This is a genomic window from Pseudomonas sp. GW821-FHT01D09 (assembly GCF_059422465.1).
In genome coordinates this window covers 1-53,720 of the sequence record NZ_JBWKWY010000037.1, presented here as the reverse complement: position 1 = coordinate 53,720, position 53,720 = coordinate 1, and the positions used below count along the sequence as shown (strand labels likewise).

The following is a 53,720-nucleotide window of genomic DNA, read 5'->3' as shown; positions in this document are numbered from 1 at the left end:
TTCGCGAGCAAGCTCGCTCCTACAGAAAGCAGAATCCGCTTAACTGACTGGCATTAGGGCAAGCCCGCTCCCACATAAGCCTGTGCCTACAATTGTTTCTGTCGCGCCGTAAACCCTCGCTACACCGGTTCTAAGACTAAGGTCGTCTGGAACCTCTCCCGCAGCCGCATACAGTGGATATGTTCCAATAATAAAAAAGCTGTGCTGCGAGGATAAAAACAATGAACGACAGCATTTACCTCTCGATTCAAAACAGCCCGCGCTTCAAGGAGCTGGTGAAAAAAAGGGAAAGGTTCGCCTGGATTCTCTCGGCGATCATGCTTGGGCTGTACTCTGGATTCATCCTGTTGATCGCCTATGGGCCCCAAGTCCTGGGGGCCAAGATCAGCCCTGAATCATCCATCACCTGGGGAATCCCGATCGGGATCGGGCTGATTGTCTCGGCCTTTGTGCTCACAGGCATCTACGTGCGACGCGCCAATGGCGAATTCGACGACCTGAACAATGCGATTCTCAAGGAGGCTGCGCAATGATCCGTCGTCTATTGGCTGTATTCGGCGCTTCGCTTTTTGCGCCTGCCGTTTGGGCGGCGGACGCATTGACCGGTGAAGTGCACAAGCAACCGTTGAACATCGCGGCGATCGTGATGTTTGTCGCCTTCGTCGGTGCAACCTTGTGCATTACCTACTGGGCGTCCAAGCGTAACAACTCGGCGGCCGACTACTATGCCGCTGGCGGCAAGATCACCGGTTTCCAGAACGGCCTGGCGATTGCTGGCGACTACATGTCGGCGGCGTCCTTCCTGGGGATTTCCGCGCTGGTGTTCACCTCCGGCTACGACGGTCTGATCTACTCGATCGGCTTCCTGGTGGGCTGGCCGATCATTCTGTTCCTGATCGCCGAGCGCCTGCGTAACCTGGGCAAATACACCTTTGCCGACGTGGCGTCCTATCGCCTCGGGCAAACCCAGATCCGCAGCCTGTCGGCCTGTGGTTCGCTGGTGGTGGTGGCGTTCTACCTGATCGCGCAGATGGTCGGCGCGGGCAAGCTGATCCAACTGCTGTTCGGTCTTGATTACCATGTGGCGGTGATCCTGGTGGGGATCCTGATGTGCCTCTATGTGTTGTTCGGCGGCATGCTGGCGACCACCTGGGTACAGATCATCAAGGCAGTGCTGCTGCTGTCCGGTGCCTCGTTCATGGCGCTGATGGTGATGAAGCACGTCAACTTCGACTTCAATATGCTGTTCTCCGAGGCGGTCAAGGTTCACCCTAAAGGTGAGGCGATCATGAGCCCCGGCGGCCTGGTGAAAGACCCGATCTCGGCGTTCTCCCTCGGCCTGGCCCTGATGTTCGGTACTGCTGGCCTGCCACACATCCTGATGCGCTTCTTCACCGTGAGTGACGCGAAAGAAGCCCGCAAGAGCGTGCTGTATGCCACAGGCTTTATCGGCTACTTCTATATCCTGACCTTTATCATCGGCTTCGGCGCGATTCTGCTGGTCAGCACCAACCCGGCGTTCAAGGATGCGGCAGGCGCTCTGTTGGGCGGTAACAACATGGCGGCGGTGCACCTGGCCAACGCGGTGGGCGGCAGTATCTTCCTGGGCTTCATCTCGGCCGTGGCGTTTGCCACCATCCTGGCTGTGGTTGCCGGCTTGACCCTGGCGGGTGCTTCGGCGGTGTCCCATGACCTGTATGCCAGCGTGATCAAGAAAGGCAAGGCCAACGAGAAGGATGAGATTCGCGTGTCGAAGATCACCACCATCGCCCTGGCAGTCCTGGCGATTGGCTTGGGTATCCTGTTTGAAAGCCAGAACATTGCGTTCATGGTCGGCCTGGCGTTCTCCATTGCGGCCAGTTGTAACTTCCCGGTGCTGCTGCTTTCCATGTACTGGAAAAACCTCACCACCCGTGGCGCGATGATTGGCGGCTGGCTGGGCCTGGTCAGTGCCGTGGGCCTGATGGTCCTTGGTCCGACCATCTGGGTCTCGATCCTGCACCATGAAAAAGCGATCTTCCCGTACGAATACCCGGCGCTGTTCTCGATGATTATTGCGTTCGTGGGTATCTGGTTCTTCTCCATCACCGACAAATCGGCGGCGGCGGTGAAGGAGCGTGCGTTGTACTTCCCGCAGTTTGTGCGTTCGCAGACTGGCCTGGGGGCGAGCGGGGCGGTTAACCACTAAGCTTGTCGCTCAATAAGAAATGCCCCGGTCGACAGGCCGGGGCATTTTTTTGCCTGGGGTTTGATCGTTCCCACGCTCCGCGTGGGAATGCAGCCTCGGACGCTCCGCGTCCCTCAGCCAGGTGATGCGGAGCGTCACGGGAGGCGTTACCACGCGGAGCGTGGGAACGATCAGAATCTCCCACAGTTGGCCGCGTTCATCCTTTGAAATGCGGTCAACTGTGGGAGCGGGCTTGCTCGCGAAAGCGGCCTGTCAGGCAGCACAAACAAAAACGGCCTCCACTAAGGGAGGCCGTTCTCAATGCAGCTAAGCAGTTGAATGCTTACTTGCGGTCTTCCAGCTTGGTAATGTCACGCGACTCGTAGCCGGTGTACAGCTGGCGCGGGCGGCCAATCTTGTACGGGCTGGAGAGCATTTCCTTCCAGTGGGAGATCCAGCCCACGGTCCGCGCCAGGGCGAAGATCACGGTGAACATGCTGGTTGGAATGCCGATCGCCTTGAGGATGATCCCCGAGTAGAAGTCGACGTTCGGGTACAGCGAGCGTTCGATGAAGTACGGGTCGGTCAGCGCGATCTCTTCCAGGCGCATGGCCAGTTCGAGTTGCGGATCGTTGTTGATACCCAGTTCCTTCAACACTTCGTCGCAGGTCTGCTTCATCACGGTGGCGCGTGGGTCGCGGTTCTTGTAGACCCGGTGACCGAAGCCCATCAGCTTGAACGGATCGTTCTTGTCCTTGGCCTTGGCGATGAACTTGTCGATGTTGGACACATCGCCGATTTCATCGAGCATGGTCAACACGGCTTCGTTCGCACCGCCGTGGGCAGGGCCCCACAGTGCGGCGATGCCGGCGGCGATACAGGCGAACGGATTGGCGCCCGAGGAGCCTGCCAGGCGCACGGTGGACGTCGAGGCGTTCTGTTCGTGGTCGGCATGGAGGATGAAGATCCGATCCATGGCCTTGGCCAGCACCGGGCTGATCGGTTTGATCTCGCACGGGGTGTTGAACATCATGTGCAGGAAGTTTTCCGCGTACGTCAGGTCGTTGCGCGGGTACATCATGGGCTGGCCCATGGAGTACTTGTAAACCATGGCGGCCAGGGTGGGCATCTTGGCAACCAGGCGGATCGCGGAGATTTCACGATGCTGCGGGTTATTGATGTCCAGGGAGTCGTGATAGAAGGCCGACAGGGCGCCGACTACGCCGCACATGACGGCCATCGGGTGGGCGTCGCGACGGAAGCCGTTGAAGAAGGTCTTCAACTGCTCGTGAACCATGGTGTGGTTCTTCACGGTGCTGACAAACTGGGCTTTTTGCTCGGCTGTTGGCAATTCGCCATTTAGCAGCAGGTAGCAGGTTTCCAGGTAGTCCGATTTCTCGGCCAGTTGTTCGATCGGGTAGCCGCGATGTAGCAAAATGCCATTATCGCCGTCGATATAGGTAATCTTCGACTCGCAAGAGGCGGTCGACATGAAACCTGGGTCGAAAGTAAAACGGCCCGTGGCCGTCAGGCCCCGTACGTCGATAACATCGGGACCAACGGTGCCGGTTAAAATGGGCAGCTCGACGGGGGCTGCGCCCTCGATGATCAACTGCGCTTTTTTGTCAGCCATGTGGCCTCCTATTTATGCTTCAAATCATCAGACAGACCCCCCACGCAGGGCCCGCACCACTATATTGATATAAATCCGAATGTCAATTTGCCTAAAGTCTTGCTCCAGAAGGCTTTAACCGTACTTTTTCCTCGAAATTGCCTGCCGTTTACGCCTTTTATCCCGTCAGCGCAATCAGCTATTAGGGTGAGGAGTGCGCGTTGTCATTAGTAGCCTAACTGTCTATACTCGGCCACCGACCGCCAAGGGCTTTTGGGCTTGCTTTCATTGGGGGTCGCACTCCCTGGGTGGTGCTTACCTGACCAGTGCACTCCCCAACAACTTTGCCCTGATTGTTAGGGGCTCTTCAGTGTGAAAAAAAGCCGTGAATAGCCAACGACCTGTAAACCTAGACCTAAGGACCATCAAACTCCCCATCACCGGCGTTACGTCGTTCCTGCACCGTGTTTCCGGCATCATCCTGTTCCTGGGCTTGGGCATCATGCTTTATGCATTGAGCAAATCCCTGGGTTCCGAGGAAGGATACGCCGAGGTGAAGGCATGCTTGACCAGCCCGCTGGCCAAGTTCGTAGCATGGGGCCTCCTGTCCGCTCTGCTGTATCACCTGGTAGCCGGTGTGCGCCACTTGATCATGGACATGGGCATCGGTGAGACGCTGGAAGGCGGCCGCCTGGGCTCGAAAATCATCATCGCCATTTCCGTGGTGCTGATCGTTCTGGCAGGAGTTTGGATATGGTAACCAGCGTTACGAACCTATCGCGTTCGGGCCTCTATGACTGGATGGCACAGCGAGTGTCTGCGGTCGTTCTCGCGGCTTATTTCATTTTCCTGATCGGGTACCTCGTTGCAAACCCTGGCATTGGCTACGCCCAATGGCACGGTCTGTTCTCCCACAACGGGATGCGTATCTTCAGTCTGCTCGCCCTTGTGGCCCTGGGCGCTCACGCCTGGGTCGGCATGTGGACCATCGCGACCGACTACCTGACGCCGATGGCGCTGGGCAAGTCCGCGACTGCAGTACGTTTCCTTTTCCAGGCAGTATGCGGCGTCGCGATGTTCGCTTACTTCGTCTGGGGTGTGCAGATTCTCTGGGGTATCTGATTCATGGCTAACATTCCAACGATTTCTTTTGACGCCATCATTATTGGTGGCGGCGGCGCCGGCATGCGCGCTGCGCTGCAGCTGGCCCAGGGCGGTCACAAGACAGCCGTGATCACCAAGGTGTTCCCGACCCGTTCCCACACCGTCTCGGCCCAGGGCGGCATCACCTGCGCCATCGCGTCTGCCGACCCGAACGATGACTGGCGCTGGCACATGTACGATACCGTCAAGGGTTCCGACTATATCGGTGACCAGGACGCTATCGAATACATGTGTCAGGAAGGCCCGGCTGCGGTGTTCGAGCTGGACCACATGGGTCTGCCGTTCTCCCGCACCGAACAGGGGCGTATCTACCAGCGTCCATTCGGCGGCCAGTCCAAGGACTACGGTAAAGGCGGCCAGGCTGCTCGTACCTGCGCGGCATCCGACCGTACCGGTCACGCCCTGCTGCACACCCTGTATCAGGGCAACCTGAAAGCCGGCACCACGTTCCTGAACGAGTACTACGCTGTTGACCTGGTAAAAAACCAGGACGGCGCATTCGTCGGCGTGATCGCTATTTGCATCGAAACCGGTGAAACCACCTACATTCGCGCCAAGGCTACCGTGCTGGCGACGGGCGGTGCAGGTCGTATCTACGCGTCGACCACCAACGCCCTGATCAACACCGGTGACGGCGTTGGCATGGCCCTGCGTGCAGGCGTGCCGGTACAAGACATCGAAATGTGGCAGTTCCACCCAACCGGCATCGCCGGCGCCGGTGTACTGGTTACAGAAGGTTGCCGTGGTGAAGGCGGTTACCTGATCAACAAGCACGGCGAGCGTTTCATGGAGCGTTATGCTCCGAACGCCAAGGACCTTGCCGGTCGTGACGTGGTTGCCCGTTCGATGGTGAAAGAAATCATCGCCGGCAACGGTTGCGGCCCGAACGGCGACCACGTGATGTTGAAACTCGATCACCTGGGCGAGGAAGTGCTGCACAGCCGCCTGCCAGGTATTTGCGAGCTGTCCAAGACTTTCGCCCACGTTGACCCGGTGGTTGCTCCGGTTCCAGTAGTTCCAACTTGCCACTATATGATGGGCGGCGTGCCGACCAACATTCATGGCCAGGCGATCACCCAGAACGCCGAAGGCGTGGACGAGATCATTCATGGTCTGTTCGCCGTGGGCGAAGTGGCTTGCGTATCGGTTCACGGTGCCAACCGCCTGGGCGGCAACTCGCTGCTCGACCTGGTGGTATTTGGCCGCGCTGCCGGCCTGCACCTGGAAAAGGCGCTGACCGACGGTATCGAATACGATGATGCCACCGACGCCAACATCGAGGCGGCCCTGGCTCGCCTGAACGCGCTGAACGAGCGCACGGATGGCGAAGACGTGGCAACCCTGCGTCGTGAGCTGCAAAGCTGCATGCAGAACTACTTCGGTGTATTCCGTACTGGCGAATACATGCAGAAGGGCATTGCCCAGCTGGCCGACCTGCGCAAGCGGATTGCCAACGTCAAGATCAACGATAAGAGCCAGGCGTTCAACACCGCTCGTATCGAAGCCCTTGAACTGCAAAACCTGCTGGAAGTGGCTGAAGCGACGGCGATTGCCGCCGAGGTTCGTAAGGAATCCCGTGGCGCTCACGCTCGTGAAGACTTTGAAGATCGCGATGACGAAAACTGGTTGTGCCACACCCTGTACTTCCCGGGTGACAAGCGCGTAACCAAGCGTGCCGTGAACTTCTCGCCGAAGACGGTTCCGACGTTTGAACCGAAGATTCGGACTTACTAAGGGTGGCTGCCATGTTGAAAGTCAGTGTTTATCGCTACAACCCTGATCAGGACGCCGCGCCGTTCATGCAGGAATTTGAGGTCGATACCGGTGGTAAAGACCTGATGGTGCTGGATGTGCTGGCCCTGATCAAAGAGCAGGACGAAGGTTTCTCCTATCGTCGCTCTTGCCGTGAAGGCGTCTGCGGCTCCGACGGCATGAACATCAACGGCAAAAACGGCCTGGCGTGTGTCACGCCGCTGTCGGCCGTGGTCAAGAAGGGCAAGCTCGTTGTCCGTCCGCTGCCAGGTTTGCCGGTTATCCGTGACCTGGTCGTCGATATGAGCATCTTCTACAAGCAATACGAGAAGGTTAAGCCATTCCTGCAGAACGACACGCCGGCTCCGGCCATCGAGCGTCTGCAGTCCCCGGAAGAGCGCGAGAAGCTCGACGGTCTGTACGAGTGCATCCTGTGCGCTTGCTGCTCGACCTCTTGCCCGTCCTTCTGGTGGAACCCGGACAAGTTCCTGGGTCCGGCTGCACTGCTGCAAGCCTATCGCTTCCTGGCAGACAGCCGTGACACCAAGACGTCCGAGCGTCTGGCCTCACTGGATGACCCGTTCAGCGTATTCCGCTGCCGCGGGATCATGAACTGCGTCAACGTATGTCCCAAAGGCCTGAACCCGACTAAGGCCATTGGTCATATCCGTAACATGCTGCTGCAAAGCGGCGTGTAAGACGTTGTAGTAAAAGCAGGACCGTTGTGCCCGTAAATGCTACGGCGCAGGCTTCAACCGGCGCCGTAGTTTTAACTTGAGCAGCGACTTACAAAGCCGCAGCTCTTATTTTGAAGAAATGAGACAAGCAGGGGCATTCGGGTTGGTACCCGAACTATCAGCGTGATCCTAAGTGGCTTGTTTTGGTCGCTGCACTTGGCCTTTTGCAAGCAAACTCGGTGTTTTCGCCGGTGGTGTCCCCAAATTGAGGGTGACCAAGCATGCAAGAAAGCGTGATGCAGCGCATGTGGAACAGCAGCACCTTAGACGGTGGTAATGCTGCCTATGTGGAAGAGCTCTATGAGCTCTACCTGCACGACCCTAACGCTGTGCCAGAAGAATGGCGCACCTATTTTCAGAAGTTGCCTTCAGATGGCAACGCTGCAACCGATGTATCGCATGCTGCAATTCGCGATCATTTCGTGCTGCTGGCAAAGAACCAGCGCCGCGCCCAACCGGTTTCCGCCGGGAGCGTGAGCAGTGAGCATGAGAAGAAGCAAGTTGAAGTACTGCGACTGATCCAGGCCTACCGTATGCGTGGCCACCAGGCAGCCCAGCTTGATCCGCTGGGGCTGTGGCAGCGCTCTGCACCTGCAGACCTGTCGATCAATCACTACGGCTTGACCAATGCCGATCTTGATACGACCTTCCGTGCCGGCGACCTGTTCATCGGCAAAGAGGAAGCGAGCCTACGCGAAATTCACGAAGCGTTGCAGCAGACATATTGCCGCACCATTGGCGCTGAGTTCACGCATATCACCGATTCCGAGCAGCGCCACTGGTTCCAGCATCGCCTAGAAGGCGTGCGTGGCCGTCCGGTGCTGTCCGCCGATGTGCGTGGCCACCTGCTTGAGCGCGTGACCGCTGCCGAGGGCCTCGAAAAATACCTGGGCACCAAATACCCGGGCACCAAGCGTTTCGGCCTGGAAGGCGGCGAGAGCCTGATTCCGATGCTCGACGAGTTGATCCAGCGTTCCGGTTCCTACGGCACCAAGGAAGTCGTGATCGGCATGGCTCACCGTGGTCGTCTGAACGTGTTGGTCAACACCTTCGGCAAGAACCCGCGTGAACTGTTCGACGAGTTCGAGGGCAAGAAGAAGGTCGAGTTGGGTTCCGGTGACGTTAAATACCACCAGGGCTTCTCGTCCAACGTGATGACCACCGGCGGCGAAGTCCACCTGGCCATGGCATTCAACCCATCCCACCTGGAAATTGTTTCTCCAGTGGTCGAGGGGTCGGTACGTGCTCGCCAGGATCGTCGTAACGACGCCACCGGTGAGAAGGTACTGCCGATTTCCATCCACGGTGACGCGGCATTCGCCGGTCAAGGCGTGGTCCTGGAAACGTTCCAGATGTCGCAGACCCGCGGCTTCAAGACCGGCGGTACCGTCCACATCGTCATCAACAACCAGGTGGGTTTCACCATCAGCAACCCGCTGGACGCACGCTCTACCGAGTACGCGACCGACGTTGCCAAGATGATCCAGGCGCCGATCCTCCATGTGAATGGGGATGATCCGGAAGCCGTATTGTTCGTGACCCAGCTGGCCATTGACTACCGCATGCAGTTCAAGCGCGATGTGGTGATTGACCTGGTCTGCTACCGCCGTCGTGGTCACAACGAAGCGGATGAGCCTAGCGGCACCCAGCCGTTGATGTACCAGCAGATCAGCAAGCAGCGCACCACCCGTGAGCTGTACGCCGAAAGCCTGACCAAGGCCGGCGTGCTGGACGAAGCGCGTGTTCAGGCGAAGATCGATGAATACCGCAACGCCCTGGACAACGGTCTGCATGTAGTAAAAAGCCTGGTCAAAGAGCCGAACAAAGAGCTGTTCGTGGACTGGCGTCCATACCTGGGCCATGCCTGGACTGCGCGTCACGACACCTCGTTCGATCTGAAGACCCTGCAGGAACTGTCCGCCAAGCTGCTGGAAATCCCGGATGGCTTCGTGGTCCAGCGCCAGGTTGCGAAGATCTACGAAGACCGCCAGAAGATGCAGGCCGGCGGCCTGCCGATCAACTGGGGTTATGCCGAAACCATGGCATACGCGACCCTGGCGTTTGAAGGTCACCCGATCCGCATGACTGGCCAGGACATCGGCCGTGGTACGTTCTCGCACCGTCACGCGGTCTTGCACAACCAGAAAGACGCCAGCACCTACGTACCGCTGCAACACCTGTACGAAGGCCAGCCGCGTTTCGACCTGTACGATTCGTTCCTGTCCGAGGAAGCCGTACTGGCGTTTGAATACGGTTACTCGACCACCACGCCAAACGCGCTGGTGATCTGGGAAGCCCAGTTCGGCGACTTCGCCAACGGTGCCCAGGTGGTGATCGACCAGTTCATCACCAGCGGCGAGCACAAGTGGGGCCGTCTGTGCGGTCTGACCATGTTGCTGCCACACGGTTATGAAGGTCAGGGGCCGGAGCACTCCTCGGCCCGTCTGGAGCGTTACCTGCAATTGTGCGCCGAGCACAATATCCAGGTGTGCGTGCCGACTACCCCGGCCCAGATCTACCACTTGCTGCGTCGCCAGGTGATCCGCCCGCTGCGCAAGCCGCTGGTCGTGCTGACACCGAAGTCGCTGTTGCGTCACAAACTGGCCATCTCGACCCTGGAAGACCTGGCCGACGGTTCGTTCCAGACCGTTATTTCGGAAATCGACACCCTGGACGCCGCCAAGGTCACTCGCCTGATCCTGTGCAGCGGCAAGGTTTACTACGACTTGCTGGAAAAACGTCGTGCCGAAGGCCGCGAAGACATCGCCATCGTGCGTATCGAGCAGCTTTACCCGTTCCCGGAAGACGACCTGATGGAGGCCATTGCGCCTTACACCAACCTCACCCATGTGGTGTGGTGTCAGGAAGAACCGATGAACCAGGGCGCGTGGTACAGCAGCCAGCATCACCTGCGTCGCAGCATCGGCAACCACAACAAGGCCTTGGGCCTGGAGTACGCCGGTCGTGATGCTTCTGCTGCACCTGCATGTGGTTATGCGTCGATGCACGCCGAGCAGCAGGAAAAACTGCTGCAAGATGCGTTCACTGTTTAACGTATTCGCGCTGACTGAAACCGAATTTTAAGGACCGCAGATAATGGCTATCGAAATCAAAACCCCGACATTCCCGGAATCGGTTGCTGATGGCACCGTTGCCACCTGGCACAAGAAACCAGGCGAGGCCGTCAAGCGTGACGAACTGATCGTCGACATCGAAACCGACAAAGTCGTTCTGGAAGTGCTGGCCACCGCTGACGGCGTAGTGGGCGAAATCATCAAGAACGAAGGCGATACTGTCCTGTCCGACGAAGTCCTGGGCACCATCGTTGAGGGCGGTGCTGCCGCTCCGGCCCCAGCTCCAGCGGCCCCTGCTGCTTCGGCTCCGGCTGCCACTCCGGCGGCTGATGCACAAGACCCGATCGCTGCCCCGGCTGCGCGTCAGTTGGCCGAGGAAAACGGCATCAACCTGGCTTCCATCAAGGGCACCGGCAAAGACGGCCGCGTGACCAAGGAAGACGTGGTTGCCGCTATTGAAACCAAGAAAAACGCGCCGGCTGCCGCGCCTGCCAAGGCTGCTGCCCCGGCGGCCGCTGCGCCTGTGTTCGCCGCTGGCGACCGCACCGAGAAGCGCGTGCCGATGACCCGCGTGCGCGCCACCGTGGCCAAGCGCCTGGTTGAAGCACAGTCGAACATGGCCATGCTGACCACGTTCAACGAAGTAGACATGACTGAAGTCATGGCCCTGCGCTCGAAGTACAAGGACCTGTTCGAGAAGTCCCACAACGGCGTGCGCCTGGGCTTCATGTCGTTCTTCGTGAAAGCGGCCACCGAAGCGCTGAAACGCTTCCCGGCAGTCAACGCTTCCATCGACGGCAGCGACATCGTTTACCACGGCTACGCTGACATCGGTGTTGCCGTGTCCAGCGACCGTGGCCTGGTGGTGCCGGTCCTGCGTAACGCCGAGCTGATGAGCCTGGCTGAAATCGAAGGCGGTATCGCCGGCTTCGGCAAGAAAGCCCGTGACGGCAAGCTGACCATCGACGAGATGACCGGTGGTACCTTCACCATCACCAACGGTGGTACCTTCGGTTCGATGATGTCGACCCCGATCGTCAACCCGCCACAGGCCGCGATCCTGGGCATGCACAACATCATCCAGCGTCCGATGGCCATCAACGGCCAGGTCGTGATCCGTCCGATGATGTACCTGGCACTGTCCTACGATCACCGCCTGATCGACGGTAAAGAAGCCGTGACGTTCCTGGTGACCATCAAGAATCTGCTGGAAGACCCGGCTCGCCTGCTCCTGGATATCTGATAGAAGCAGCTTCAAGTTGCGGGCTACAAGCTGTAGGAAAAATTAGCTTGGCTTGCAGCTTGGAGCTAAAAGCTTGTCGCAAATAGAGGATCTATTTTCATGACACAGAAATTTGACGTTGTAGTGATCGGTGCGGGCCCTGGCGGCTACGTGGCCGCCATCAAGGCCGCTCAACTGGGCCTCTCGACTGCTTGCATCGAAAAATACACCGACAAGGAAGGCAAACTGGCCCTGGGCGGTACCTGCCTGAACGTCGGTTGCATTCCTTCCAAGGCGCTGTTGGACAGCTCCTGGAAATTCCACGAAGCCCAGGACGGTTTTGCCATCCACGGCATCAACCACGCTGGCGTGACCATGGACGTGCCAGCCATGGTCGGCCGCAAGGCCAACATCGTCAAAGGCCTGACCTCTGGCGTGGCTACCCTGTTCAAGGCCAATGGCGTCACTTCCCTGCAAGGTCACGGCAAACTGCTGGCCGGCAAGAAAGTTGAAATCACCAAGCCAGACGGTTCGACCGAAATCATCGAAGCCGAGAACGTGATCCTGGCGCCAGGTTCGCGTCCAATCGACATTCCACCGGCTCCAGTCGACCAGAACGTGATCGTTGATTCGACCGGCGCCTTGGAATTCCAATCGGTACCCAAACGCCTGGGCGTGATCGGCGCTGGCGTGATCGGCCTGGAACTGGGTTCGGTCTGGTCCCGCCTGGGTTCGCAAGTGACCGTACTGGAAGCCCTGGACACGTTCCTGCTGGCTGCCGACACCGCCGTGTCCAAAGAAGCGCTGAAAACCCTGACCAAGCAAGGTCTGGATATCAAGCTGGGCGCTCGTGTGACCGGTTCTAAAGTCAACGGCGAAGAAGTGGTCGTGACCTACACCGACAAGGATGGCGAACAGACCATCACCTTCGACAAACTGATCGTTGCCGTTGGTCGCCGTCCAGTGACCACTGATCTGCTGGCAGCTGACAGCGGCGTGACCATCGACGAGCGTGGCTTTGTCCATGTTGACGATCACTGCGCCACCACCGTGCCTGGTGTCTACGCCATTGGTGACGTGGTTCGCGGCATGATGCTGGCGCACAAGGCGTCCGAAGAAGGCATCATGGTGGTTGAGCGCATCAAGGGTCACAAGACCCAGATGAACTACGACCTGATCCCTTCGGTTATCTACACCCACCCGGAAATTGCATGGGTTGGTAAGAACGAACAGCAGTTGAAAGCTGAAGGCGTTGACGTTAACGTCGGCACCTTCCCGTTTGCCGCTTCTGGCCGTGCCATGGCAGCGAACGACACTGGCGGTTTTGTCAAAGTCATCGCTGATGCCAAGACCGACCGCGTACTGGGTGTGCATGTGATTGGCCCAGGCGCAGCAGAGCTGGTTCAGCAGGGCGCTATCGGTATGGAATTCGGCACCAGCGCCGAAGACATCGGCATGATGGTCTTCTCCCATCCGACCCTGTCTGAAGCGCTGCACGAAGCCGCGTTGGCAGTGAATGGCCATGCCATCCACATTGCCAACAAGAAGAAGCGCTAAGCAAGATAATAAGAAACCACGGCGGTTGCCCGTCGTGAGCCTTGTGCGCAAGACTCACCGCGGAATATCCGCTGGACGCAGTCTTGCGCAGCTTTGCCTGTCCTAGGGCGGTGAAGTTGAGCAAGCAGCAGTCACAGGTGGCGCGGCACTCATAATGAGCGTAGCGCCGAATGCGCAGTACCTAACGAAGACGGTAAAAAGCATGAATCTTCACGAGTATCAGGGTAAGCAGCTGTTCGCTGAATACGGCCTGCCAGTTTCCAAGGGTTACGCAGTAGACACCCCGGAAGCAGCAGCAGAAGCTTGCGACAAAATCGGCGGCAGCGAGTGGGTTGTCAAAGCCCAGGTCCACGCTGGTGGTCGCGGTAAAGCGGGCGGCGTTAAGCTGGTTCGCAGCAAAGAAGACGCCAAGGCCTTCGCACAGCAGTGGCTGGGCAAGCGTCTGGTGACTTACCAGACTGACGCCAATGGCCAGCCAGTCACCAAGATCCTGGTTGAATCGTGCACTGATATCGCTAAAGAGCTGTACCTGGGCGCTGTCGTTGACCGTTCGAGCCGTCGCATCGTGTTCATGGCGTCCACCGAAGGTGGCGTGGACATCGAGAAGATCGCTCACGAAACCCCAGAAAAAATCCTGAAGGCCACGATCGACCCACTGGTTGGCGCTCAGCCATTCCAGGGTCGCGAGCTGGCTTTCCAGCTGGGTCTGGAAGGCAAGCAAGTTGCCCAGTTCGCCAAGATCTTCGTAGGCCTGGCCAAACTGTTCCAGGATCACGATCTGGCCCTGCTGGAAGTGAACCCGCTGGTGATCAAGGCTGACGGCGACCTGCATTGCCTCGATGCCAAGATCAACATCGACGCCAACGCCATGTACCGCCAGCCTAAGCTGAAGACTTTCCACGATCCGTCGCAAGACGATCCGCGCGAAGCGCACGCTGCCAAGTTCGAGCTGAACTACGTAGCCCTGGAAGGTAACATCGGTTGCATGGTCAACGGTGCTGGCCTGGCCATGGGTACCATGGACATCGTCAACCTGCATGGCGGCAAGCCAGCCAACTTCCTCGACGTAGGTGGTGGCGCTACCAAGGAACGCGTTACCGAAGCGTTCAAGATCATCCTGTCCGACTCCAACGTCGCTGCAGTACTGGTCAACATCTTCGGCGGCATCGTTCGTTGCGACATGATTGCCGAAGGCATCATCGGTGCAGTGAAAGAAGTCGGCGTGAAAATCCCGGTTGTTGTTCGCCTTGAAGGTAACAACGCTGAACTGGGCGCTAAAGTACTGGCAGAAAGCGGTTTGAACATCATCGCTGCTACCAGCCTGACCGACGCTGCTCAACAAGTTGTCAAAGCTGCGGAGGGCAAATAATGAGCGTCCTGATCAATAAAGACACCAAGGTTATCTGCCAGGGTATTACCGGTTCGCAAGGTAGCTTCCACACCCAGCAAGCCCTCGAATACGGCACCAAGATGGTTGGTGGCGTCACTCCGGGCAAAGGCGGCACCGAGCACCTGGGCCTGCCAGTGTTCAACACCGTGAAAGAAGCGGTTGCTCAAACTGGCGCCACCGCCAGCGTGATCTACGTTCCAGCTCCTTTCTGCAAGGATTCCATCCTGGAAGCGGCATTCGGCGGCATCAAGCTGATCGTGTGCATCACCGAAGGCATTCCTACCCTGGACATGCTGGACGCTAAAGTTAAGTGCGACGAGCTGGGTGTTACCCTGATCGGCCCTAACTGCCCAGGCGTGATCACTCCAGGCGAATGCAAGATTGGCATCATGCCCGGTCACATTCACTTGCCAGGCAAAGTCGGTATCGTTTCCCGTTCCGGCACCCTGACCTACGAAGCTGTGAAGCAGACTACTGACGCCGGTTTCGGTCAGTCGACTTGCGTCGGCATCGGCGGTGACCCGATCCCAGGCTCGAACTTCATCGACATCCTGAAACTGTTCCAGGAAGACCCGAAGACCGAAGCGATCGTGATGATCGGTGAGATCGGCGGTTCGGCTGAAGAAGAAGCGGCTGCCTACATCAAGGCACACGTGACCAAGCCGGTTGTTTCCTACATCGCTGGTGTGACTGCCCCTGCGGGCAAGCGCATGGGCCATGCTGGCGCAATCATCTCTGGCGGCAAGGGCACTGCAGACGAGAAATTTGCTGCCCTGGAAGACGCAGGCGTGAAAACCGTGCGTTCGCTGGCAGACATCGGCAAGGCTTTGTCCGAGCTGACTGGCTGGGCGATCAAGTAAGCCTCGCGCTTAACTGACGCTTCACCACACAAAGGCCACCTTCGGGTGGCCTTTGTGCGTTCTGGGTATATCCATTTGTTGAAATTGACGCGGTCCATTGTGGGAGCTGGCTTGCCTGCGATTGCATCACCTTGGCTTGCCTGGATCACCGCGCCGTCCGCATCGCAGGCAAGCCAGCTCCCACAGTGGACTGCATTGCCAAGTTAAGTATGAAAACGCGACATCAACGTGTCGCTTATCGGACAGCGCGCCCCGCAACAGTGCGTTTGTCAGGCAAATTCGGTACTCTTGCCGCCTCTTTATGCGTCCGCCTCCCAAAAGGAAGCCGCGCGCTAGAACAGTCGGTGCCCATCAGCGCTGGCAGTATTTCCCTCATCCATAGGGAATCCCCCTCTAAATTCCGATTCAGTAGTGTGGTATTTCCTCAAATGAAAGTGTTGAAAGGCCAGGATATCCTGGCGCTGGGCTTTATGACGTTTGCCCTGTTCGTGGGCGCCGGCAACATCATCTTCCCGCCTATCGTTGGTTTGCAGTCCGGGCCGCATGTCTGGATGGCGGCGCTGGGCTTCCTGATCACTGCCGTCGGCCTGCCGGTGGTCACGGTCATCGCCCTGGCCAAGGTCGGCGGTGGCATGGATGCATTGAGCAGCCCTATCGGCAAGATCGCCGGTGGCATCCTGGCTGCGGCGTGCTACCTGGCCGTGGGGCCGCTGTTTGCCACGCCACGTACCGCGACGGTGTCGTTTGAAGTCGGCCTGGCGCCATTGACCGGCGAAAGCCCGCTGGCCCTGTTCCTCTACAGCTCGGTGTACTTCCTGCTGGTGTTCTTCATCTCCCTGTACCCAGGGCGCCTGTTGGATACCGTCGGGCGTTTTCTCGCGCCGCTGAAGATCATTGCGCTGGCGGTGCTGGGCATCGCGGCCTTTGCCCTGCCTGCGGGCGATATTGGCGTTGCTACGCCGGAATACGTCGCCGCGCCGTTCTCCCAGGGTTTTATCAATGGTTACCTGACCATGGATACCCTGGGCGCGCTGGTGTTTGGCATCGTGATCGTCAACGCCATCCGCTCCCGGGGTGTCGAGTCGCCACAGTTGATCACCCGCTACGCCATCATTGCCGGGCTGATTGCCGGCCTGGGCCTGGCGCTGGTGTACATCAGCCTGTTCCGCCTCGGTTCGGGCAGCCATGAAGTGGCCGCCGGTGCAGCCAACGGCGCAGCGGTATTGCACGCCTATGTACAACACACCTTTGGTTCCCTGGGCAGCGGCTTCCTTGCGGTGCTGATCTCCCTGGCGTGCCTGGTCACCGCCGTGGGCCTGACCTGTGCCTGCGCCGAGTACTTCAGCCGGGTGTTGCCACTGTCCTACAAGACCCTGGTGGTGATCCTCGCCGCATTCTCGCTGCTGGTGTCCAACCTGGGCCTGACCAAGCTGATCGCGTTCTCGATCCCGGTGCTGACAGCCATCTACCCGCCGTGCATCGTGCTGGTGGCGCTGAGCTTCTGCAAAGACTTCTGGCATGAACATGGCCGTATCCTTGGCCCGGTGATGCTGGTGTCGTTTATCTTTGGCACCATCGACGCCCTCAAGGGCGCGGGCCTGGCGGGCTGGATGCCGGCGCAAATGGCGAACCTGCCGTTGAGCGAGCAAGGCCTGGCCTGGCTGGTGCCTTGCGTGATCACCCTGGTGGCCGCAGTCGTGGTTGACCGTATGCTGGGCAAGCGCAGCGAAGCCATCGCCTAAAGCGAACTGTTGTACGCTGACAACGAAATGCCCCGCCAGGTGCGGGGCATTTTTATGGGCGCTCGGCGGTGTCTTTTTTTGCGGGCTAACGTCGAAGGGGTTATGAGTTTTCCAGATCAGGAACACGGTCAGTGTGGGAGCTGGCTTGCCTGCGATAGCGGTAGATCAGTCGGCCTGATACTGACTGAAGGGACGCCATCGCAGGCAAGCCAGCTCCCACATCGTCCGAGTTAGCCAGCCCTATTGTTTAGAGGACCCGCATGTCGTTCGTCGAAGCCAACCTGATCCACTTGCTTGCCGCGCTGTGGTTCGTCATCTGCTGGGGCGGCTACACCCGCTACGCCAGCTGGAAAGCCCGGGACACGGCCTGCCTGGCCAGTGTGCTGCACCTGTATCGTGAAGACTGGATGCGCCGCATGTTGCTGCGCGACAACCGCATCGCCGATGCCAGTGTGATCGGCAACCTGGAGCGCAACGCGTCTTTCTTCGCCTCCAGCACCTTGATCATCCTCGCCGGTATCCTGACCGTGCTGGGGGCTTCGGAGCGGGCGGTCTCGCTGCTGGCGGACATTCCCATGGTGCAGCAGGCGTCCCAGGGCATGTCGGAGATCAAGCTGTTGTGCCTGGCCCTGGTGTTTGTCTATGCCTTTTTTACCTTCAGTTGGTGCATGCGCCAGTACAACTTTGCGGCGATCCTGGTCGGCTCGGCACCCATGGTCGGCGAGCGGCATGTCTCCGAGCAGGAGCGCAAGGCCTTTGCCTCCCGGGCCGCGCGGGTGATATCGATGGCCGCCAACCAGTTCAACTTCGGTCTGCGTTCCTATTACTTCGGCATGACCATGCTCGCCTGGTTTGTCAGCCCCTGGCTGTTTATGCTGATGAGCAGCGGGGTGGTGCTGGTGCTGTATCGCCGGGAGTTTCATTCCGATGTGCTGGAAGTCATGGTCTACACCCCGACCGAGGCGCCGTTGCCTGAGGCGAATAAAGAGCCAGCCGCCTGAGTCGATCGTTTATTGCCGCTTAGTCTGGCGACCTGCTGTTTGGCTACGCAAAAAATACCGCCCAAAGTAAAGCCCGCTAATAAGCGGGCTTTCTTTTGCAACATGGTTTTTAAACCGTGGTATCAAGAACCGGTTGCAGGTGTAGCTGGAGCATTTTCTTTAGCGGCTGCTGCGTCAGATTCAGCTTGGGCTTTGGCGGCTTCAGCGTTTTCTTTTGCAGCATCGTTCACTTTATCCTGAGCTTCGCTCATTTTTTCTTGAGCTTGTTCAGCGTGTTGGGTTGCATCCTGAGCTTTGTCCTCGGATTTTTTATCGCAGGCAGCGAGGCCAAGGGTGGCAGCCAACATCAAGGAAACGGCGAAAGTCTTGCGCATGGGGTGTTTCTCCTTATTGAAGATATCTACTGGCCTTTCGAGCATGGGGTGCAGGCATTAGTTCCTTTAATCTCACAGATATATAGGCTGTTTCGCTAAGGAACTTTCTTCCGGGGTACTTGTTCCACCGGATCACTACTAATAAGAGTCTTTATCCAATGACCGATAGCCCCCTTTTGGAGCGTGCCGCACGTTTTGTTTCGGCCCTGCGTCACTGCCAGGTCCTGGGTATTGAGGTGCATGATGCGAGCGCGGACGGCATGACCTTGCTTTTGCCGTACAGCCCGCAGATCGTCGGCGACCCGCACACCGGGATTATCCATGGCGGTGCCCTGACTTCCCTGATGGACACGGCCTGTGGCATGGCGACCTTGTGCGTCCTGCCGGAATTTGAAGTCTGCCCCACCCTGGATTTGCGCATTGACTACATGCACCCGGCCGAGCCGCACAAGGCCGTATTTGGCTTTGCCCAATGCTATCGGGTGACCACCGATGTGATTTTCACCCGTGGCTTTGCGTATCAGGATGACCCCCAGCAGCCGATTGCCCATGTGGTGGGCACGTTCATGCGCATGGGCAAGCACCTGAAGGGCACCAAGGGCCTGGGTAGCAGTATCAAGGGAGAACAGGCATGACCCACCAATTCAAGACGCGGATGCAGCAGGCCCATCACCGGGGCGACTATAAGGCGCTGCTGGAACTGATTCCCTATGCCCGACTGATCGGCGTTGAATGCACGCGCCTGGGGGATGAGTTGCTGTTTCGCATGCCCGCCAACAAGGACAATATTGGTAACCCGATATTGCCGGCCCTCCATGGCGGTGTGATTGCCGGCTTTATGGAGCTGTCGGCGGCCTTTCATTTATGGGTGGCCACGGGCACCCCGGGAGTTGCAAAGGGCCTGCCCAAGATTGTCGATTTTTCTCTGGACTACCTGCGGGCCGGGCAGTTTCGCGACACTTACGCCACCTGCCAGGTGTGGCGCCAGGGACGGCGGGTGGCCAATGTGGCGATCACCGCCTGGCAAAGCACCCCGGCCGAGCCCATTGCCACTGCTCGCGCGCATTTCAAGATTCAAGAACAGGGCCACCCTTGAAATCCTGGTCTTAGCCCCCAACTTTGATGACAACCCGCCGCCAACCCTCTAGGGCGCGGCCACTGCCATCCAATTGGAGTTTGATGACCATGAGTGTGGAAACTCAAAAGGAAACCCTGGGCTTCCAGACCGAGGTGAAGCAACTGCTGCACCTCATGATCCATTCGCTGTATTCCAACAAGGAAATCTTCCTTCGCGAATTGATCTCGAACGCCTCTGACGCTGTCGACAAATTACGTTTTGAAGCCCTGTCCAAGCCTGAGTTGCTGGAAGGTGGCGCAGAACTGAAAATCCGTGTGAGCTTCGACAAGGACGCCAAGACCGTCACCCTCGAAGACAACGGCATCGGCATGAGCCGCGAAGAGGCGATTACCCATTTGGGCACCATCGCCAAATCCGGCACCGCCGATTTCATGAAGAACCTGTCGGGCGACCAGAAGAAGGACTCGCACCTGATCGGCCAGTTCGGCGTGGGCTTCTACTCGGCCTTTATCGTTGCCGACAAAGTGGAAGTGTTCAGCCGCCGCGCCGGTCTCGACGCCAGCGAAGGCGTGCACTGGGCTTCCAAAGGCGAGGGCGAATTTGAAATCGCCACCGTCGACAAGGCAGACCGCGGTACGCGCATCGTGCTGCACCTCAAGTCTGGTGAAGACGAATTCGCCGATGGCTGGCGCCTGCGCAACATCATCAAGAAGTACTCCGACCATATCGCGTTGCCCATCGAACTGCCGAAAGAACAAGCGGCGGCCGAAGGCGAGGAGGCTCCTGCCCAGGAATGGGAAGTGGTCAACCGCGCCAGCGCCCTGTGGACCCGTCCGCGTACCGAGGTCAAGGACGAGGAATACCAGGAGTTCTACAAGCACATCGCCCATGACTACGAAAACCCGCTGAGCTGGAGCCACAACAAGGTCGAAGGCAAGCTGGAATACAGCTCGCTGCTGTACGTCCCGGCCCGTGCTCCGTTCGACCTGTACCAGCGTGAAGCGCCCAAAGGCCTGAAGCTGTATGTGCAGCGCGTATTCGTGATGGATCAGGCAGAGTCCTTCCTGCCCCTGTACCTGCGCTTTATCAAGGGTGTGGTCGACTCCAACGACCTGTCGCTGAACGTGTCGCGGGAAATCCTGCAGAAAGACCCGATCATCGACTCGATGAAGACGGCGCTGACCAAGCGTGTGTTGGACATGCTGGAAAAACTGGCGAAGAACGAGCCTGAGCAATACAAGGGCTTCTGGAAAAACTTCGGCCAGGTCATGAAAGAAGGCCCGGCAGAAGATTTCGCCAACAAGGAAAAAATCGCCGGCCTGCTGCGTTTTGCCTCGACTCAAGGCGAAGACGGCGAGCAGGTGGTGTCCCTGGCCGAGTACCTGGCACGCGCCAAGGAAGGCCAGGACAAGATTTACTACCTGACCGGCGAAACCTACGCCCAGGTCAAGAACAGCCCGCACCTGGAAGTCTTCCGCAAAAAAGGCATCGAAGTGCTGCTGCTCACCGACCGTATCGACGAGTGGCTGATGAGCTACCTCAACGAGTTCGACGGTAAATCCTTCGTCGACGTGGCCCGTGGTGACCTGGACCTGGGCAACCTGGATTCGGAAGAGGACAAAAAAGCCGCTGAAGAAGTGGCCAAGTCCAAAGAAGGCCTGGTTGAACGCATCAAGACCGCCCTGGGCGATGCCGTCAGCGAGGTGCGGGTTTCCCACCGCCTGACCGATTCCCCGGCGATCCTGGCCATCGGCGAGCAAGACCTGGGCATGCAAATGCGCCAGATCCTCGAAGCCAGCGGGCAGAAGGTGCCGGACTCCAAGCCGATCTTTGAATTCAACCCGGCTCACCCGTTGATCGAGAAACTCGACGGCGAGCAGAGCGAAGAGCGTTTTGGCGACCTGTCGCACATCCTCTTCGACCAGGCGGCCCTGGCCGCAGGGGACAGCTTGAAAGACCCGGCCGCCTACGTGCGCCGACTGAACAAGTTGTTGGTTGAACTGTCGGTTTAACAACGCTGCAAGAAAACCCCGCTTCGGCGGGGTTTTCGTTTGTGGATATCAACCGGAGAAAATGATGAACCAAGTCACCGTGCGTTCCGTGGTCTATCAGATTGATGGCCAGTCTTATGAAAGCCGCCTGGCCTTCGATGCCAACCACAAGGGCCCGCTGCCGGGCTTGCTGATGGCACCGAACTGGATGGGGGTCAGCGCCAGCGCCGAAGAAATCGCCAAGACCGTGGCGGCCAAGGGCTATGTGGTGCTGATCGCCGATCTGTACGGGCAACAGGTGCGCCCATCCAATGGCGACGAAGCCGGGGCGGCGATGATGCCGTTGAAGAATGACCGTGGGTTGTTGAACACACGTATGCAGGCAGCCTTAGCGCAACTGCAAGGCCAGGCCGAAGCGGCTGTCGATACCTCGAAGCTGGCGACCTTTGGTTTCTGCTTTGGCGGTTGCTGCTCCCTGGAGCTGGCACGTACCGGTGCGCCGCTGAAGGCAGCGGTGTCGTTCCATGGCACCCTCGACACGCCCAACCCGGCGGACGCGAAGAACATCAAGGGTTCGGTACTGGTGCTGCATGGCGCTTCTGACCCATTGGTGCCCAGGGAGCAGTTGCCGGCCTTTGAGGACGAGATGAACGCGGCCGGGGTGGATTGGCAATTGCTGAGCTACGGTGGCGCGGTGCATTCGTTCACCGACCCCCATGCCAATGTGCCGGGCAAGATGATGTACGACGCCAAGACCGCAGGGCGGGCGTTCCAGGCGATGCACAATTTGTTGGATGAAGTGTTCAAGGGCTGAGTCTTCAGCGTCTGTCAGGGCCTCATCGCGGGCAAGCCCGCTCCCACATTTTGGAATGCATTCCAAGTGTGGGAGCGGGCTTGCCCGCGATAGCTATTTCAAAGGCAACTCAATTCTCCCGGTCTCCCCCGGCACCGTCGGCCAATCTCCGGCCGCCCAGCGCTGGCGCGCCTGATCGATCAACGCCGGATCGCTGGCGACAAAGTTCCAGTTGATCCGCCGAGGCCCATCCAGCGGTGCGCCGCCGAAGACCACCAGGTGGCAATCGGTCTCGGCAAACAGCGCCATGCTCTGGCCCGCCGGCAACACCACCAGGCTATGGACTTCCAAGGTGTCGCCTTCCAACTGCGCATCACCGTTGAGCATATACACCGCCCGTTCCTCATGCTCATCAGGAATCAGCAGGGTAGTGGCCGTTTGCATATGCACCTCGGCATACAGCGTCGGCGACAGCACAGGCACCGGTGATTCCAGGCAAAAGCCACTGCCGGCGATCAGGCGGATCGTCACCCCGAGGTTGTCACTGACCGGCAGGCTGGCGGCGGGGTGATGGCTGTAATGCCCCGGCCCTTGCTCGTGTGCCTTGGGCGAGGCCAGCCACACCTGCAAGCCATGCAGCTCGAAACCCTTGGCCTTGAGCGCTTCGGGCGTGCGTTCGACGTGGGCAATGGCGCTGCCGGCGGTCATCCAGCTGACGTCACCGGCCTTGACCACCTGATCAGAGCCGAGGCTGTCCTTGTGCAGGAGTTCGCCTTCAAACAAGTAGGTGAGGGTGGACAAGCCAATATGCGGATGCTGGCGGATATTCATGCCGCTGCCAGGGGCGTAGCGGGTCTGGAGCATATGGTCGAAGAACACAAAAGGCCCGACGCTGCGGCATTCCCGCGAGGGCAGGGGGCGCAGGATAGGCTGGCCCTCGACATCTTCGGCACGTGGGTGAATTACGATCACGGTAGTCATGGTGCATCCCTGTCTGAGCGGGTTCGATGGGTTTGAGCATAACCCGCCCGGCAGGAAATCGGTGTTATTGGCTGAAGGCGCCTTCCGAGAGTCGGGTCTCGATGCTGATCTCGGCAGTGGTCATCAGCTTGTGTACCGGGCACTTGTCCGCTACACGATGCAGTTCTTCGCGCTGGGCATCAGTCAGTACGCCCTTGAGGGTCAGCTTGACGTTGAGCTTATACTTGCCTTTTTGCTCCTCGGTGCTGTCGTGGGTGACCTCCACGGTCACGCCGGTCAGGGGGATGTTCTTTTTCTGTGCGTACAGCTTGACGGTCAGGGCTTTGCACGAGGCCAGCGCGGCGTCGAAGTAATCGTGGGGCGAGGGCGCCGAGTCGTCGCCGCCCAGGCTCTTGGGCAGGTCGGTAAACAGTTCATGCTGATTGATGTTGACGCTATGGCGAAAATTCTCGGTGTTCAGCGTATTGACGATAACAGGCATGGCAAGCCTCACTAGACTAGATGGCAGGATGAAGATCATGCAGTTATAGAGCATGCTGGCACTTGAGTGTTCCGCATTTTTTATCGGATGAACCCCGACAGGCCGTCGCAGGTCTACCGGACTTAATCCCTGTTGAGGTTTTATCGTGCCCTGGATCCGCCTGAGTCTTGCCCTGTTGCTCGCCGCCAGCAGCCTTACTGTACAGGCCCGCGACTATGCCTACAGCGACGCGCACTTGCATTACGTCGACTTCTTCCAGGAGACGGCCGGCATGGACAAGCTGCTCAAGGCCATGGCTGACAATCGCATTGAGCATGTGATGATTTCCGGTATCCCGGTTGCGAAGAAATGGCACGAAGACGAACCCAAGCGCCCACGCTATTACGCCGGAGATGACGCGGATGCCTACTGGTACAGCGCCACCGATGTGATCGTCGCCGCAGCCGTGAGCAAGCTGGCCCCCGAGCAGCGTCAGTATTTGCACCCGTTCCTCAGCGGCTTCAACCCCAACGACAAGAACTCCGAGATCCATATCCAGCGCATGCTCGACCTCTATCCGGGCCTGTGGCAGGGCATTGGCGAAGTCTTCACCCGCCACGATGACCTGACTGCGCTGACCTCCGGTGACACACCACGGGCCAATAACGAGGCCATGATGGGCATCTATCACCTGGCCGCCAAGAATGACCTGCCGGTGCTGGTGCACTCCAACATCACCTCCAAGCGCGAGCGTAACCCGCTGTACCTGGCAGAGATCGAAGAGCCGCTGCGCAATCACCCGCACACCCGGTTTATCTGGGCCCATGCCGGCACCAGCATGGAGATCCACCGGCACCAGACGCAGCTGGACTTCCTGTTGCCGACCGTGAGCCGCATGCTGGAGGCCTATCCCAACCTGTACATCGACCTGTCCTGGAGCGTGCTCACGCCGTACTTGCTGGACGAGGCGGGAAAGCCCCGGCCGGAATGGCTGGCGCTGGTAGAGCGCTTCCCGGAGCGCTTTATGCTGGGGTCTGATGTGGTAGGGCGGTTTAACAAGCTGGGTAAGGAAATGCGCAGCTTCAATCCCTTCCTTGATGCCTTGCCTGAAGACGTTGCGCGAAAAGTCGCACGGGACAATTTCCTCGCGATTTTGCCCAAGGCGCGCTGATCGGGTTTGTCATCGTCCCGTCATACCGGTGTCATAAGCTCGCGCCATCTCACTCAAGGAGCCCACTATGCACCTCACCCGTTTAAGCGCCCTGGCGGCAATGATGATGATCAGCGGCTTGGCTAGCGCCGAAGTCCGTATCGAAGGCCCGGTGGAGTTCGGCGTGTTTGAAGGCCCGACAGCCCAGTTGCAGTCGGGCGAGCGCGTATTGCGCCGCAGCAACGAACAGATCCAGGCCACTACTGTGGTGCCGGCCAGGCTGGGCACCAAGTTTGGCCTGCGTTACCAGTTGCTTGGCAAGGTCGCCGAAGATACGCCACTGACCTTGCTCTACTTCACCCCCGGCATCCGCACGGCCGATGGCCAGCGGCATGACAAATTCGAAGTGACCCAGAAATTGGTGCCCGGTGCGCCCCAAGACGTGATGGCCTACGAGTTCACCGAAAGCTACGAAGTGGTGCCGGGCGAGTGGCGATTCATGGTATTCCAGGGTGATCGCCTGCTGACACAGAAGAGCTTCACCGTGCGCTGAGCAGCGACAGCATGGGTCTGGCAGGATAAAGGCGTTTTGATATCGCGTTTTGGTATTACGCAATTTCTGTCAGACGCCGATACCTTTCAAGAGCAACCCGCTGCAGGTGGATGCAGCGCTTTTGGAAGGAACCTGAGTAATGAGTATCAGAAGTCTCAATATCGCTCCCCGTGCAGGCCTGGGGTTTGGAGTGTTGGCGTTGATGGTGTTTGTATTGGGTGGGTTCGCCTTGATGCAAATGGCCAATATGCGCGAGCAGTCGGACCAAGTGGAGACCAACTGGCTGCCCAGCGTAATGGCGGCCGGCGAAATGAATCAGGACCTGCTGCGGATACGGGCCCTGACGTTGCGCGTGTTGGTCAACCGCGATCCTCAGATGGTGGCGCAGAATGAGCAGAAAATCCTCGAGATCAAAAAACAGCTGCACGCCGCGCAGTTGCTGTATGAAGCCTTGATCATCCTGCCAGAAGACCAGGTGCTGTTCGACCGTTTCAAGGTGGAGCAGCAACAGTACCTGCAACGCCAAGAGCAGGTTATGGTGCTTTCCCGGCAGAATCAGCTGGAAGACGCGATCAAGGTGGTCAACGGCGAGATGAATCATCTGGCCGATACCCTGGCCGGCACCCTGGGCGAACTGGTCACCCTCAATAAGGTCAGCGCCAACCAGGCGGCCACATTGGCCCAGCAAGTGTTCAGTCAATCGCGAATCTGGGTGATCGCCATGATTGTCATGACGGCACTGATTACCGTCGGCCTGGCCCTGCTGTTGACCCGCAGCATTGTGCTGCCGCTGGCGCAGTCGGTGAGGGTCGCCCAGGGGGTGGCCAGTGGCGATTTGACCGGCGAGATTACCGTCAGCGGCAAGGACGAGCCCGCGCGTCTGCAACAGGCACTCAAACGCATGCAGGAAAACCTGCGGGAGACGATCCAGCGTATCTCCCAATCCTCCAGCCAATTGGCCTCTGCTTCCGAGGAGCTCAGTTCGGTCACCGAAGACGCCACCCGTGGCCTGCACCAGCAAAGCCAGGAAATCGAGCAGGCCGCCACCGCGGTCAATCAGATGACAGCCGCCGTGGAGGAGGTGGCCAGTAATGCCGTGGCCACCTCACAGGCTTCGCGCGAATCCGATCGCATTGCCCAGCAGGGGCGCGAGCAAGTGCATCAGACGGTGCTGTCGATTGAGTCCCTGGCCGACGACGTGACCGCCAATGCCTCCCAGGTCGAGGACTTGGCGCAGAAGGTATACGGCATCAGCAAGGTGTTGGATGTGATCCGCTCGATTGCCGAACAAACCAACCTGCTGGCGCTCAATGCGGCCATCGAAGCTGCGCGGGCCGGCGAAGCCGGGCGTGGTTTTGCGGTGGTGGCCGATGAAGTGCGGGCCCTGGCCCATCGCACCCAGCAATCGACCGAGGAAATCGAGCAGATGATTGGCGGGATCCAGCAGGGTACTGATCAGGCGGTCAACTCGATGCAGCAAAGCAACAGCCGCGCACGGGCGACCTTGGGCATTGCCAAGTCGGCAGGCACTGCGCTGGAGGCAATTGCCTCGGCGTTTACCCTGATCAACGAGCGCAACCTGGTGATCGCCAGCGCCTCGGAGCAGCAGGCGGCGGTGGCGCGGGAGGTGGATCGCAACCTGATGAACATTCGTGAGCTGGCGATGCAGACGTCGGCGGGAGCTAATCAGACCAGCGCGGCGAGTCATGAGTTGTCGCGGTTGGCGGTGGATTTGAACACCATGGTGGCGCGGTTTTCGGTGTAGGGCTTTAGACCGAGTCGCCTTCATCGCGGGCAAGCCCCACATTTGAATGCGACCCAATGTGGGAGCGGGCTTGCCCGCGATGAAGGCGACTCGGTCTACTGGTAAACCCGGTCAAAAAAAACGCCCCGAACCAGTCGGGGCGTTTTCACATGACCAACCTGCGGGGCTTACTTGCCCTGCCAGCGTTTCAGCACCAAGGTGGCATTGGTGCCACCGAAGCCGAAGCTGTTGCTCATGACCGTGTTGATGGTCGCATCTTCACGGGTCTTGGTCAGGATCGGCATATCAGCCACTGCGGGGTCCAGCTCTTCGATGTTGGCGGAGCCGGCCATGAAGTTGCCTTCCATCATCAGCAGGCAGTAGATCGCTTCGTGAACGCCGGCGGCGCCCAGGGAGTGACCCGACAGGCTCTTGGTAGAGCTGATGGCCGGAGCCTTGTCGCCGAATACCGCGCGCACGCCTTCCATTTCCTTGGCATCGCCCACCGGAGTGGAGGTGCCATGGGTGTTCAGGTAATCGATAGGCGTATCCACGGTGGCCATGGCCATCTGCATGCAACGGATGGCACCTTCGCCGCTTGGCGCAACCATGTCGTAGCCGTCGGAAGTAGCGCCGTAGCCGACGATTTCCGCGTAGATCTTCGCGCCACGGGCCAGGGCGTGTTCCAGCTCCTCGACCACCACCATGCCGCCACCGCCGGCGATGACGAAACCGTCACGCTTGGCGTCGTAGGCACGGGAGGCTTTTTCCGGGGTTTCGTTGTACTGGGTGGACAGCGCGCCCATGGCGTCGAACAGGAACGATTGGCTCCAATGCTCTTCTTCACCGCCACCGGCAAACACGATGTCTTGCTTGCCCAACTGGATCTGCTCGACCGCGGTCCCAATGCAGTGGGCACTGGTGGCGCAGGCGGAGGAGATCGAGTAGTTCACGCCCTTGATCTGGAATGGCGTGGCCAGGCATGCGGAAACGGTGCTGCCCATGGTCCGCGTGACGCGGTACGGGCCAACGCGCTTGACGCCTTTCTCGCGCAGGATGTCCAGCGCTTCCATCTGGTTCAAGGTCGACGCGCCGCCGGAGCCGGCGATCAGGCCGGTGCGTACGTTGGACACCTGGTCGTCGCTCAGGCCGGAGTCGGCGATTGCGTCTTTCATGGCCAGGTAGGCATAAGCGGCGGCGTGGCCGACGAAGCGATAGATCTTGCGATCGATCAGCTCTTCGAGGGGGAGGTCGATGGAGCCGGAAACCTGGCTACGCAGACCCATTTCGGCATATTCCGGGTTGAAGCGGATGCCAGGGCGACTTGCACGCAGGTTAGCGGAGACGGTCTCTTTGTCATTGCCCAGGCACGAAACGATGCCCAGACCAGTGATAACGACGCGGCGCATGCGGATAACCCTTAAAAGTTGTCAGTGGAAGTGAACACGCCGACGCGAAGGCCTTCGGCGGTATAGATCTCGCGACCGTCGACGCTCACCGAACCATCGGCGATGGCCAGGTTCAGCTTGCCCTTGAGGACGCGCTTGATTTGAATGTTGTAGGTGACTTTCTTGGCGGTCGGCAGGACCTGGCCAAAGAACTTCACTTCGCCCGAACCCAGGGCACGACCGCGACCTGGCAGGCCTTGCCAGCCGAGGAAGAAGCCGACCAGTTGCCACATGGCATCAAGGCCCAGGCAGCCCGGCATCACCGGATCGCCTTCAAAATGGCAGGCGAAGAACCACAGGTCCGGGGTGATATCCAGCTCGGCGACCAATTCACCTTTGCCGTACTTGCCACCCGCTTCGCTGATATGGGTGATGCGATCCACCATCAGCATGTTCGGGGCGGGCAGTTGCGCGTTACCTGGGCCGAACAGCTCACCGCGACTGCAGCGCAGCAGGTCTTCCCGGGTAAAGGCGTTTTGTTTGGTCATGCGAGCTCCTCAATAATCCCATGCGGCAGGGCCGGGTAAATCTTCCCGACCGACTGAAGCGTGCTTGCCTCACGTCGGCAGCCTACAGGTAGACTATTGCGTTGTAGTGAAAGTCACAGCATCAAGGACATGAATGTACACTTGTGCACTGAAATTTTAAACCGGACTCATTTATAGGCCCGCTCGGGTACCTAAGACTGCCGCACTTTCGTGTTTCACGCCAGTCGGAGTTGGCTGATGCTGCCCATCTAATGCACCCAGCGCTGTAGGATTTGCTGCAAATCCGTGCGTTTGAACGGCTTGGCCAGGTAATCGTTCATTCCCGCAGCCAGGCACGCCTCCCGATCGCCCTGTAGCGCATTGGCCGTGAGGGCAATGATCGGCAGATCGGCGCAGCCGGGTAACTGGCGGATCTGGCGGGTGGCTTCATAACCGTCGATCACCGGCAGCCGGCAATCCATCAGGATCGCCGTGAAAATCAGGCTTTCGGCACTGCGAATCGCCTCGGCACCGTCGGTGGCGATGCTCACCTCGAACCCCAGGCTGCGCAACATGGCTTCGACCACGGTGCGGTTGACCGGGTTGTCCTCCACCAGCAACACATTGCGGCCTTCACCGGCGCTGGCCTTGTGCAGGGTGTCCGGGGCGATCTGCGGCAGGCTCTGCTGGTAGATCGCCAGGGGGATTTCCAGGGTGAACACCGAGCCCAGGCCTTCTTCGCTGTGGGCGCGCAAGGTGCCCCCCATGCGTTCGGCCAGGGTGCGGGCAATCGGCAGGCCCAGGCCGGTGCCGCCGTAACGTCTGGAGATCGAGCTGTCCGCCTGTTGAAAGGCGTCGAACATCAGCTCCAGGCGCTCGGCCGAGATGCCAATCCCGGTGTCGCGCACGGTGCAGGTGAACCACAGCAGTTCATGGTCCAGGGTTTGCCAATGGGGCTCGATGCTGACCGTGCCCTGCTCGGTGAACTTCAGTGCATTGCCGATCAGGTTCACCAGGATCTGCCGGATCCGCGTCGGGTCGCCCTGTACGCGCAACGTGTCCATGCCCGCTGGGATCGACAGCTCCAGGACCAGCCCGCGCTGTATGGCACTGTGCTGGAAGGCCTGGGCGCTGCTGTTGATCAGGTCCACCAGGTTGAACGGAATATGTTCAAGCTCCAGGGCCGCGCGTTCAATCCGCGAGAAGTCGAGGATATCGTTGATGACCTTGAGCAGGTGCTCGGTGGATTCCGAGGCCAGTGCGGCGTACTCGGTCTGCTCTTCGGTCATGTCCGTGGTTTCGAGCAATTGCAGCATGCCTAGCACGCCATTCATCGGGGTGCGCAGTTCATGGCTCATCATCGCCAGGAAGTCAGACTTGGCATTGTTGGCGCGCTCGGCTTCCTCCCGTGTCTGGATCAACTGCGCCATGGCTTGCTGTTGTTCGCGGCTGGCGTGGTGCAGGCCTTCGGCCAGGTTGTTGATATGGCGGGACAGGTCGCCCAGCTCTGAGTCATCGACAATCGGCAGCGGGGTCTTGTAGTCACCCTGCTGGATCGCCTTGACGGCATGGCCCATGGCGCTGATCGGTTGCGACAGGCTGGCGGCCAGGCGTCGTGCCAGCAGGAAGGTAAAGAGCAGGGCAAACAGCGCCAGGATCCCGGCCTTGAAGAGGATTTCCTGTTGGCGCTGGCTGAAAGCATCATTGGACATGCCGACGATCACCCGGCCCAGATAGTCGGCCCGTGGCGCCTTGGGCTGCGCGGTGCTGTCCTGGAAGAAGTCGTTGCCCAGCTGGATATGCTGCAGGCGGATCGGCGCCTGGAAAATTTTCACCGACAGCGAGCGGTCGTGTTTTTCCGACGGCTGCTCGACATACACGAGGATGTTTTCCGCGCTGTCCTGGATTTCCAGGAAGCGCACATGGGGCGTGGCCAGGGTTGCCCGCAGCAGGCTGTCGAGCACATCGTTGTTGCCGGAGATCACCCCGTACTCGGTGGCCGGGGCCAGTTGGTTGGCGATCAGTTGGCCGGTGTGGTCCAGTTCCTGGCGCAGGTCCTGGATCCGCACGAAGGTAAAGAAGCTGATCAGCAGCAACGTCAGCAACAGGGCCGGGCCCAGGGTGATGATCTGGGTGCGGGTATTGATATCCCAGCGGCGACGCAAGGTCATGGCTGTTTCTCCCCTTCGGCCAATCGGGTCGCGACGGCGCTCTCGTCTACCTGTTCGATCCCCAGCGAGCGCGCCACTTGTGGGTTGCCCACGACTTTGAAGTGTTCCGGGTACAGCGCGCGCGGCCAGCCGGCTGGCGGGTGATCGAGCAGGCGGTCAAGCACATCCAGCCAGTCGGCCTGGTCGCTGTAGGTGCTGGCCAGGCTGCCGGCCCGCACGAAGCCGGCGTTGGGCCCGATCAGCGGCAACTGCCTGGCGTAGCTGCTCAACAGCAGGTTTTTCACGGTCTTCGGGTTGTACAGCTGGGGATCATCCAGCCCCAGCAACACATCGCTGTTTTTGAACAGGCTCAGCAGAGGGCGGCTGTCATTGATGTTGTCCCAGTGCTGGGCGACGATTTCCAGGCCCAGGGCCGTCGCACGCTGGCGCAGCTCTGGCAGCAGGAATTGGCTGTCGCTGCCATAGAGCACGCCAATGCGCCGGGCCTGGGGCAGGATATTGGCGATCAGGCGCAACTGCCGGTCCAGGGGCGGGTCGCTCCACAGCAGGCTGATCTTGCCGGGCACATGGTTGCCCAGGCGCTCGCGGGCTTGCAGGCGGCTGATGCGCAACACCAGGGTGGCCGGGCCTTGGGTATCCTGCAGGCGCCAGTCGAGGCTGGGCAGGTCCAGCAGGATCAAGCGGGTACTGGCCGGCAGTTGGCCGGGGGCCGGCATGTCTTGCAGGGCCTTGAAGCTGACGCTATCGGCAGGGCGCTGTTGTTGCAGGGCCTGGGTAAAGGCCTGCACACCGGGACCATCCTGGGCGGCGGTCAGCAGGATGTCGGCGCTCCACGCGGGCATGGCCAAGGCCAGGCTGGCGAGCAGCAGGCAGCGGCGCCAGAACCTGGTGGCAAAGAGGGCGGTCATCCTTGACTGGGCAGGGTTCATGTCAGAACTCTAGCTCCGCACTGAAGTAGAGCACATGGCGCTGGTCGTAGTAGTTGTCGGCGTGGGTGGTGGGCTGCTGGTCGAGGCGTTGTTGCAGCATGCCGGCCAGCTCCAGGTTGGCCTTGCCCAGGGCGAGGCGTTTGGCGACCCGCATATCGACCCGTTCAAAGCGATATTGGTTGAGTGCATCGTTGCCATAATAGAACAGCGCGCTGGACCAGCCATGCCCCCATTCGCGCATCCAGCCGGCCGAACCGCTGTTGCGCGCGGTTTGTTGCTGGTCCTGCGGGTTGCTGGCGTGGGCGTCCACGTAAGCATAGGTCAGGCGCAGGCGGTCGGCGGCACTCAGGTGCCAGTCCAGCTGGGTTTCGGCGCCGGTGAACCGCGAGCGGTTACTGTTGCTGGCGATGTACTGGTTATTGCGCAAGGGCTCGCTGATCATGCCGGTGATTTCGTCATAGAACAGCTTGACGTCGAGGTTCAGCCCGATATCCGCAAAAAAGCCGTTGTAGCCCAGCTCGCGGGAGCGCATCAGCTCCTTGTCGAGGTCGCCCGGGCCACGGGTCTTGACGAAATACTGACCGGTGTTCTGCCCGTATACGGGGGAACTGAGGTTAGTGACCTTATAGCTCCAATTGACGTTGTTCTCGAACATGTCCGGCGAGCGGATGGCTTCGGAGTACACCGCCCGCAGCCCGTGGCGCGGGTTGATCAGGTAGTTGACCGCGACCCTGGGCGTCAGCGAGTTGCCGCTCAGGTGAGTGTTTTCGTACATCGCCCCGCCCTGCAACAGCCAGTGCTCGCTGGCGCGCCATTCCAGATGGCCGAACAGGCGCCAGGTGATGTCGTCCAACTGGCCATCGAAGTAGGTGTCGGAGTCGGCGCGGTCGTAGCGGTAATTCATGCCGCTGACCAGGCGCAGGCTGTCGGACAGGCTCAGGGTGTCCTGCACTTCCAGGTCGTAGCGGCTTTCCTTGGTGCTTTGGTCGATGTTGCCGCAGACACTCTCCTTGCCGCCGTTATTCCATTGTTTCAGGACTTCTTCGGCCAGCGCCTGCTCGGCGGCGGAGCCTTGCGGAGGTCTGCCGCTTGCATAGTCCTGCATGTGCCGCGCCAGCTTTTCGGCGTAGTTGGGGTTCATTTGCCACAGTTGTGTCAGCTGCGGGCTGAACGAGACCTTGGCGTCACAGGCTTTCCAGACCTGGCGGCGGTCCCATTGCTGCGCCGAACCCTGGATATACAGGCTGTGCTCGGGGTTGAAGTCGAAGTTCCAGCGCAGGGACGCGGCGTAGTCCTTGGCCGTGACATCAGAATCCGTACCACCGTCGGTAATCCCGGCAAATACGGGTTTGTAGGTGTACGGCCGCTGGTTGGTCCCTTCCTTGGCATTGATCTGCCAGTCGATACTTTGCTGCGGGTTCAGCGTCTGGCTGGCCGCCAGGCTGAAGCGGCTGAGCCGGCGGCTGTCGCGGTAGTCGGCGCCGACCCGGTTGCTGTCGAAACCGTCATCCTGTTGCCCGGACAGCGACAGCCGCAGGTTGCCGGTGTCCCAGCCCAGGCCCTGGCTGGCATACCAATCGTTGATCCCGCGCTCGCCCCGGGTCATTTTCATCCGGGTGCCCTGGCTGTTGGCCGGCGAGCGGGTAAGGATATTGACCACCGCCATCAGCGCGTTGGCGCCGTAGCTGACGGTATTGGGCCCGCGGAACACCTCGATCCGCTCGATATCCTCCATGGCCACCGGAATATCGCTCCAATCCACCGTGGCCAGGCCGGCACGGTACACCGAGCGGCCATCGATCAGCACCTGCATGCGCCGCGCTTCGCTGGCATTGGTGCCGTGATAGTTGACGGCGGCCTGGTTGCCCGAGGTGTAGCCCACCATCATGCCCGGCACCAGGCGCAGCAGCTCGGCGATATCCCGCGCGCCGCTGGCCTTGATCAATTCGCTGTCGATCACCGTCATGCTGCCCGGCACGGCGGCGGCCGACTGCTTGAGCCGGGTCGCCGTCAGGACCTGGGGCAGCGGCTGGTTGTCGAGGAACAGATCGTCGGCCAGCAACGGCGTACTGACCAACAGCGCCAGGAACAGAGATGAACGAGGAGGAGGGCCCAAATACACGGCACGGCCTTGATAATTGCGGATAGCCGCCCATGTTAACTGAGGCGGGCGCTTTTGCCAGTCGGTGCTATCGCAATTACTGTGGTCTATTCAGGCATTTTCCGACAATTGCGGGAAATCACAGAAGGGCCTGGCCGCCGTCTGGCCGGCCCGTATAATGCCGCCATCGCCACTGCTATGGATTAACGGATTGCATATGACTCAACAGCGCCCTATTGCGGTCCTGGGAGGCGGAAGTTTTGGTACCGCCGTGGCTAATCTGCTGGCTGAAAACGGTCATCAGGTGCGCCAATGGATGCGCGATCCTGAACAGGCCGAGGCCATCCGGGTCAACCGGGAAAACCCGCGTTACCTCAAGGGCATCAAGATTCATGCGGCGGTCACGCCGGTCACGGACCTGCTGGCCACTCTGGATGAGTGCGACCTGTGCTTTGTCGCGCTGCCCTCCAGCGCCCTGCGCTCGGTGCTGGCGCCCCATGCCGAGCGGCTGGCGGGCAAGATGCTGGTCAGCCTGACCAAAGGCATCGAGGCCCAGACCTTCAAGCTGATGAGCGAAATCCTCGAAGAAATCGCGCCCCAGGCCCGTATCGGTGTGCTCTCCGGGCCGAACCTGGCGCGGGAAGTGGCCGAACACGCCCTGACCGCGACCGTGGTCGCCAGTGAAGACGAGGCCCTGTGCGAACAGGTGCAGGCGGTGCTGCATGGTCGTACCTTCCGCGTCTATGCCAGTGCCGACCGCTTTGGCGTGGAGCTGGGCGGCGCGTTGAAAAACGTCTACGCCATCATCGCCGGCATGGCCGTGGCCCTGGGCATGGGGGAAAACACCAAAAGCATGCTGATCACCCGCGCCCTGGCGGAAATGACCCGCTTTGCGGTCAACCAGGGGGCCAACCCCATGACCTTCCTCGGCCTGGCCGGGGTGGGCGACCTGATCGTCACCTGTTCGTCGCCGAAAAGTCGCAACTACCAGGTGGGGTTTGCCCTGGGCCAGGGCCTGAGCCTGGAAGACGCCGTCACCCGCCTGGGGGAAGTGGCCGAAGGGGTCAATACCCTCAAAGTGCTGAAGGCCAAGGCCCAGGAAACTGGGGTCTATATGCCGCTGGTTGCCGGGCTGCACGCTATCCTGTTTGAAGGGCGCACCTTGAATCAGGTCATCGAGTTGCTGATGCGTGCCGAGCCCAAGACCGATGTCGACTTTATTTCCACCAGTGGTTTCAACTGAGGAACGCGCGATGAACGATCCGAAAACAGCCCCCCAATATGAATCCATTGCCCTGCGCATCCTGTGGATGCTGGTGTTTGCCCTGGTCTGGCAAGTGGCGCAGTTCATCCTTGGGGCGCTGGTGGTGGTGCAATTGATCTACCGCCTGATCTATGGCGCGCCGAACCTGAGCCTGATGAACGTTGGCGACAGCCTCAGCCAGTTCCTCGCGCAGATTGGCCGTTTTGGCAGCTTCCACAGCGAGCAGAAGCCCTGGCCCTTCGCCGATTGGCCCGCCCCGCGCGCCCCGGAAGGCGAGGCCGCCCACAGCGTGCCGCCCGCCCCGCACCCGGTGCGCGATGAAGAGCCCAAGTTATGAAACTGTGGGTGTTGCGCCACGGTGAAGCCGAGTCCCATGCTGCCTGCGATGCCGAGCGCAACCTGACCGAGCGCGGTCGCCAGGAGGTGCTGCACAGTGCTGCCCACCTGATCGGCGCGGATATCAAGGCCATCATCGCCAGCCCCTACGCGCGGGCGCAGCAGACCGCGCAACTGGTGCGTGAGGCGTTGGGTTTTGCCCCAGACATTCGCACGGTTGCGTGGCTGACGCCGGATGGCAATCCGTTGCAAGTACTGGAGAAACTCGACACCGATGACAATGTACTGCTGGTTAGCCATCAACCTTTGGTGGGCAACCTGATCAGCTTTTTGCAGCACGGGCACCAGCGCCAGCCGCAACCGATGCACACCGCCAGCCTGGCGGAGCTGGAAGGGGACTTTCCGTTGGCGGGGTTGATGAGCCTCAATAACGTCAAAAACCCCTGATTTTTCAAGCACCACACAATCAACTGTGGGAGCGGGCTTGCCCGCGATAGCGGTGTAACAGTCGACATTTCTATTGACTGACCCACCGCAATCGCGGGCAAGCCCTAATGCCAGTCAGTTAAGCCTTTTTGTAGGAGCGAGCTTGCTCGCGAAGAACTTGAGAGCGCCGCGTTTACCTAGCAAACACGCGTTATCGTTGACGTCCTTCGCGAGCAAGTTCGCTCCTACAGAAAGCAGAATCCGCTTAACTGACTGGCATTAGGGCAAGCCCGCTCCCACACTTATTTGTGTTGTGCCTGCAAGTAACTTGCAGCGCCCTTTGTGCATGGAATAGTCTACCAAGCAAGTGCTTGGTTGGTTCCCAATAAAAACACTCAGGAGCGCGCCCCATGTCTGACGCTTTTCGTTTGCCGCTGCAGGTTTTCTTTGAACGTGAGGCGCGCCATCCGCGCCAGCGCTTCCTGGTCCAACCCATAGGGGGCGGCGAGGTGCAGACCCTCACCTGGGGCGAGGTCGGCCACCAGGTCCGTTGCGCCGCCCATTGGCTGCGCGCACGGGAACTGCCCCCGGGCTCGCACATTGCCCTGATCTCGAAAAACTGCGCGCACTGGATCATCGCCGACCTGGCGATCTGGATGGCCGGGCATGTCTCGGTCCCGCTGTACCCCAACCTCACCGCCGACTCCGTGGCCCATGTGCTGGAGCACTCTGAGGCGGCGTTGGTGTTTATCGGCAAGCTCGACGACTGGCCGGCCATGGCGCCGGGGGTCAAGGCCGGGCTTGCGACCATCAGCCTGCCGCTGTGCCCCGAAGGCCCATTCGACTTCACCTGGGCCGACCTGCAAGCCTGCTCGCCGATCCAGGACACCCCTGCACCTGCGCCGACAGACCTGGCGACGATCATCTATACCTCAGGCACCACCGGCCTGCCCAAAGGCGTGATGCACAGCTTCGGCGCCATGACGTTTGCGGCCACACGGGCCGCCGAGATGTTTGGCCTGGGGGAGGGCGATCGCCTGCTGTCCTACCTGCCGCTGTGCCATGTGGCCGAGCGCATGTTTGTCGAAATGGCCGCGATCTATACCGGGCAAACGGTATTCTTTGCCGAAAGCCTCGACACCTTCCTCACCGACCTGCAACGTGCCCGGCCCACGGCCTTGTTCGGCGTGCCGCGGATCTGGACCAAGTTCCAGATGGGGGTGTACGGCAAAATCCCGGAAAAACGCCTGGACCTGCTGCTGCGCCTGCCGTTTATCGGCAAGCGCGTCGGCCACAAGGTCCTCGCCGGGCTTGGGCTGGATGCGGTGCGCGTGGCCCTGTCTGGCGCCGCGCCGGTGCCCGAGGCGTTGCTGCACTGGTACCTGCGCCTGGGCCTGGATGTGTTGGAGGTGTATGGCATGACCGAAAGTTGTGGCTATTCCCATATCTGTCGCCCCGGCCAGCAGAAGATCGGCTGGATCGGCCTGGCGTGCCCGGACGTGGAGGTGCGCATCGATCCGGCCGGCGAAGTCCAGGTGCGCAGCGGCGCGACCATGCTCGGCTACTTCAAGGACCCGCAGAAGACCGCCGAGACCCTCACCGAGGATGGCTTCCTGCGGACCGGCGACAAGGGCGAGCAGGATGCCGAAGGCCGCTTGCGCCTGACCGGGCGCCTCAAGGAAATCTTCAAGACCAGCAAGGGCAAGTACGTCGCCCCGGCTCCCATCGAAAACCGCCTGGCGGTGCACGGGCGCATCGAGCAGGTGTGTGTGGTCGGCGATGGCCTAAGCGCGCCGATGGGCTTGTGCGTGCTGTCTGCGGTGGGCCTGCAGGAGGCCGCCAGCGAGGCCCGGCAAGCCTTGCACGGCAGCCTGGAACGCCTGCTGGAAGAGGTCAACCAGGTGCTGGATAAACATGAGCGCTTGCGTCAACTGGTGGTGGTGAAAGACAGTTGGGCTGTGGAAAACGGCTTTCTGACACCGACCCTGAAGATCAAGCGCAACGTGATCGAGTCAACCTACGGCCCACAGTTCCAGGCCTGGAGCGCGCGCGCCGAGGCCGTGCTGTGGCAGGATTGAGCCTTCAATAAAATCAACAAGGACACTGCAATGAGCCTGTGGCGCACCGTTCCCAATATCGAGCAACTCAATGCCATCCAGAAAAACACCATTGGTGAAGTGCTGGACATCCGTTTCGAGCGCTTCGACGAGCAATCCCTGACCGCCAGCATGGTGATCGACCACCGCACCCATCAACCCTATGGGCTGTTGCACGGCGGGGCCTCGGTGGTGTTGGCCGAAACGGTCGGCTCCATGGCCAGCTACCTGTGCATCGACGCCAGCAAGTTCTACTGCGTGGGCCTGGAAATCAACGCCAACCACCTGCGCGGCCTGCGTTCGGGGCGGGTGACGGCGGTGGCCCGGGCGATCCATATCGGGCGCACCACCCATGTCTGGGACATTCGCCTGAGCAGTGACGAAGGCAAGGCTAGTTGTGTGTCGCGCCTGACCATGGCCGTGGTGCCGCTGGGCGAGAACCCGCCGGCGCGATAGGCGTGGCGTGAGTGTCATCATTCCTGGCAGTTACAGTCATTGCTGTGGCGGCCGGGGGTGAGGACAATCGATTTCTGTTTTTGAAGATGGGCAGGTTATGTCGCAACATGTGTTTTTCACCCATGCCAATGGCTTCCCTTCGGCGACCTACGGCAAATTGTTCGAGGCCCTGGCGCCGGAGTACGCAGTGGCGCACCTGTCGCAGCACGGCCACGATCCGCGGTTTCCGGTGGATGACAATTGGCAGAACCTGGTGGACGAACTGATCCACCACCTGGAGCAGCAGCCGCAGCCGGTGTGGGGCGTCGGCCACTCACTGGGCGGGGTGTTGCATTTGCACGCAGCCCTGCGCTGCCCGCAGTTGTATCGCGGGGTGGTGATGCTCGATTCGCCGGTGCTGACCCTGGCCGACCGCTGGGTGATCCGCGCAGCCAAGCGCTTTGGCCTGATCGATCGCCTGACCCCCGCCGGTCGCACCCTGGGCCGCCGTGAAGAGTTCAGCGACCTGGACGCGGCGCGCCAGTATTTTTCCGGCAAGACGTTGTTCCGCGGGTTTGACCCGGACTGCCTGGAAGCCTACCTGCAACACGGTTTGCACCAGGTTGGCGACCGCCTGCGCCTGCGGTTCGACCCGGCCACGGAAATCAGCATCTACCGGGGCGTGCCGCACACCAGCCCGGGCCAGACCCGCCAGCTCAAAGTGCCATTGGCCGTGGTGCGCGGCCGCCAGAGCCGGGTGGTAATGCGCCATCACGCCAGCGGTGTCGCGCGCCTGCCCATGGGCGAGATGCTGACCATGCCCGGCGGCCACATGTTCCCCCTGGAGCGCCCGCAGGACACGGCGACCCTGCTCAAGAACCTGTTCACCCGTTGGGAAGCCCGCGAGCGCAGTTGCGCATGACCACGCCTGTCGAAGAAGTGCGCCTGAGCCTGCCGCACATTGAGCTGGCGGCCCATCTGTTCGGCCCGGAAGACGGCCTGCCGGTGATCGCCCTGCATGGCTGGCTGGATAACGCCAACAGCTTTGCGCGCCTGGCGCCCAGGCTGCACGGCTTGCGCATTGTCGCCCTGGACCTGGCCGGCCACGGTCACTCGGCTCATCGCCCGCCCGGGGCAGGGTACGCCTTGTGGGATTACGTGTTTGATGTGCTGCAGGTGGCCGAACAGCTGGGCTGGAAACGTTTTGCATTACTTGGCCACTCCCTCGGCGCGATTGTCTCCACCGTATTGGCCGGGGCCTTGCCGGAGCGCGTGACCCACCTTGGGTTGATCGACGGCGTGATCCCGCCAACCGCCACCGGCGAGAACGCCGCCGAGCGCCTGGGCATGGCCTTGCAGGCGCAAATCAACCTGCAAGACAAACGCAAGCCGGTGTACGGCAGCCTCGACCGGGCGGTGGAGGCGCGGATGAAAGGCGTGGTCGCCGTCAGCCGTGAAGCCGCGGAACTCCTGGCCCAGCGCGGCTTGATGCCGGTGCCGGGGGGGTACACCTGGCGCAGCGACAGCCGCCTGACCCTGGCCTCGCCGATGCGCCTGACGCAAGACCAGGCCATGGCCTTCGTACGGCGGGTGGCTTGCCCTACGCAGTTGGTGGTCGCGCAGGAGGGCATGCTGGCCAAACATCCCGAGCTGCTTTCCCAACTGCCATTCACCGTGACGACCCTTGCAGGTGGCCATCATTTGCACTTGAACGACGAGTCGGGGGCGGTTCTTGTTGCAGACTGTTTCAATCGGTTCTTCACCGCGCCTTGACTTGGCGGGGGCAACTGTCGAGGCTGGGCGGATTGAACGGGAGTCAACCATGAACAATCCGAATATCGCGCAGGCATCCACCGGCCAAGGCGCACCGATCCGATGAGCAGTGCCAAGGGAATTATCCGTGTGCTTGGGCTGTGCTGTATCAGCCCGTTGGTCTTCGCCGCTGATGTACCGGGAAGCCAGGACCTGCCAAGCGTCGCCCGTCAGGTGGATGCGCAGATTGTCGATTACCGCCCCGCCGAAGACAAAGAACGCATCTACCCCATGGGCGCGATCCGCAAGATCAGTGGCCAGTTGCGCTACGAAGGCCAGGCCACGGCCCGTGGCCAAGTGACCGCCATCACCTATGAACTGCCCGCCGAGCACAGCTCCAGCGCGGCCTTCAAAGCCACGCGCGAGGCGCTGCAAGGGCAGGGCGCACAGTTGCTGTTCTGGTGCCAGGCCCGCGATTGCGGCGAAAGCAGCCTCTGGGCCAACGAAGTGCTGGGCAATGCCAAGCTGGTCGGCGCCGATGGCCAGCAGGAATTCCTCTTGCTGCGCCTGGCCGCCCCTCAGGACAACTCGCTGGTGGCGCTGTATGGCATCACCCGCGGCAATCGCCGGGCCTACCTGCATGTGGAACAAATGGACGCCAGCGCGCCCTTGGGGCAGTTGCTGCCGACCTCGGCCACGCTGCTGCGCGAACTGAAAAGCACCGGTGACCTGGACCTCCCCTCGCTGAGCGCTGCCCCCGACGCCACGTGGTTGACCCTGATTTCCCGTGGATTGAACCTCGACACCACCTTGCGGGTCAGTGTGAGCGGCCCCAACGCCGAAGCCTGGCGCCAGGGCCTGATCGACAAGGGCGTGCGTGGGGCGCGCTTGGAAACCGGCAGCGCCGAGGCCAAGGGCCTGCACCTGCAAGTGATCCGCTGATCGTTCCAGGGCGAACGGACCCGTGCCGTTCGCCTAAGCTCTCCTTCACAGACTTCTTTTCGAGAAAGCACATGCTCAACAATGATCGCCTGCTGGTGCAGATCCTGCTCCTGGTGCTGTTTGGTGCCAGTTTCTGGGTGATGGCGCCGTTCTGGTCGGCGCTGTTCTGGGGCGCGGTGCTGGCGTTTGCCAGTTGGCCGCTGATGCGCCTGTTGACCCGTGCCCTGGGTGGCCGCGAGTCCCTGGCGGCGGGGATCCTGACCTTGGGCTGGATGTTGCTGGTGGCGGTGCCATTGGTGTGGCTGGGCTTCAACCTGGCCGACCATGTGCGCGACGCCGTGGCGTTGATCAAGGACATCCAGGTCGACGGCCTGCCCGAGGCGCCCAACTGGCTGGGCTCCATCCCGTTTGTAGGGGAACGGCTGGTAGGCATGTGGGACAGCATCGACCAACAAGGTGCGGCCTTGATGGTCACCCTCAAGCCGTACCTGGGTCAGGTTGGCAACTGGTTACTGGCCCGCAGCGCACAGATTGGCGGCGGCATCCTGGAACTGACCCTGAGCCTGGTGTTTGTGTTCTTTTTCTACCGCGACGGCCCGCGCCTGGCGATGTTCGTCCACCGCTTGCTGGAGCGCTTGATCGGCGAGCGTGCCGGCTACTACATCGACCTGGTGGCCGGAACGGTGCAGCGGGTGGTCAACGGCGTGATCGGCACCGCCGCCGCCCAGGCATTGCTGGCACTGATTGGCTTCCTGATCGCCGGCGTGCCCGGGGCACTGGTGCTGGGGGTGGTCACCTTCCTGCTCAGCCTGATCCCCATGGGCCCGCCCCTGGTCTGGATCCCGGCCACGGCCTGGCTGGCGTGGAAGGGCGATTACACCTACGCGGTGTTCCTCGGCGTGTGGGGCACATTCATCATCAGCGGCGTGGACAACGTGCTCAAGCCCTACCTGATCAGCCGCGGCGGCAACCTGCCGCTGGTGATCGTGTTGCTGGGGGTGTTTGGTGGGTTGATTGCGTTTGGCTTTATCGGCTTGTTTATCGGGCCGACATTGCTGGCGGTGGCGTATAGCCTGTTGACGGATTGGAGTGCGAGCCAGGCGCAGGTGCGTCGCGAGGATAAGGCCAGCTAGCTCTGGCACGCTCCGATTCTGCAGTGAGGGGTTGGCAGTTACGACGAAGCCCTGGGGAGCCATATTTTCGCCGTCAACCCACCGCCTGGTGTTTCCTCCAGGCTCAACCGGCCTCCCAACCGCTCCACCGCCTCCTTGGCAATGGTCATCCCCAACCCCACGCCCCCGGAATTGCGGTTGCGTGAGCCTTCCAGGCGGAAAAACGGCTCGAACACCGCTTCACGCTGCTCGGCAGCAATCCCCGGGCCATGGTCGATCACCCTGATCAGCAGCGCCTGGGGGCTGTCCTGCAGTTCAATGCGCGCGGTACCGGCATAGCGCAGGGCATTGTCGATCAGGTTGTTCAGGCACGAGCGCAAGGCCATGGGTTGCACCAGCAGTGGGGCGCTTTGGCCCTGGCACTGTACATCCGTGCCCTGGTCCTGGGCGTTTTCGCTCAAGGACTGCACCAGCGCCTGTACGTCCAGCCACTGCCGGCTTTCGCCGGTGCGTTGTTCGTGCAGGTAGCTCAAGGTGGCGTCGAGCATGCCGATCATGTCGTCCAGGTCCTGGCGCATCTGGCCCTGCAAGCGCATGTCGTCGATCTGCTCCAGGCGCAGTTTGAGCCGCGACAGCGGGGTACGCAGGTCGTGGGACACGGCGCCGAGCATACGGGCGCGTTGGCTGACTTGTTCGCGGATGCGCCGCTGCATCAGGTTGAAGGTGGAGGCGGCCTGGCGGGCTTCGCGTGGGCCGGATTCGTCCAGGGGCGGGCTGTCCAGGTCCAGGCTCAGGCGCTCAGCAGCCGCGCTCAAGCGCTGGATCGGGCGGCTGAGCAGCTTGGCGCCGAACCACGCGGCGATGATCAGCGAGATACATTGGAAGGACAGCAGTACCACCGCGCCTCTGAGCCTGGGACGGCTATAGGCCTGGGGCTCTGCCGGCTGCAAGGTGCCGTCCGATTGTTCGGTCAGCGTTGCGACAGGCGGTGGCGGCGGCGGGCCGTAATGCAGGAACCACAGGACCGCCAGCACATGGGCCAGCACAATGGCCACCAGCAATACCCCGAACAGGCGGCCAAACAACGTGTTGAAGGCGTTGCGCATCAGCCGATATCCCGCGCATCGAACAGGTAGCCTTCGCCGCGCACGGTCTTGATCAGTTGCGGGGCCCTGGGGTCGTCTCCCAGTTTCTGGCGCAGGCGCGAGACCAGCAGGTCGATGCTGCGATCAAAGGCTTCAATCGAGCGCCCACGGGCGGCATCCAGTAACTGTTCGCGACTGAGCACCCTTCGCGGGCGTTCGATAAACACCCACAGCAAACGGAATTCGGCGTTGGACAGCGGCACTACCAGGCCATTGTCGGCCACCAGTTGGCGCAGCACGCTGTTAAGGCGCCAATTATCGAAGCGGATTTGGCTGCGTTGCTCGTTGCGGTCATCGCGTACCCGGCGCAGGATGGTCTGGATCCGCGCCACCAGTTCCCGGGGCTCGAACGGTTTGGACATGTAATCGTCAGCTCCCAGTTCCAGGCCGATAATGCGGTCGGTGGGCTCGCAGCGGGCGGTCAGCATCAGGATCGGGATATCCGATTCAGCCCGCAGCCAGCGGCAAATCGACAAACCGTCTTCGCCGGGCAACATCAGGTCGAGCACCACCACATCAAAGGTTTCGGCCAGCATGGCCTGGCGCATGGCCGCGCCATCGGTCACGCCAATGGCGCGGATATTGAAACGTGCCAGGTAATCAATCAGCAGTTCGCGGATCGGCACATCGTCGTCGACGATCAGCGCGCGGGTGTTCCAGCGCTTGTCCTCGGTGTCGGGCTCAGGGTGCAGGGCGCAAGGGGTATGCATGGACGATCATCTGCCTGGTTGGCCGCCAGGCCCAGGGGCGGCGGCGGGGTTATTGCGTTGAGCATCGGCGCCGTGTCGGGGCGTGCGGGCGAGGCTACTGCCGGGGTATGTTGTAGGCGTGTCGTAAATGTATCGACTTTGAAATATTAGCCGGTTCTCCCAGAAAAATAGGCGCTTGCCGAGGATTTACCGATCATCGGATCCCGCAAAGCCGCTGCTTGCGCTACAATCCGCGCCGATTTCGACTTGCCTGAGAGCCCATTCCAATGTCCGTCTGCCAGACTCCTATCATCGTCGCCCTGGATTACCCCACCCGTGACGCCGCACTGAAGCTGGCTGACCAGTTGGACCCCAGGCTCTGCCGGGTCAAGGTCGGCAAGGAACTGTTCACCAGTTGCGCTGCTGAAATCGTCGGCACCTTGCGTGACAAGGGCTTCGAGGTGTTCCTCGACCTGAAATTCCACGATATCCCCAACACCACCGCGATGGCGGTCAAGGCCGCCGCCGAGATGGGCGTGTGGATGGTCAACGTTCATTGTTCCGGCGGCCTGCGCATGATGGCTGCGTGCCGTGAAGTGTTGGAGCAACGCAGCGGTCCCAAGCCGTTGCTGATCGGCGTGACCGTACTGACCAGCATGGAACGTGAAGACCTGGCCGCTATCGGCCTGGATATCGAACCCCAGGAACAAGTGCTGCGCCTGGCGGCCCTGGCGCAGAAGGCCGGCCTCGATGGCCTGGTCTGCTCGGCGCTGGAAGCCCAGGCGTTGAAGGCCGCCCATCCGGCATTGCAACTGGTGACCCCGGGGATTCGTCCGGCGGGCAGTGCCCAGGACGACCAGCGCCGTATCCTCACGCCGCGTCAGGCGCTGGATGCAGGTTCTGATTACCTGGTGATTGGTCGCCCGATCAGCCAGGCGGCTGACCCGGCCAAGGCCCTGGCGGCGGTGGTCGCTGAAATCGCCTGATGCCCTGGCGCTAAAGATGTGGGAACTGGCTTGCCTGCGATAGCATCACCTCGGCGTTACTGCAAAATCGAGGCGTCTGCATCGTAGGCAAGCCAGCTCCTACATTGGTGTGTGGTGTGTCAGTTGACCTTCAGCACCAACTTGCCAAAGTTCTCGCCATTGAACAGCTTCATCAGCGTCTCCGGGAACGTCTCCAGCCCCTCGACAATATCTTCCTTGCTCTTGAGCTTGCCCTGCGCCATCCAGCCAGCCATTTCCTGCCCGGCGGCGGCAAAGTTCGCCGCATGGTCCATCACCACAAACCCTTCCATGCGCGCCCGATTGACCAGCAACGATAAGTAGTTGGCCGGCCCCTTCACGGCTTCCTTATTGTTGTACTGGCTGATTGCCCCGCAGATCACCACCCGGGCCTTCAACGCGAGGCGGCTGAGCACGGCGTCGAGAATATCGCCGCCGACGTTATCGAAATACACGTCCACGCCTTTCGGGCATTCGCGCTTGAGGGCCGCCGGCACATCTTCGTACTTGTAGTCGATGGCCGCGTCGAACCCCAGTTCATCCAGCAAAAACTTGCACTTGTCGGCGCCGCCGGCAATTCCCACCACGCGGCAGCCCTTGATCTTGGCAATCTGCCCGGCAATGCTGCCCACCGCCCCGGCGGCGCCGGAAATCACCACGGTTTCGCCGGCCTTGGGCGCGCCGGTGTCGAGCAGGGCGAAATAGGCGGTCATGCCGGTCATGCCCAGCGCCGACAGATAGCGCGGCAATGGCGCCAGTTTCGGGTCGACCTTGTAGAAACCACGGGGCTCGCCGAGGAAGTAATCCTGCACGCCCAGGGCGCCATTCACGTAATCGCCTACGGCGAATTTCGGGGTGTTCGAGGCGATGACCTGGCCTACGCCCAGGGCGCGCATGACTTCACCGATGCCCACCGGCGGGATGTAGGACTTGCCTTCATTCATCCAGCCACGCATGGCCGGGTCGAGGGACAGGTACTCATTACGCACCAGTACCTGGCCGTCCGCCAGGTTGCCCACTGGCACTTCCTGATAGGTAAAGGTGTCCCGCGTGGCCGCGCCGACCGGGCGTTTGGCAAGCAGGAATTGGCGGTTGGTCTGGGCAGTCATGGCAAGGACTCTGGGTAAATGAACCTCAAGTGATAGACCTTCCAGGCGCCAGGAGCAAGTTCGGCCGATGCCTGCGAATGCCCGTCGATAGGCTGGCTTGATAGTGGGCACGGCAGACTTATCACTGCCACGCATGGGCGCTCAACCGGCCTTCTGATAGTGCTGACGCGGGGCGCCGGGCACTGGCTATGCTGGGCGCACGGGTATTCATCCAAGGATAAAAGCTATGAGCATGACGTTTTCCGGCCAGGTCGCCCTGGTCACCGGTGCCGCCAACGGCATTGGCCGCGCCACGGCACTGGCATTCGCCGGGGAAGGCTTGAAGGTGGTGGTCGCCGACCTGGATGTGACGGGCGGCGAGGGCACGGTCGCGCTGATCCGCGAGGTGGGCGGTGAGGCGGTGTTCGTGCGCTGCAACGTCACCCTGGAGGAGGATGTAAAGAACCTGATGCAGCAGGTGTTGAACAGTTATGGCCGCCTGGACTATGCGTTCAACAATGCCGGCATCGAAATCGAACAAGGCAAATTGGCCGACGGCACTCTGGATGAGTTCGACGCGATCATGGGCGTCAACGTCAAGGGCGTGTGGTTGTGCATGAAGTATCAGTTGCCCTTGCTGCTGGCCCAGGGCTGTGGGGCGATCGTCAATACCGCGTCGGTGGCCGGGCTGGGGGCTGCGCCGAAGATGAGTATTTATGCGGCGTCCAAGCATGCGGTGATTGGCCTGACCAAGTCAGCGGCCATCGAGTACGCGAAAAAGAAAATCCGCGTCAACGCAGTGTGCCCGGCGGTGATCGACACCGACATGTTCCGCCGCGCCTATGAGGCCGACCCGCGCAAGGCCGAGTTTGCCGCGGCCATGCATCCGGTCGGGCGTATTGGCACGGTCGCGGAAATCGCCAGTGCGGTCCTTTACCTGTGTAGCGATGGCGCCGCGTTCACCACCGGCCATGCATTGGCCGTGGACGGTGGTGCGACGGCTATTTAGGACCTGTTTCCGTGCCCCCCTGAGAAAGTGATTTCAAGTGCTGTGGGGCGTTTCCGCAGGTGGCAAGATGCCCCGGGATATTGTGTTTCAATAGGTAAATAATTCAATAAAATCAATGATTTAATAAATTTATGAGCAGGGCGACCCTGGCCTTCTGTGCTTAACTGTTTTGAGTTAAATGCCAAACAGTTGAAGGGGGTGGCTCATGGATTTAGGGATCAATCGACAAGCCCTTGTACCGGTGGTTCAGCAAATTGTCAGCGCCATTGCCGCATGGATCCGGGAGAGTGGGGCCAGCCCTGGAACGCGCCTGCCTTCCATCCGGCAACTGGCCCATGACAACCTGCTCAGCCAATCCAGTGTGATCGAGGCCCTTGAGCGCATGGTGGCCGATGGGGTGCTGGCCTCCAGGGCCGGCTCGGGGTTTGTTGTCGCGGCGCAAACGGTGGCCAGCAGCCCATTGGCGGAGTGCCAGTGGTATGAGGGCGCGGAACTCAGGTGGGGGGCCTTTACCGATAACCAGTTGGGAGAATTGAAGCTGGGGTGCGGCTGGTTGCCCGATTCCTGGCGTGAAAGCGATGACATCAGCTACGCGATTCGCGAAATCAGCCGTACCGACACCGCTGGGGTCTTCAACTACAGCACGCCCCTGGGGCTGCCGGCGTTGCGTGAGCAATTGCACAAGCGCCTGATGCAGATCCAGGTGGGCAGCAGTGCCGAGCGGATTCTCACTACCCACGGGGCCAGCCATGCCCAGGACTTGCTGATCCGCACCTTGCTCAAGGCCGGCGACACCGTGCTGGTGGAAACGCCTGGCTACGGCAACCTTTATCGTCAATTGGCCTTCCACGGCGTTACGTTGCTGGAGGTCCCCAGGACCCGCAGTGGCCCGGACATCCAGGCGCTGGAAACGCTGCTGGCCAACCACCGGCCCAAATGCCTGTTCATCAACAGTCTCTACCACAACCCGACCGGGAGCAGCCTCTCGCGGGGGGTGGCCGAGCGCCTGTTGCACCTGGCCCGTACCCAGGACTTCCTGATTGTCGAGGAGGATGTCTACGGTGACCTGCAACATGCCTCCTGTATCCGGCTGGCGGCGTTGGCCCATGATGATCGGGTCATCTATATCTCGAGTTTTTCCAAGACCCTGAGCAGCGCCCTGCGGGTCGGCTACCTCACCGCCAGCACGGCCCTTATCAACCAAGTGCTCAAGCTCAAGACCTTCACCGGCATGGGCACCTCACGCTTCGCCGAAGCGATGGTGGCCAGCCTGCTGGCCAACGGCACCTACCGCAAATGGGTGCAACGCCTGCGCCGCCGCTTGAGCGCGGAGATGGCCAAGACCCTGCAGGTGCTGGAGGACGAAGAGTGGGAGGTGTTTGCAGTGCCGGCAGGTGGCATGTTCATTTGGGCGCGCCCGGGGGCAGGGGATGGCTCAAGGCTGCACGCCAGGGCTCGACAGCTCGGGGTCTTGCTGTCTTCGGGGGAGTTGTTCAGCCCGACCGGCGAACACGCTGACTGGCTGCGGATCAATGTGGCTTATGCCTGCGATCATCGGGCCCTGGCGTTGTTCAAGGCCATGGGGCCTGCAGGATCGACCTCCACCATTCTGAAAACGACGGGCATGTAGCTTTTTGCCAGTATTGTGCTGGCAACGACTTGTGTTCTGGGGCCTGTCGTTGCGAATCTCGTTGCATGGATACCAGGCTTGCTGGCATTCGCCACGCCAAGAGGATTTTGCGCAATGATTTGGGCCGTGCAACGACGATTTGCCAACCTTGGGCTGGCCAGGAAACTGGGGCTGGGGTTTGCCCTGGTATTGCTGTTGACGGCCCTGGTGGCGGCGATTGGCGTGTGGTCCCTGCAAACCGTTGGCCAGCGCTTTGTGGGGCTCAAGGGCATGTCTTCGCTCAATGAGGGGCTGCTGAACGTGCGCCTGATCGAGCAGGCGTATGCGTTGCGCACCGACGCCAAGTCGGTCGAGGCCCTGCACCAACGGGTCGATAGCCTGGTGGTGGAGACCCAGGCGCTGAACATGAGCGAGGTCGAACAGGCGCTGGGCGCCTATCGCAAGGCGTTTGACGAGTTCGTCGAGCTGACCCAGGCCAAGGACCTGGCGCTGGAAATGGCCAGCTGGTCGGTGTCCAGCGTGGCCAATAACCTTGATGTATTGCAGGCCGGCCTGGCCGACGACGGGGCCTATGGCCTGAAGGAAAGCCAGGGTCGGGAGGGGGCCGAGTTTATCGAGCAGGCCGGGCAGGTGGCGCAGGTCTCGCGCCTGATGTTGCAGGCCATGAACGAAGCGCGGGTGCGCCTGGATCAAAGCCGCAAGGGCGATGAAGGCAGTGCCGGACAAGGCCGCATCGAACAGGCCGATCAGGCCCTGGCCCAGGCCGAGCAACTGAAGACCCTGGTCAAGGACCCTGGTTATCAGACCGTGCTCAATGAAGTGGTCGGGCATATCAGCGCCTTCAGCGAAAAACTCACCGAATACACGGGCCTGCTGGCCCAGGAGAAGGTCGTCTACCAGCAGTTGCATGCGCGGGCGGCGCAGGTGGTGGCGCAGGTCAACCAGGCCTATGCCGCGCAGGACCTGTCGATGCAGGCGCAGTTGGCCAAAAGCAGCTGGCTGATCATGGTTTCCTCGGCCCTGGCCTTGTTGGTCGGGGTGATTGCCGCGTGGCTTATCACTCGCTTGATCGTCCTGCCGCTGCGCAGTGTGATCACTGTGGCCCGGCAGATTGCCGCCGGGGACCTCAGCGGGCGCATGGACGTAAGCCGACAGGACGAGATGGGCCAGTTGATGCAGGCGATGCAGCAGATGGGCAGCGGCCTGAGCAGCATGGTCAGCGGGTTGCAGGCGGGTATTGAGCAATTGGCCCGCTCGGCCCAGTCGTTGTCCAGCGTGACCGAGCAGACCCATCTCGAAGTCAGCAGCCAGAAAGAAGAAACCGAGCAAGTCGCCACGGCCATGAACCAGATGGCCGCCACGGTGCACGATGTGGCGCGCAATGCCGAGCAGGCCGCACAAGCGGCGCAGACCGCCGACGGCAAGGTCGACAGCGGCCAGCAGGTGGTCCGCCAGAGCCTGCAACGCATCGAGTTGCTGGCCAGTTCGGCGACCTCCGCCAGCACCAGCATCGAGAGCCTGAGCGCCGAAATCCAGAATATCGGCAGCGTATTGGAAGTGATCAAAAGCGTCGCCGAGCAGACCAACCTGCTGGCGCTCAACGCGGCCATCGAGGCGGCACGCGCCGGCGAGCAAGGGCGCGGCTTTGCGGTGGTCGCCGATGAAGTGCGCGCCCTGGCCAGGCGCACCCAGCAGTCGACGGAAGAAATCGAACGCCTGGTCAGCACCTTGCGCAGTGCCGCGCAGTCTTCAGTCCGGGATATCCAGCACAGTGGCGAGCTGGTGAAACTGGCCGTCAGCGATGCCCTGGAAACCGAAAGCGCCTTGGGCAGCATTGCTGCGGCGGTCTCGCTGATCCAGCAGATGAACCAGCAGATCGCGGCGGCGGCCGAGCAGCAGAGCTCGGTGGCCGAAGAGATCAACCGCAGCGTCACCAGCATTCGCGCCAGTGCCGATCAATCGGCACTGAGCATGCAAGGTAACGCCGCGTCGAGTATCGAGTTGGCGCAACTGGGGGTGCAGCTCAAGGGGATGGTGGGGCATTTTCGCCTGTGATCCTATTCAGGCCCTGTGGGAGTGTAGCTCCACGCCTCGGCATTGGCCCCCCAGGAGCATTGGCGATACTCAAGCCGTGATCAAGCGTGATTAGCCAAAAAGGTAAGCAGCGCCTCATTGACGAAATCCGGGTTTTCCCGGCTGGAGATATGCCCTGCATCCGGGATCAAGATCAGATCGCAGCCGATCCGATCAGCCATTTCCTGCGCCTCTGCGGGTGGGCGCGGTTGGTCCTCGCGACCGCACATCACCAATGTTGTCTCGGCGTTCAGGTCGGATAAGCCTTCCATCGCATCGCTTCGACCGAAAATCAGGCGCCCCAGGGGCACGATGCTTTGCAGCAGGCGATCCTTGGGGAGGTTGCTCAGGGACTGGCGGAAGTCCTGATACAGCGCCGATTCGCGGTCGATGCCAGGGCGGAAGAAGATCGGCACGATGATATCCAGCAGCGGATCAGAGATAGCCCCCGTGGCCTCGATCGCGCTGAGCAGGGCGAAATATTTTTCGCGGGTAGCCTCGGGTTCTGCGCCCAGGTAGGTGTCCATCAGCACCAGGCTGTTGACCCGCTCAGGCGCCAGCAGCGCCAGCGGCGCGCCCCACATGCCGCCGACGGATAAACCCACCAGGTTGACCTTGGCAATCTCCAGGTGGTCCAGCAGCGCTAGGGCCTGGCGTGCCAAGTCGTCCAGGGTCCTGGTCTGCGCCGGCAGCGGGCCAGACTCGCCGTGGCCCCACAGCTCGGGCACGATGACCCGGTATTTTTGCGACAGGGCGGCAATCTGCGGGGCCCACATCTGCCGGTCCCACAGGTAGCTCTGGCCGAGCAGGACAACCGGGCCTGCGCCCTGGTCCACGTAGTGCAAGGGCTGGTCATCAATGACGACAGTTGGCATGGGGGCCTCTTTCGTGAAAGGAATGAAGTGCACTTTTGTACGCGAATTACAGCGGCGGGAGGTAGAGGCAGGATGATGGCTCCGGGTGCAAAGCTGCACCCGGTGACTCAAGGCAGGAGGGGGTTAATCGTAGATGGCCTTCTTTTTCCACTCGGCATCAGCGTCATCGGCTTTCAAGCCTTCAGTCAGCTCACTGGCCTCTTCTGCAGTTTGCTGGCTGTTAGTCAGCACCATGGAGTTGGCGCGCGCCAATTGTTTCTCCAGCAGTTGCAAGTGTTGGCTATAGGCGGCTGGCTCAGGCTGCTTGCGCAGGTACTGAACGCCGCGCTCGAACGCCAGGCGTGCCTGGCCGGGTTGTGCCTGTTGCAACGCGTGCTGACCAAGGTTGTTGAAGAACTCGATGTGCAGCAGCACCAGCAGGTGACGGATTTCCTTGATCCAGTACTTGGCTTCATTGGTCGGCAAAAAACCGTCCTGGGCGGCACGGGTGACTTGGCCGTGCAGGGCTTCCAATAGGAAGCGCACATCCTTGGCCTTGGCTTCGGTCAGGATCGGTCCTGGGGGGTTATTCACCGGGATCGATTCGCCCTGGCCCACCAGGGCTTCCAACTCGGCAATACGGGCCTTGATGGTTGAGCTGGACTTGTTGAGGTGGAGCATGCGTTGGTTGACGTTCAGTTCCAGGCGGGTCAGCAGCAGCTTGAGCGGCGGCGTCATCAGTTGGCCGGGGAACGTCTCGGTGATCTCGCCACAGCGGCGCAGCCGATCGTTGAGCTCAATCTGGGCCCGGGCCTTTTCCAGTTTGTTGTTTTCCACCACGTGGTTCATGTAGCCAATGGCGATCAGTATTACGATCCCGGCTATTACCAGCAGGGTGATCATGAGTGGTGTCACCGGTGTGACCTCTTTATGGGATGTACGTTGAAGTGTAGTGATTGGCGCATGCGGCGGATAGGACTCTTCGACAAGATGAGTCAGTGCTTTCATCTTTATATGTAGGCTTTGTCTGTGTAGATGCACATTGCCATCATTTGCCGGTGGGGACTATAACGCCTTGTCGGGTGTCAGAATATAGGCGCCAAAGCCTGGACGGCGAGAAACCTGGGCAAGGCCTCTAAAGCAGGGCGAAGTCATTGATTTAAATAAATTTATCCTTGGGGGTTGACGACCTTTCAATCCATCCATAGAATGCGCGCCACTTACAGCGTAAAGCACACAGCGAAACGCGGTAGGGAGTGAATGTTGTACGTGTGTCCCCTTCGTCTAGTGGCCTAGGACACCGCCCTTTCACGGCGGTAACAGGGGTTCGAGTCCCCTAGGGGACGC

The 53,720-nt window shown here is 60.7% G+C and carries 47 protein-coding genes, 1 tRNA gene and 2 pseudogenes; 36 read left to right on the top strand and 14 right to left on the bottom strand.

Features of this window, described 5'->3' with window-relative positions; genetic code table 11:
- Window positions 1–221 precede the first annotated feature (221 nt).
- Entirely contained in the window at window positions 222–533 is a 312-nt protein-coding gene (locus AC07W7_RS23905) for a DUF485 domain-containing protein (protein WP_076963919.1), read from the top strand.
- Window positions 530–2,188 (top strand): cation acetate symporter, encoded by a 1,659-nt coding sequence (locus AC07W7_RS23900; RefSeq protein ID WP_169864725.1) that lies wholly within the window; start codon window positions 530–532, stop codon window positions 2,186–2,188. The genes AC07W7_RS23905 and AC07W7_RS23900 overlap by 4 nt, the downstream gene beginning before the upstream one ends.
- Window positions 2,189–2,510: 322 nt before the next feature.
- On the opposite strand, the gene gltA is transcribed toward AC07W7_RS23900, so the two are convergent.
- Entirely contained in the window at window positions 2,511–3,800 is a 1,290-nt protein-coding gene (gene gltA, locus AC07W7_RS23895; protein WP_003222994.1) for a citrate synthase, read from the bottom strand.
- A gap of 364 nt (window positions 3,801–4,164) precedes the next feature.
- Between gltA and sdhC the strand changes: the two genes are divergently transcribed.
- From sdhC to AC07W7_RS23840, 11 genes are all read left to right on the top strand, one after another.
- Window positions 4,165–4,539 carry a succinate dehydrogenase, cytochrome b556 subunit gene (sdhC, locus tag AC07W7_RS23890; RefSeq protein ID WP_003172804.1) on the top strand — a complete coding sequence of 125 codons (375 nt, stop codon included), beginning with the start codon at window positions 4,165–4,167 and terminating at the stop codon, window positions 4,537–4,539.
- Window positions 4,533–4,901, top strand: coding sequence for a succinate dehydrogenase, hydrophobic membrane anchor protein (sdhD, locus tag AC07W7_RS23885; protein WP_029292670.1), 369 nt, complete (start codon window positions 4,533–4,535; stop codon window positions 4,899–4,901). Before sdhC ends, sdhD begins: the two co-directional genes overlap by 7 nt.
- A gap of 3 nt (window positions 4,902–4,904) precedes the next feature.
- On the top strand, window positions 4,905–6,677 hold the full coding sequence (gene sdhA, locus AC07W7_RS23880; protein ID WP_076963916.1) for a succinate dehydrogenase flavoprotein subunit: 1,773 nt from the start codon (window positions 4,905–4,907) through the stop codon (window positions 6,675–6,677).
- Window positions 6,678–6,688: 11 nt separating this feature from the next.
- Entirely contained in the window at window positions 6,689–7,393 is a 705-nt protein-coding gene (locus AC07W7_RS23875; protein ID WP_029292674.1) for a succinate dehydrogenase iron-sulfur subunit, read from the top strand.
- 260 nt (window positions 7,394–7,653) lie between these two features.
- Complete coding sequence (locus AC07W7_RS23870; RefSeq protein ID WP_076963915.1) at window positions 7,654–10,485, top strand: 2-oxoglutarate dehydrogenase E1 component; 2,832 nt, start codon at window positions 7,654–7,656, stop codon at window positions 10,483–10,485.
- Window positions 10,486–10,528: 43 nt separating this feature from the next.
- Window positions 10,529–11,749, top strand: coding sequence for a 2-oxoglutarate dehydrogenase complex dihydrolipoyllysine-residue succinyltransferase (gene odhB / locus AC07W7_RS23865; RefSeq protein ID WP_495040238.1), 1,221 nt, complete (start codon window positions 10,529–10,531; stop codon window positions 11,747–11,749).
- Window positions 11,750–11,848: 99 nt separating this feature from the next.
- Window positions 11,849–13,285: a dihydrolipoyl dehydrogenase gene (gene lpdA / locus AC07W7_RS23860; protein ID WP_076963913.1), complete on the top strand. Its 1,437-nt coding sequence runs from the start codon at window positions 11,849–11,851 to the stop codon at window positions 13,283–13,285.
- Window positions 13,286–13,487: 202 nt separating this feature from the next.
- Complete coding sequence (gene sucC, locus AC07W7_RS23855; protein ID WP_003190011.1) at window positions 13,488–14,654, top strand: ADP-forming succinate--CoA ligase subunit beta; 1,167 nt, start codon at window positions 13,488–13,490, stop codon at window positions 14,652–14,654.
- The gene (gene sucD, locus AC07W7_RS23850; RefSeq protein ID WP_057438865.1) at window positions 14,654–15,535 is read left to right on the top strand and encodes a succinate--CoA ligase subunit alpha; all 882 of its coding nucleotides are present in this window, start codon (window positions 14,654–14,656) and stop codon (window positions 15,533–15,535) included. The genes sucC and sucD overlap by 1 nt, the downstream gene beginning before the upstream one ends.
- A gap of 428 nt (window positions 15,536–15,963) precedes the next feature.
- The gene (gene brnQ, locus AC07W7_RS23845) at window positions 15,964–17,277 is read left to right on the top strand and encodes a branched-chain amino acid transport system II carrier protein (protein ID WP_076963912.1); all 1,314 of its coding nucleotides are present in this window, start codon (window positions 15,964–15,966) and stop codon (window positions 17,275–17,277) included.
- Window positions 17,278–17,537: 260 nt separating this feature from the next.
- Window positions 17,538–18,278 (top strand): DUF599 domain-containing protein, encoded by a 741-nt coding sequence (locus AC07W7_RS23840; RefSeq protein ID WP_076963911.1) that lies wholly within the window; start codon window positions 17,538–17,540, stop codon window positions 18,276–18,278.
- 122 nt (window positions 18,279–18,400) lie between these two features.
- On the opposite strand, the gene AC07W7_RS23835 is transcribed toward AC07W7_RS23840, so the two are convergent.
- Window positions 18,401–18,652: a hypothetical protein gene (locus tag AC07W7_RS23835; RefSeq protein ID WP_076964845.1), complete on the bottom strand. Its 252-nt coding sequence runs from the start codon at window positions 18,650–18,652 to the stop codon at window positions 18,401–18,403.
- Between the two features lie 158 nt (window positions 18,653–18,810).
- Between AC07W7_RS23835 and AC07W7_RS23830 the strand changes: the two genes are divergently transcribed.
- The 4 genes from AC07W7_RS23830 to AC07W7_RS23815 all read left to right on the top strand — a co-directional run bounded on the left by AC07W7_RS23830 (window position 18,811) and on the right by AC07W7_RS23815 (window position 22,535).
- Window positions 18,811–19,287, top strand: a complete 477-nt coding sequence (locus tag AC07W7_RS23830) for a PaaI family thioesterase (protein WP_076964813.1) — start codon at window positions 18,811–18,813, stop codon at window positions 19,285–19,287.
- A complete protein-coding gene (locus AC07W7_RS23825) occupies window positions 19,284–19,748 on the top strand; it encodes a PaaI family thioesterase (RefSeq protein ID WP_076964814.1) in 465 nt (154 codons plus the stop codon). Before AC07W7_RS23830 ends, AC07W7_RS23825 begins: the two co-directional genes overlap by 4 nt.
- 89 nt (window positions 19,749–19,837) lie before the next feature.
- The gene (gene htpG / locus AC07W7_RS23820; protein ID WP_076964846.1) at window positions 19,838–21,742 is read left to right on the top strand and encodes a molecular chaperone HtpG; all 1,905 of its coding nucleotides are present in this window, start codon (window positions 19,838–19,840) and stop codon (window positions 21,740–21,742) included.
- 64 nt (window positions 21,743–21,806) lie between these two features.
- Window positions 21,807–22,535, top strand: a complete 729-nt coding sequence (locus AC07W7_RS23815; protein ID WP_169902125.1) for a dienelactone hydrolase family protein — start codon at window positions 21,807–21,809, stop codon at window positions 22,533–22,535.
- A gap of 93 nt (window positions 22,536–22,628) precedes the next feature.
- On the opposite strand, the gene AC07W7_RS23810 is transcribed toward AC07W7_RS23815, so the two are convergent.
- The gene (locus AC07W7_RS23810) at window positions 22,629–23,495 is read right to left on the bottom strand and encodes a pirin family protein (RefSeq protein ID WP_495040237.1); all 867 of its coding nucleotides are present in this window, start codon (window positions 23,493–23,495) and stop codon (window positions 22,629–22,631) included.
- Window positions 23,496–23,559: 64 nt separating this feature from the next.
- Window positions 23,560–23,976, bottom strand: a complete 417-nt coding sequence (locus AC07W7_RS23805; RefSeq protein WP_076964817.1) for an OsmC family protein — start codon at window positions 23,974–23,976, stop codon at window positions 23,560–23,562.
- A gap of 145 nt (window positions 23,977–24,121) precedes the next feature.
- Between AC07W7_RS23805 and AC07W7_RS23800 the strand changes: the two genes are divergently transcribed.
- From AC07W7_RS23800 to AC07W7_RS23785, 4 genes and pseudogenes are all read left to right on the top strand, one after another.
- Window positions 24,122–25,126 carry an amidohydrolase family protein gene (locus AC07W7_RS23800; protein ID WP_495040236.1) on the top strand — a complete coding sequence of 335 codons (1,005 nt, stop codon included), beginning with the start codon at window positions 24,122–24,124 and terminating at the stop codon, window positions 25,124–25,126.
- Between the two features lie 67 nt (window positions 25,127–25,193).
- Window positions 25,194–25,658, top strand: a complete 465-nt coding sequence (locus tag AC07W7_RS23795; protein WP_076964819.1) for a DUF3859 domain-containing protein — start codon at window positions 25,194–25,196, stop codon at window positions 25,656–25,658.
- Window positions 25,659–25,797: 139 nt separating this feature from the next.
- Window positions 25,798–26,568 (top strand): annotated as a pseudogene (locus tag AC07W7_RS23790) (MCP four helix bundle domain-containing protein); the annotation flags it as partial.
- A complete protein-coding gene (locus tag AC07W7_RS23785) occupies window positions 26,560–27,423 on the top strand; it encodes a methyl-accepting chemotaxis protein (protein ID WP_373562148.1) in 864 nt (287 codons plus the stop codon). The pseudogene AC07W7_RS23790 and the gene AC07W7_RS23785, both read left to right, overlap by 9 nt.
- Before the next feature lie 167 nt (window positions 27,424–27,590).
- On the opposite strand, the gene fabB is transcribed toward AC07W7_RS23785, so the two are convergent.
- The 5 genes from fabB to AC07W7_RS23760 all read right to left on the bottom strand — a co-directional run bounded on the left by fabB (window position 27,591) and on the right by AC07W7_RS23760 (window position 34,539).
- Entirely contained in the window at window positions 27,591–28,811 is a 1,221-nt protein-coding gene (gene fabB / locus AC07W7_RS23780) for a beta-ketoacyl-ACP synthase I (RefSeq protein WP_076964821.1), read from the bottom strand.
- A gap of 11 nt (window positions 28,812–28,822) precedes the next feature.
- Window positions 28,823–29,338, bottom strand: coding sequence for a 3-hydroxyacyl-[acyl-carrier-protein] dehydratase FabA (gene fabA, locus AC07W7_RS23775; protein WP_076964822.1), 516 nt, complete (start codon window positions 29,336–29,338; stop codon window positions 28,823–28,825).
- Window positions 29,339–29,586: 248 nt separating this feature from the next.
- A complete protein-coding gene (locus AC07W7_RS23770; protein ID WP_076964823.1) occupies window positions 29,587–31,488 on the bottom strand; it encodes an ATP-binding protein in 1,902 nt (633 codons plus the stop codon).
- Entirely contained in the window at window positions 31,485–32,396 is a 912-nt protein-coding gene (locus AC07W7_RS23765; RefSeq protein ID WP_495040240.1) for an ABC transporter substrate-binding protein, read from the bottom strand. The genes AC07W7_RS23770 and AC07W7_RS23765 overlap by 4 nt, the downstream gene beginning before the upstream one ends.
- Window positions 32,397–32,418: 22 nt before the next feature.
- Window positions 32,419–34,539, bottom strand: a complete 2,121-nt coding sequence (locus tag AC07W7_RS23760) for a TonB-dependent receptor plug domain-containing protein (protein WP_076964825.1) — start codon at window positions 34,537–34,539, stop codon at window positions 32,419–32,421.
- 196 nt (window positions 34,540–34,735) lie between these two features.
- Here AC07W7_RS23760 and AC07W7_RS23755 point away from each other — a divergent pair, with 196 nt between their 5' ends.
- The 9 genes from AC07W7_RS23755 (at window position 34,736) to AC07W7_RS23715 (ending at window position 42,902) form a co-directional block, all read left to right on the top strand.
- Complete coding sequence (locus AC07W7_RS23755; protein WP_076964826.1) at window positions 34,736–35,761, top strand: NAD(P)H-dependent glycerol-3-phosphate dehydrogenase; 1,026 nt, start codon at window positions 34,736–34,738, stop codon at window positions 35,759–35,761.
- 10 nt (window positions 35,762–35,771) lie between these two features.
- Window positions 35,772–36,119: a DUF4389 domain-containing protein gene (locus AC07W7_RS23750; RefSeq protein WP_076964827.1), complete on the top strand. Its 348-nt coding sequence runs from the start codon at window positions 35,772–35,774 to the stop codon at window positions 36,117–36,119.
- Entirely contained in the window at window positions 36,116–36,565 is a 450-nt protein-coding gene (gene sixA, locus AC07W7_RS23745) for a phosphohistidine phosphatase SixA (protein WP_076964828.1), read from the top strand. The genes AC07W7_RS23750 and sixA overlap by 4 nt, the downstream gene beginning before the upstream one ends.
- Before the next feature lie 389 nt (window positions 36,566–36,954).
- Window positions 36,955–38,622, top strand: coding sequence for an AMP-binding protein (locus AC07W7_RS23740; protein WP_495040235.1), 1,668 nt, complete (start codon window positions 36,955–36,957; stop codon window positions 38,620–38,622).
- 30 nt (window positions 38,623–38,652) lie between these two features.
- A complete protein-coding gene (locus tag AC07W7_RS23735; protein WP_099169472.1) occupies window positions 38,653–39,096 on the top strand; it encodes a hotdog fold thioesterase in 444 nt (147 codons plus the stop codon).
- 97 nt (window positions 39,097–39,193) lie between these two features.
- A complete protein-coding gene (locus AC07W7_RS23730) occupies window positions 39,194–39,997 on the top strand; it encodes an alpha/beta fold hydrolase (RefSeq protein ID WP_076964831.1) in 804 nt (267 codons plus the stop codon).
- Window positions 39,994–40,848: an alpha/beta hydrolase gene (locus AC07W7_RS23725; RefSeq protein ID WP_495040234.1), complete on the top strand. Its 855-nt coding sequence runs from the start codon at window positions 39,994–39,996 to the stop codon at window positions 40,846–40,848. Before AC07W7_RS23730 ends, AC07W7_RS23725 begins: the two co-directional genes overlap by 4 nt.
- A 102-nt stretch (window positions 40,849–40,950) precedes the next feature.
- On the top strand, window positions 40,951–41,769 hold the full coding sequence (locus AC07W7_RS23720) for a DUF4892 domain-containing protein (protein ID WP_197882492.1): 819 nt from the start codon (window positions 40,951–40,953) through the stop codon (window positions 41,767–41,769).
- Between the two features lie 71 nt (window positions 41,770–41,840).
- Entirely contained in the window at window positions 41,841–42,902 is a 1,062-nt protein-coding gene (locus AC07W7_RS23715; protein ID WP_099169469.1) for an AI-2E family transporter, read from the top strand.
- 38 nt (window positions 42,903–42,940) lie between these two features.
- On the opposite strand, the gene AC07W7_RS23710 is transcribed toward AC07W7_RS23715, so the two are convergent.
- The gene (locus AC07W7_RS23710) at window positions 42,941–43,987 is read right to left on the bottom strand and encodes a sensor histidine kinase (RefSeq protein ID WP_495040233.1); all 1,047 of its coding nucleotides are present in this window, start codon (window positions 43,985–43,987) and stop codon (window positions 42,941–42,943) included.
- The gene (locus AC07W7_RS23705; protein WP_495040232.1) at window positions 43,987–44,736 is read right to left on the bottom strand and encodes a response regulator; all 750 of its coding nucleotides are present in this window, start codon (window positions 44,734–44,736) and stop codon (window positions 43,987–43,989) included. The genes AC07W7_RS23710 and AC07W7_RS23705 overlap by 1 nt, the downstream gene beginning before the upstream one ends.
- A 266-nt stretch (window positions 44,737–45,002) precedes the next feature.
- On the opposite strand from AC07W7_RS23705, the gene pyrF reads away from it, so the two are divergent.
- Window positions 45,003–45,701: an orotidine-5'-phosphate decarboxylase gene (gene pyrF, locus AC07W7_RS23700; protein ID WP_099169467.1), complete on the top strand. Its 699-nt coding sequence runs from the start codon at window positions 45,003–45,005 to the stop codon at window positions 45,699–45,701.
- 119 nt (window positions 45,702–45,820) lie between these two features.
- On the opposite strand, the gene AC07W7_RS23695 is transcribed toward pyrF, so the two are convergent.
- Window positions 45,821–46,828 (bottom strand): NADP-dependent oxidoreductase, encoded by a 1,008-nt coding sequence (locus AC07W7_RS23695; protein ID WP_495040231.1) that lies wholly within the window; start codon window positions 46,826–46,828, stop codon window positions 45,821–45,823.
- Between the two features lie 226 nt (window positions 46,829–47,054).
- Here AC07W7_RS23695 and AC07W7_RS23690 point away from each other — a divergent pair, with 226 nt between their 5' ends.
- The 4 genes and pseudogenes from AC07W7_RS23690 to AC07W7_RS23675 all read left to right on the top strand — a co-directional run bounded on the left by AC07W7_RS23690 (window position 47,055) and on the right by AC07W7_RS23675 (window position 51,501).
- Window positions 47,055–47,816, top strand: coding sequence for an SDR family oxidoreductase (locus AC07W7_RS23690; RefSeq protein ID WP_495040230.1), 762 nt, complete (start codon window positions 47,055–47,057; stop codon window positions 47,814–47,816).
- A 205-nt stretch (window positions 47,817–48,021) separates the two neighbouring features.
- Window positions 48,022–49,446, top strand: coding sequence for an aminotransferase-like domain-containing protein (locus tag AC07W7_RS23685; RefSeq protein ID WP_495040229.1), 1,425 nt, complete (start codon window positions 48,022–48,024; stop codon window positions 49,444–49,446).
- 114 nt (window positions 49,447–49,560) lie between these two features.
- Window positions 49,561–50,589, top strand: a pseudogene (locus AC07W7_RS23680) (methyl-accepting chemotaxis protein); the annotation flags it as partial.
- Window positions 50,584–51,501 carry a methyl-accepting chemotaxis protein gene (locus tag AC07W7_RS23675; protein ID WP_495040239.1) on the top strand — a complete coding sequence of 306 codons (918 nt, stop codon included), beginning with the start codon at window positions 50,584–50,586 and terminating at the stop codon, window positions 51,499–51,501. The pseudogene AC07W7_RS23680 and the gene AC07W7_RS23675, both read left to right, overlap by 6 nt.
- Window positions 51,502–51,581: 80 nt before the next feature.
- Here the strand turns inward: AC07W7_RS23675 and AC07W7_RS23670 are convergent, their stop codons facing one another.
- Window positions 51,582–52,394 (bottom strand): alpha/beta fold hydrolase, encoded by an 813-nt coding sequence (locus tag AC07W7_RS23670; RefSeq protein WP_495040228.1) that lies wholly within the window; start codon window positions 52,392–52,394, stop codon window positions 51,582–51,584.
- 123 nt (window positions 52,395–52,517) lie between these two features.
- Entirely contained in the window at window positions 52,518–53,288 is a 771-nt protein-coding gene (locus tag AC07W7_RS23665; protein WP_099169461.1) for a hypothetical protein, read from the bottom strand.
- A 358-nt stretch (window positions 53,289–53,646) separates the two neighbouring features.
- Between AC07W7_RS23665 and AC07W7_RS23660 the strand changes: the two genes are divergently transcribed.
- Window positions 53,647–53,719: transfer RNA gene (locus tag AC07W7_RS23660), tRNA-Glu, on the top strand.
- Window position 53,720: the final 1 nt, after the last annotated feature.

Coding starts and splice junctions, on each gene's coding strand:
- AC07W7_RS23905 (WP_076963919.1), top strand. CDS start 222: ATGAACGACAGCATTTACCTCTCGATTCAAAACAGCCCGCGCTTCAAG.
- AC07W7_RS23900 (WP_169864725.1), top strand. CDS start 530: ATGATCCGTCGTCTATTGGCTGTATTCGGCGCTTCGCTTTTTGCGCCT.
- gltA (WP_003222994.1), bottom strand. CDS start 3,800: ATGGCTGACAAAAAAGCGCAGTTGATCATCGAGGGCGCAGCCCCCGTC.
- sdhD (WP_029292670.1), top strand. CDS start 4,533: ATGGTAACCAGCGTTACGAACCTATCGCGTTCGGGCCTCTATGACTGG.
- sdhA (WP_076963916.1), top strand. CDS start 4,905: ATGGCTAACATTCCAACGATTTCTTTTGACGCCATCATTATTGGTGGC.
- AC07W7_RS23875 (WP_029292674.1), top strand. CDS start 6,689: ATGTTGAAAGTCAGTGTTTATCGCTACAACCCTGATCAGGACGCCGCG.
- AC07W7_RS23870 (WP_076963915.1), top strand. CDS start 7,654: ATGCAAGAAAGCGTGATGCAGCGCATGTGGAACAGCAGCACCTTAGAC.
- odhB (WP_495040238.1), top strand. CDS start 10,529: ATGGCTATCGAAATCAAAACCCCGACATTCCCGGAATCGGTTGCTGAT.
- lpdA (WP_076963913.1), top strand. CDS start 11,849: ATGACACAGAAATTTGACGTTGTAGTGATCGGTGCGGGCCCTGGCGGC.
- sucC (WP_003190011.1), top strand. CDS start 13,488: ATGAATCTTCACGAGTATCAGGGTAAGCAGCTGTTCGCTGAATACGGC.
- sucD (WP_057438865.1), top strand. CDS start 14,654: ATGAGCGTCCTGATCAATAAAGACACCAAGGTTATCTGCCAGGGTATT.
- brnQ (WP_076963912.1), top strand. CDS start 15,964: ATGAAAGTGTTGAAAGGCCAGGATATCCTGGCGCTGGGCTTTATGACG.
- AC07W7_RS23840 (WP_076963911.1), top strand. CDS start 17,538: ATGTCGTTCGTCGAAGCCAACCTGATCCACTTGCTTGCCGCGCTGTGG.
- AC07W7_RS23835 (WP_076964845.1), bottom strand. CDS start 18,652: ATGCGCAAGACTTTCGCCGTTTCCTTGATGTTGGCTGCCACCCTTGGC.
- AC07W7_RS23830 (WP_076964813.1), top strand. CDS start 18,811: ATGACCGATAGCCCCCTTTTGGAGCGTGCCGCACGTTTTGTTTCGGCC.
- AC07W7_RS23825 (WP_076964814.1), top strand. CDS start 19,284: ATGACCCACCAATTCAAGACGCGGATGCAGCAGGCCCATCACCGGGGC.
- htpG (WP_076964846.1), top strand. CDS start 19,838: ATGAGTGTGGAAACTCAAAAGGAAACCCTGGGCTTCCAGACCGAGGTG.
- AC07W7_RS23815 (WP_169902125.1), top strand. CDS start 21,807: ATGAACCAAGTCACCGTGCGTTCCGTGGTCTATCAGATTGATGGCCAG.
- AC07W7_RS23810 (WP_495040237.1), bottom strand. CDS start 23,495: ATGACTACCGTGATCGTAATTCACCCACGTGCCGAAGATGTCGAGGGC.
- AC07W7_RS23805 (WP_076964817.1), bottom strand. CDS start 23,976: ATGCCTGTTATCGTCAATACGCTGAACACCGAGAATTTTCGCCATAGC.
- AC07W7_RS23795 (WP_076964819.1), top strand. CDS start 25,194: ATGCACCTCACCCGTTTAAGCGCCCTGGCGGCAATGATGATGATCAGC.
- AC07W7_RS23785 (WP_373562148.1), top strand. CDS start 26,560: ATGCAGGAAAACCTGCGGGAGACGATCCAGCGTATCTCCCAATCCTCC.
- fabB (WP_076964821.1), bottom strand. CDS start 28,811: ATGCGCCGCGTCGTTATCACTGGTCTGGGCATCGTTTCGTGCCTGGGC.
- fabA (WP_076964822.1), bottom strand. CDS start 29,338: ATGACCAAACAAAACGCCTTTACCCGGGAAGACCTGCTGCGCTGCAGT.
- AC07W7_RS23770 (WP_076964823.1), bottom strand. CDS start 31,488: ATGACCTTGCGTCGCCGCTGGGATATCAATACCCGCACCCAGATCATC.
- AC07W7_RS23765 (WP_495040240.1), bottom strand. CDS start 32,396: ATGACCGCCCTCTTTGCCACCAGGTTCTGGCGCCGCTGCCTGCTGCTC.
- AC07W7_RS23755 (WP_076964826.1), top strand. CDS start 34,736: ATGACTCAACAGCGCCCTATTGCGGTCCTGGGAGGCGGAAGTTTTGGT.
- AC07W7_RS23750 (WP_076964827.1), top strand. CDS start 35,772: ATGAACGATCCGAAAACAGCCCCCCAATATGAATCCATTGCCCTGCGC.
- sixA (WP_076964828.1), top strand. CDS start 36,116: ATGAAACTGTGGGTGTTGCGCCACGGTGAAGCCGAGTCCCATGCTGCC.
- AC07W7_RS23740 (WP_495040235.1), top strand. CDS start 36,955: ATGTCTGACGCTTTTCGTTTGCCGCTGCAGGTTTTCTTTGAACGTGAG.
- AC07W7_RS23735 (WP_099169472.1), top strand. CDS start 38,653: ATGAGCCTGTGGCGCACCGTTCCCAATATCGAGCAACTCAATGCCATC.
- AC07W7_RS23730 (WP_076964831.1), top strand. CDS start 39,194: ATGTCGCAACATGTGTTTTTCACCCATGCCAATGGCTTCCCTTCGGCG.
- AC07W7_RS23725 (WP_495040234.1), top strand. CDS start 39,994: ATGACCACGCCTGTCGAAGAAGTGCGCCTGAGCCTGCCGCACATTGAG.
- AC07W7_RS23720 (WP_197882492.1), top strand. CDS start 40,951: ATGAGCAGTGCCAAGGGAATTATCCGTGTGCTTGGGCTGTGCTGTATC.
- AC07W7_RS23715 (WP_099169469.1), top strand. CDS start 41,841: ATGCTCAACAATGATCGCCTGCTGGTGCAGATCCTGCTCCTGGTGCTG.
- AC07W7_RS23710 (WP_495040233.1), bottom strand. CDS start 43,987: ATGCGCAACGCCTTCAACACGTTGTTTGGCCGCCTGTTCGGGGTATTG.
- AC07W7_RS23705 (WP_495040232.1), bottom strand. CDS start 44,736: ATGCATACCCCTTGCGCCCTGCACCCTGAGCCCGACACCGAGGACAAG.
- pyrF (WP_099169467.1), top strand. CDS start 45,003: ATGTCCGTCTGCCAGACTCCTATCATCGTCGCCCTGGATTACCCCACC.
- AC07W7_RS23695 (WP_495040231.1), bottom strand. CDS start 46,828: ATGACTGCCCAGACCAACCGCCAATTCCTGCTTGCCAAACGCCCGGTC.
- AC07W7_RS23690 (WP_495040230.1), top strand. CDS start 47,055: ATGAGCATGACGTTTTCCGGCCAGGTCGCCCTGGTCACCGGTGCCGCC.
- AC07W7_RS23685 (WP_495040229.1), top strand. CDS start 48,022: ATGGATTTAGGGATCAATCGACAAGCCCTTGTACCGGTGGTTCAGCAA.
- AC07W7_RS23675 (WP_495040239.1), top strand. CDS start 50,584: ATGGACGTAAGCCGACAGGACGAGATGGGCCAGTTGATGCAGGCGATG.
- AC07W7_RS23670 (WP_495040228.1), bottom strand. CDS start 52,394: ATGCCAACTGTCGTCATTGATGACCAGCCCTTGCACTACGTGGACCAG.